The sequence below is a fragment of the Variovorax sp. LARHSF232 genome (genome assembly GCF_052871435.1).
Window position 1 is genome coordinate 148839 of the sequence record NZ_JBIXJS010000009.1, and the last position, 55124, is coordinate 203962.

Below are 55124 nucleotides of genomic sequence, written 5' to 3' on the forward strand. Positions count from 1 at the left end.
GGCAGGGCGTTGACGCCCTCGATGTCGAAGCGCGCGGGGGTCAGGCGCTGATCGAGCCGACCGGGGCCGGCCGGCGTTTTCAGATCCAGTTGAGGCGCCGGGGTGGGCTGCGCCGGGGACGCCGGTTTGGGGAGCAGATCCAGCGGGTCGACGGCGATCGACGTCGCCCGCTGCGCCTGCGCCGAGGTGGCGCAGGCGAGGACGGTGACGGCGATGCCGATACAGGAAAGACGCATCGGCATCCGTCAGGCACCCTTACTTGAGGCCGCCGACCAGGCCGCCGACCGTGTTCAGGGTGTTGTTGACCAGGGTCGTCGTGCTGCCGGTGCCGCCCGTGCTGGTGCCGCCGCTCAAGGCCGTGGTGACGGGGGCCGTCACCGGCGCGATGGCCGTCGTGACCGGGGCCAGTGCGGTGGCCACGGGCGACGTGATGGGGGCGATGGCGGTGGTGACCGGCGCCAGCACCGTGGTCACCGGAGCCAAGGCCGTCGTCACAGGAGCCAGGCCCGCGGTCACAGGTGCCAGGGCCGTGGTGACCGGCGCCGTGGCGGTGCTCAAGCCACCCAAGGAGCCCACGCTGATCCCTGCGCCTGCCCCCACGCCGGCACCGGCTGCGATGCCGCCGCTGCCGATGCTGGCACCCGCGCCGGCACCGACACCCAGGCCTGCGGTGATCGAACCCACCACCGGGGTGAGCCCGCCGCCCGCACCGGCGCCGCTGCCGCTGGTCAGCAGGCCGCCGGCCGCGGTGACCGAGTCGCCCAGGCCCGAGGTGAGCTGGTTGCCCTGTAGAGCCCCGCCGACCTGGCTGGTCACGCCGGCCACAGGCACGCCCAGGCCCGTGCTATCGCCCAGCTGCTGCGTGGTGGCCGTCAGGGTGCGGTCGATCGGAACGATCACCTGGCTGTTGAGCCCGGTGGTGACCTGGCGCACCGCCGGGTTGTCGGTCACCGTCTGCAGCTTGCCGCCCACGCCGACGACGGTGTCACCCACCTTGTCCACCAGGCCGCCTGCGGTCGAGGTCACGGGACTGAGCGGCGTTTGCTGGCCCACGGTCGTGACCAGCGCGCCGGCGCTGGACACCGTCTGGCCGGCGCCCACCACCACCGGCGGCAGGCCGCCCAGGGTGCCGCCGACCGGATCGGTGCTCTTGCCGAGCTGGCCCAGCCCGCCGCTGACGGCGTCGCCGACCTTGTCGATGGTGTTGCCCGCGTTGGCGATGACGCCGCCCGCCGGAGTGTTCTGCCCCACACCCGACACGGCGTTGCCGACGCCGCTCACGGTTTCGCCGACGCCGCCGACGATCTGGCCGGTGGCCGAGGGCTTGAGGGTTTCGCCGCCGGTGCCGCCACCATTGCCACCGCCCGAGCCACCACCGGAGCCGCCGCCCGAGCCGCCACCGCCGACGGTGGTGCCTCCACCGCCACCGCCACTGCCGCTACCGCTACCACCATCCGCGGAGATGCCGCCGGGGGGGCCACCGCTGGTGCCGCCAAGATCGCTTTGCAGCTTGCCGCTGGAGTGGCAGGCGGCCAGGACCGCCAGCGCAGCGACGGCACTGGCCGTGCGCACGAAGGAAGCGAGTTGCGTATGGGAAAGGACTGTCATGAAGGGACCTCCTGGTTGGAACCTGCGAATTGCTGAATCGATTGAGCTTTTGTCCGACCTGGCGACGTGCGTCAGGCTGGTTCAGGATAGGTCTGGGTAACAATCCAAAACAAGTATGTGCAAAGTTCTCAAAATTGAGACAAGGTGTTCGAATGTGAAGAAATCACTCTGTCAGAAGTGCTAATCAACTTTGATGATGGACGAAAAGACTGTATAAAAATACAGTTATTCTTCCATCATGGGCCTTCTCTCCCTCTCCGCCGCTTACGTCGCTCCCGCCGGCCAACCGATCTGGCGCGGTGACGAGTTGGGCGCGGCCGACGCCGCGGCCCTGCCCACCGGCCATGCCGCGCTCGATGCGCAATTGCCCGGTGGCGGCTGGCCGGTGGGCGCGCTGACCGAGTTGCTGCAGGCCCAGCCGCAGGCGCATGCCTGGCAACTGCTGCTGCCGGCGCTGGCGCAAGTGGTGCAGCAGAAGAAGAGCGCGCCAGTGGCCCTGATCGGTGCGCCCTACGAACCCTTTGCCCCGGCCCTGGCGGCCGGCGGATTGCCGCCCGAGGCCCTGCTGTGGATCCGCTGCGAGGCCCCGGCCGCGCGCCTGTGGGCCTGCGAGCAGGCCCTGCGCTGCGCCGAGGTGGCTGCCGTGCTGGCCTGGCTGCCGCGCGCCCGGGTGGGCGAGTTGCGCCGGCTGCAGCTGGCGGCGGCGCAGCATGAGGCGCTGCTCTTCGTGTTCCGGCCCGAATCGGCGGCGCAATCGGCTTCGCCGGCGCGGTTGCGCCTGGCGCTGTCCGATGCCGGGCCGCAGCACATGGACATCCGCATCCTCAAGCGCCGCGGCCCACCGCTGGCCGCTCCGCTCACCTTGCCGGCACGCAGCGAGCGCCTGGCCGCCTTGCTGGCCGCCAGCCAGCTGCGCCGCAAGGCGCGCCAGCAGCAGGTGGGCGGTGCAGTGGTGGAGGGCGCGGCGGCGGTGGTGCGCATCGAGGCGCAGCCTTTGCCTATGAAGGAGGGCATCCATGCACTGGATCGCCTTGCGCTGGTTGCCTGACCCCCACGCTCGGCACTGCGTGTCCTCGCTGCCCCCCGAGGGGGCCGCCGGCGGCCTTGGGGCGGCCCGGCGGCCGCCGGATCTCGCCTTGCCCAGCATGGAAGCGCTGGGCTGGTGGGCCTTGCAGTTCACGCCGCGCGTTGCCTGGCTGGACGAAGCCCTGCTGCTGGAGGTTTCGGCCTGCGAGCGCCTGTGGGGTGGTCGGCTTGCGCTGATGCGCGAACTGGCGCGGCTCAACCCGGTGGCCGGCACCCGCATCCAGCAGGCCCATGGCGCCACCAGCCTGGTCGCGCTGGCGCGGCTGCGCCTGTTTGCGCGTGGCCAGCGGCCAACGCCTGATTGGCCTGCCGGCCTGCCGTTGGACACCTTGAGCGCCGCCCGCGAGCACCTCGAACTGCTGGCCCGCATGGGCTGCCGCAGCTGGGGCGATGTCGATGCCCTGCCGCGCGGCGGGCTGGTGCGGCGCTTCGGTACCGGCCTGCGCGACGCGCTCGATGCGGCCTGGGGCCGGGTGCCCGAACAGCACCGCTGGCTGCAACTGCCCGACCTGTTCGAGCAGAAGCTGGAGCTGCCCGCGCTGGCCGACAACGCCTCCGAGCTGCTGTGGTCGGCCAACCGCTTGCTGGCCAGCCTGCAGATCTGGCTACGCGCTCGCCAGCGCGGCGTGCTGGCGCTGGAGCTGCAATGGACGCTCGACCTCAAGCGCTACAACGGCGTCGACCTGCCGCGCCAGGAGCAGATCGCCGTGCGCACCGCCCAGCCCACGCAGGACATGGCGCACCTGCGCCGCCTGCTGAGCGAACGCCTGGCGCTGACCCGGCTGGGCGCGCCGGCCAACTGGATTGCACTGCGTTCGCTCGAAACCGTGCCCTGGGCCGGCGCCAGCACCAGCTTCCTGCCCGAGGACAACCGCAAGGGCGACAAGCTGCACGAGCTGGTCGAACGCCTCGGCGCCCGCCTGGGCCCGGACCAGGTGCTGATGCCGGTGGCCCAGGCCGACCACCGGCCCGAGCGCATGCAAAGCTGGAGGCGCGCCGCGCTGGCCGCATCGTCCGCTGCGCGAGCGGGCAGGAAGGCGCCGGCCAGATCCGAGGCGCAGCAGCAACAGCAGCAACAGCAATCGGGTGCCCTCTATCCCCCCTGGCTGCTGCGCGAGCCGCTGCCGCTGGAAGTTCGCGAGGGCCAGCCGCACTACCAGGGGCGCCTGGCCCGGCTGGTCGGCCCGCAGCGGGTGGAGGCCGGCTGGTGGAATGAAGGCCAGCTGGCGGTGCGCGACTACTTCATTGCCGAGAGTCCTGGTGCGGGCCTGGTGTGGGTCTTTCGCGAGCGGTCTTCGGCCTGGTTGACGGAAGAGCCAGCACGCTGGTTCCTGCAAGGCGTCTATGCCTGAACAACGCCCCCCGCGCCGCCCGCCCAAGGTGATCGCGCTGCCGCGCCGGCCGTCGCCGCCGCCACGGCAGCAGCCGGCACCCAGGCCGCCGCCTGCGCTGCCGGCCTATGCCGAGCTGCATTGCCTGTCCAACTTCAGCTTCCAGCGCGGCGCCTCGCATCCGGAAGAGTTGATCGAACGCGCTTACCGCCTGGGCTACTCGGCCCTGGCCCTCACCGATGAATGCTCGGTGGCCGGCGTGGTGCGCGCCCATGTGGGCCTGCGCGAATTGCTCGAAGCCCTGGACGAGCACGACAAGGCGCATCCCGAAGCAGCGCCACAGCCGCGCAACGAAGGCTTTCGCTTCCTGCCCGGCAGCGAGTTCGACTTCGGCAGATTCCGGCTGGTGGCGCTGGTGCATGACCTCGAAGGCTGGGGCAACCTGTGCGAGTTCATCACTGCCGCCCGCACGAGTCGCCGGGCCGCTCCCAAGACGAGTACCGAAGCCCTTCAGGGCGAAGGTTGCTTTGTGCGCGCGCCCAAGGGCGAGTACCACGTGAGCTGGGACGAGAGCGACCTCGCCTCGCTGACGCATTGCGAGATCCTGCTGGCGCCCAAGCGTTCGCCGGGCGGCCCGTCAGCGGATTTCGAAGACCTGCTGTGCGCCGATCTCACGCGCGCCCGGCAGCGCTTCGGCCCTCAGCTGTGGCTGGCGGTCGAGCTGTTCAACGAGTTCGACGACGACCTGTGGCTCGCCACCCTGCAGCGCGCCGGCGAAAAGACGGACGTGCCGCTCATCGCCAGCGGCGACGTGCACATGCACCTGCGCTCGCGCAAGCCTTTGCAGGACGTGGTCAGCGCCGTGCGCGAAGGCAAGAGCGTGGCCGAATGCGGCTTTGCGCTGCAGGGCAATGGCGAACGGCACCTGCGCGCGCGCATGCGCCTGGCCCAGCTCTACCCACCTGAATTGCTGGCCCACACGGCCGTGGTGGCGCAGCGCTGCCATTTCAACCTGGACGTGATCCGCGAGCACTACAAGTACCCGCTGGAAACCGTCGCCGGCGGCGAGACGCCGGCCCAGAGCCTGGCACGCAAGACCTGGGCGGGTGCGAATGAGAAGTTTCCGGGCGGCATCCCGCCCAAGGTGGGCAAGCAGCTCGAGCACGAGCTCACGCTCATCTGCGACATGAATTACGAGATGTTTTTCCTCACGGTGGAAGACATCGTGGCCTTTGCCAAGAGCAAGAAGATCCTGTGCCAGGGCCGCGGCTCCTCGGCCAATTCGGCGGTGTGCTTCTGCCTGGGCATCACCGCCATCAATCCGGAGACCGGCAACCTCCTGTTCGAGCGCTTCATGAGCCGCGAGCGGCGCGAGCCGCCGGACATCGACGTCGACTTCGAGCACCAGCGGCGCGAAGAGGTGATCCAGTACATCTACGAGAAGTACGGCCGCGAGCGCGCCGCCATCGCCGCGGTGGTGATCTGCTATCGATCGCGCAGTGCCCTGCGCGACGTGGGCAAGGCGCTGGACGTGGACGCGCGCCTGGTCGACGAGTTCGCCAAGGACCACTACTGGTTCAGCGACAAGGTGATGGCCGAGCGCCTGCAAGAGGCGCAGGAGCGCTGCGGCGTGACGCAAGACGCCTTCAAGCTCGTGCAGTGGATCGAGCTCACGCAAACGCTCAAGGGCTTTCCGCGGCACTTGAGCCAGCATGTGGGCGGCTTCGTGCTGACCCAATCGCGCCTCACGCGGCTGGTGCCGGTGGAGAACGCAGCCATGAAGGATCGCTCCATCATCCAGTGGGAAAAGGACGACCTGGAAGCCATGGGCATGCTCAAGGTCGACGTGCTGGCGCTGGGCATGCTTAGCGCGATCCGGCGCGCGCTCGACCTGCGTGCGCACTGGCGCAACACGCCGCTGGCCATGTACCAGATCCCGCAGGGCGAGGAGAAGGTGTTCGACATGATCTGCGACGCCGACACCATCGGCGTGTTCCAGATCGAGAGCCGCGCCCAGATGTCGATGCTGCCGCGCCTGAAGCCGCGCACCTATGAAGACCTGGTGATCGAGGTCGCCATCGTGCGCCCCGGCCCCATTCAGGGCGGCATGGTGCATCCCTATCTGAAAAAGCGCGAGATCCTGCGCAAGGGTGGCGAGGTCGACTACCCGTACCCCGCGCTCAAGCCGGCGCTGGAACGCACGCTGGGCGTGCCCATCTTCCAGGAGCAGGTGATGCAGATCGCGATGATCGCCGCCGCCTTCACGGCCGATCAGGCCGACCGTCTGCGCCGCTCGATGGCGGCCTGGAAGCGCAAGGGCGGCATCGAGAAGTTCTACGGCCCGCTGGTGCAGGGCATGATCGATCGCGGCTATGCGCCCGACTTTGCCGAGGGCATCTTCCAGCAGATCCTGGGCTTCGGCGAATACGGCTTTCCGGAAAGCCATGCGGCCAGTTTTGCGCTGCTGGTCTACGTCAGCGCCTGGATCAAGCTGCACGAGCCGGCCTGCTTCCTGGCAGCCTTGCTCGACTCGCAGCCCATGGGCTTTTACTCGCCCTCGCAACTGGTGCAGGACGCGCGCCGCCACGGGGTGGAGGTGCGGCCGGTGGATGTGCTGCACAGCGAACTCGATTGCACCCTGGAGCCCGCTGCCTTGGCGCTCGTCGCCGACGCGCGCTTTGCGAAGCGCCGTGGCAATGCGCCGCAGCCGGCCGTGCGCCTGGGCCTGCGCCGCGTCGGCAGCCTCAGCGAAGCCGGCGCCGAGCGCATCGTCCAAGCCCGCGTCCAGATGCCCTTTGCCAGCACCGAAGACCTGGCCCTGCGCGCCGAGCTCGATGCACGCGACATGGGCGCGCTGGCAGCGGCCGATGCGCTGGTTTCGCTCTCCGGCCACCGGCGCCAGCAGGTCTGGGACGCCACCGCCACCCGTGGCATGGGAGGCCGCGCACCGGCCCTGCTCAAGGGCGTGCCGATTCACGAACAGACGCTGGAACTGCCGGCCGCGCCCGAGGGCGAGGAGATCGTCGGCGACTACGCCTCGCTGGGCTTCACCCTGCGGCGCCATCCGCTCGCGCTGCTGCGCCCGCGCCTGGCGCGCATGCGCCTTTCAAGCGCGGCGCAGTTGCGCGACCTGAAAAGCGGCCAGATGGTGCGCGCCTGCGGCATCGTGATGGGCCGCCAGCGCCCGCAGACCGCCAACAACACCATGTTCGTCACCCTGGAAGACGAGACCGGCAACATCAACGTGATCGTCTGGGAGCGGGTGGCCGAGGAGTGGCGCGAGCCGCTGCTCAAGGCCAAGCTCCTGGCAGTGCAGGGCACCTGGCAGCGCGACGTCGACAGCGGCGGCGAGGTGCGCCACGTGCTGGCCACCGGCTTCAAGGATTTGACGCATCTCCTGGGACGGCTGGCCGAGAACAGCAAGAGCCGCGACTTTCACTAGGGCCTGTCGTGTGAACAGGCCCTAGCTTTTCGATACCCTTTGCACATGTCTTCGGAGATCCCCCTCGGCCGCCTGCACGCCCGCCGCCTGCGCGAGATGTATCGCTCCGCCGGCTGGCCCTGCTGCGACAGCATCGAGGTCGAGCTATTGGCTGCCGGCCTGCTGGAACGCGTGCGCACCGCCCACGGCCACGAGACCCTGCGCGTGACCGATGCCGGCATCGCGCGCATTGCCGGCACCCTGGTCGATAACCGCGCGGTGATGACCGCGCACGAGGCGCTGGTCGAGCGCGTGGCGCGCGAGATGACGCGCGCCGGCCGCATCGCCTGGCGTGGCCTCGCCCTGCGGGCGCGCATCGCGGGCGCCACGCCGCAAGACCCGCCGCGCTGGTGCATCGCCATGCCGGACGTTTTTTCCATCCGCAACACCAGCGTGGAGGCCTACGCCCACCCGGTCGTGCATGAGATCAAGGTGCGCCGCGCCGACCTCCTGTCCGACCTGAAGAAGCCGGACAAGCGCGCCGCCTACCTCGACCTGGGCGGCGAGTGCTGGTACGTGCTGGGCTGCGACGCCCGCGGCCGGCCGATCGCGACCGCCGACGAGATCCCGCCCGAATGCGGCGTGCTGCTGGCCAAGCCCGCGGGCGGCCCGCTGGTGGTGCTGCGCCCGGCCCAGCATCGCGCGTTGCCGCGTCTGCCGTTCCCGGTCTGGATGGCGCTGGCCAAGGCGCAGCCCGTGCCGGGCTTCGACGAGGGCGTGCAGGGGCTGTTGAACGGAGAGGCGGAAGGCTGAGAAAAAAGTCGCGGCCCAGCCAAAGGACAAATGGACACAAACATGAGAAGTAAGCACAATGACTTACATCATGTTGCCCCAAGACAAAAATCCGTACTACGACTCCGCGCGCGACAAGCCCGACCGGTCCGAGTTTGCTTCGCTGCGCATGGATATCCAGGAAAAACGGCGGCCGGCAGCAGCAAGCCGCGGCTGGTTGAACATCGTGCTGGGCGTGGTGGCGCTCATCGTGATCGCGGTCATCGCCAAGCGCCTGCTCTTTTGAGCGCTTAAGCTTCGCCGATGACTCGACTCATCGGCATCTCCGGCGCGCTGCGCCGCGCGTCCTTCAATACCGCCTTGCTCAACGCCGCCATCGAACTGGCGCCAGCCGGCTGCCAACTGGTGGCGGGGTCCATCCGCGGCATTCCCCTCTACGACGGCGACATCGAGGCCGAGCAAGGCATTCCGCCGGCCGTGGCCGAGCTGAAGGAGCTGATCGCCCAGGCCGACGGCGTGGTGCTCTTCACCCCCGAATACAACAACGGCATTCCGGGCGTGTTCAAGAACGCCATCGACTGGCTGAGCCGGCCCGCCGGCGACATTGGGCGCGTCTTCAGCGGCAAGCCGGTGGCGCTGTGCGGCGCCTCGCCCGGGGGCTTCGGCACGATCCTGAGCCAGAACGCCTGGCTGCCGGTGCTGCGCACCTTGCAGATGGACGCCTGGTCGGGCGCTCGGCTGATGGTGGCGCGTGCCAACACCTTGATGGATGCCGACGGCCGCCTGGCCGATCCAGCCACGCGCGAGCGGCTGGCGCAGTTCGTGGCCGGGTTCGCGGCCTATGTGCAAGGCAAGCGCGGCTGAACAGGCCCTAGTCGAAGCTGACTTCGGCCACGGTCTGTGCGTCGGGCGTCCGGCTGTCGGCGTTGGCAAGGGCATTGCCCTTGCGAAACCAGTAGCGGCAGCCGGTGCGGCCCAGCATGCTCACGCACATCTGGCCGTCGTCGCGAATGCTCCAGGTGCCGGACGCGCTGCCCAGGCCGCTGCGGCTGACCGCAACCACCCGGCCGTCGGGATGGAACTCCCAGTGCGACAGTTTTCCGCTGGCCAGGTTCTTCAACACGATGCCCTTGCCGATCAGGCTGGCCTGGATTTCCGGCTTGCTGAGGTAGGCGCGTTCTTCCGTTGCGGCGATCGCCGTGATGGCGCTGGCGGCCAGTGCGGCGCAGGCGACGAAGCGGGTCAGGGGGCTGGAAGCGCGCGTCATGGCGAGGGCTCTGGTGGGGTGGGATGTGGATGCCAATGGTGGCGGCCCGCCGGCCCGGCGTGGAGTACGCATTGCACTGCGTCGTAGTGACATTTGTCACTTTCAGCGATGATGGCGGCCCTTCAACCCCAAGGAGCCTTGATGTTCGCCAAGTTCGCATCCCGCCTCGCTCTCGTCGTCGCCACCCTGGCCCTCGCCGCCTGCGCCGCTCCCGGCACGCAAGCGCCCGGTGCAATGGAAGTGCGCCAGGGCAAGATCGAGCAGATCACGCCGATCCAGCTGCAGAACAGCCACCACACCGGCGTCGGCGCGGTGATCGGCGGCGTGGCGGGCCTGGGCGTAGGCAGCCTGATCGGTGGTGGGACTGGCCGCGACGTGGCCATGGTGCTGGGCACCGTGGGCGGCGCGCTGGCCGGCAATGAAGTGCAGAAGAAGTACGAGAAGCCGGTGCCCGGCCAGCAGATCATCGTGCGCACCAACAGCGGCGTGCTGGTGTCGGTGACGCAGGCGGCCAACGCTGGCCTGCGCGTGGGCCAGCGCGTCTACATCGAAGGCAGCGGCGAGGGCGCGCGGGTGATGGCGCAATAAGCGGCTTGCCGCGCTCCTAGATCGCGGTCGGGTCCCCGATCGTCCTGTTGAGCCGCACGGCCTCCCGCACCAGCTTGCGCGCAGTGCGCGCATCGATGGCCATGCCTTCGCGCAGTTCGAGCGTGGCCATCTCGTACTTGCCGCCGGGGCGCAGGCCGGGCTCGATCTCGCGCAGGCGCTGCCCGCGCCAGAAGCCAAACAGCACGCGCGATTGCTCGGCCCGGATCAGCAGCACCGGACCGTTCGAGAAGTAGACCAGGTGCCCCCATTTGATGGCTTCATCCAGCGGCGCCGCATCGTGCACCGCCGCGCGCAAGGCATCGACCAGCGCACGGCGCCAGCCGGTCAGCGCCGCGACGTAGGCATCGGGGTTGGCAGCAGCAGGGGCCTTTTGCATCATCTGCCGCAGGTTAGCAGTTCGGGCCGGCGCCATGCCATGCCATGGCGGCGCTTGCCCTCGTCGCAGTCGGGCATTTGCGGTCCGGCCGCGTCGGGAGCAAACTTGCAAAGCGGCCGTGCCAAGCATGCCAAGCCGCATGTCGGGACAAGGGCCGATGGTTCGACTCACAAGGAGAAATCCATGTCCATACCCGCTCATCTGACCAAGTACCTGGACCAGCGCGGATCGCACTATGAGGTCCACACCCACGGGCACAGTCGCAGCAGCGCGGAGACCGCGCGAAGCGCCAATGTGCCCGCCGGCCAACTGGCCAAATCGGTCATCCTGGAGGACGAAACGGGCGTCGTGATGGCCGTCGTGCCCGCCGACCGCATGGTGCTGCTGGGCGAGTTCGCCCGGCTGCTCGGCCGCAACAAGCTGCGGCTGGCGCAGGAAGAGCGCGTTGCGCAATTGTTCGAGGGCTGCGAGCCCGGCGCCGTACCGGCGGTGGGCATGGCCTGGGGTGTTGCGACCATCGTCGACGACGAGCTCGAATCGAGCGATGTGGTCTACCTGGAAGGCGGCGATCACGAGCGCGTGCTGCGCATGTCGCACGAGGAATTTCACGCCTTGATGCGCGCCCAGCCGCACGGAAGCTTCTCGCGCTCGCCCCTGCATTGAGCGCGTGGCGCTGCGGCGCGGCCCCGGTCAGGCGCCGCGATCGCCGGTGATGTAGTGCTCCAGCTGCTCGATGATGAACTGCTGCTCGGAGATGATGTTCTTGACCAGGTCGCCGATGGAGAGCAGGCCGACCAGCTTCTCGCCGTCCAGCACCGGCAGGTGGCGGATCCGGTTCTCGGTCATGATGGCCATGCACTCGTCGCTGGTCTGCTCGGGGTGCACGTAGATCACCTGCCGCGTCATGACTTCATGCAGCCGGGTGTCCTTGGAGTTGCGCGCCAGCAGCGCCAGTTTGCGTGCGTAGTCGCGCTCGCTGAACATGCCGGCGATCCTGCCGTCTTCAAGGACCAGGATCGCGCCGATGTCCTTTTGCGCCATCAGGTTCAAGGCGTCGAACACGGTCGCGGTGGGCGCGATGCCGTGAACCGTCTGGCTGCCCTTGGCCTTGAGAATTTCCGCCACGGTCTTCATGTGCTTGCTCCTGCTGTGCCGGCCAATGCCTGTGCTGCAAAGCATAGCCATTGCGGCGGCCAGCTCCAAGTGCCGGGATATGTCCCCGCCGACTGTCAGGCGTGCGTCAGACGTGCGCCACGGTGCAGCGATGGATCTCGATGGTCGAGTGCACGATCTCCTCGTGCACCGCCAGCCGCCGGCGGATCTCGGCGGGCGTCAGCGCCTCATCGTGCGTGACCACGGTGAGCGCACAGGCGTAGGCCGACTTGCCCACGCGCCAGACGTGCAGATCGGCAATGCGGGTCTCGTGGCGCGGGTCGGCGTCTTGTTCGACCACCTCGCGGATCTCGCCGACCACCGGATGGTCCATCTCGCGGTCCAGCAGCACCTTGCCGGTCTGCGCGAGCAGCCCCCTGGCCCAGATCGCGACCAGGGCAGCACCGACGATGCCCATGGCCGGGTCCAGCCATTGCCAGCCATAGAGCCAGCCGCCGGCCAGCGCGACGATGGCCAGCAGCGAGGTGGCGGCGTCGGTGATCACGTGCACGTAGGCAGATTTCAGGTTCAGGTCTTCGCCGGCGCCGTGATGGTGGTGGTGATGGTCATGCTCGTGATGGGCGTCGCCGTGATGGTCATGGTGGTGATCCACGCGGCCCAGGATCAGCGCGCACACGACGTTGACCGCCAGCCCCAGCACCGCCACCGCGATCGCCTCGCGGTAGGCGATGGCCTGCGGCGACAGCAGGCGCTCGATGGAGCCGACCACCATCAGGGCGGCCACGCCCAGCAGCATGATGGCGCTGGCAAAGCCGCCCAGCACCTCGATCTTCCAGGTGCCGAAGGCAAAGCGAGGGTCCTTGGCGTAGCGCCGCGCCGCCCCATAGGCCATTGCCGCGAGCCCAAGGGCCAGCGCATGCGAGCTCATGTGCCAGCCGTCCGCCAGCAGGGCCATCGAGTTGAACCACCAGCCAGCGCCGATTTCCACCAGCATGGTCGCGGCCGTGATCCACATCACCAGCCGCGTGCCGCGCTCGGCCGCGGCGTTGCCGGTGTTGAAGACGTGCTCGTGCTGCCAGTGGGAAAGGTCGTGGGTGTGCATCAGCCCATTTTGCCGTCGGGGCAAAAGCCCTAGCGCTCAGCTTCCGATCACGCCGCCGTCGTTTCTTGTGATGACGACGGTGGCCGAGCGCGGCCGGCCGGCGCCATCGGGCCAGCGCGAGATGGCCAGGGGCTGATCCGGATTGCTGCGCTCGTTGGCCGGTTCGCCCGGATGCTGGATGTTGATGAACACGGTACGCAGGTCGGGTGCGAAGGAAATGCCGGTCACCTCGCAGCCGGCCGGGCCGACCAGGAAGCGGCGGATCTCGCCCTGGATGGGGTCGCAGGCCAGCATCTGGTTGTTGGGCAGGTTGACGTAGTCGCCCTTGCCCAGGGTGGAGGTGGAGACGTCGGTCTGGATCCACAGCACGCCGCGGGCATCGACCATCAGGCCGTCGGGGCTGCCGAAGGTGTCGCCCTTGATGTTGCCCTGCGCCTCGTAGCGGCGCTGCTTGGGGTCGCCGGCCAGCACCAGGTGGTTCCAGGCGAACTTTGTGGCGTCCAGGTCACCGCTTTCCTTCCAGCGAATGATCTGGCCCATGGTGTTGCTGGCGCGCGGGTTGGCCGCGTCCATGAAGGGCTGGCCCTGGGCGCCGCGGTTGCTGTTGTTGGTGAGCGTGCAGTAGACCTCCTTGCTGATCGGGTCCACGGCGGTCCATTCGGGGCGGTCCATCTTGGTGGCGCCCAGGAGGTCGCTGGCCTGGCGCGCCTTGATCAGCACGTCGCCCTGATTGGCAAAGCCCTTGTCCTGGGTGAGCGGGCCCTTGCCCTGCACCAGCGGCAGCCACTCGCCGTTGCCGTCCACGTCGAAGCGCGCCACGTACAAGGTGCCGTGGTCCAGCAGCTCGCGGTTGGCGGCAGCGCCGCCGGCCTTCATCTTGTCCCGGCTGACGAATTTGTAGATGTACTCGAAGCGCGCGTCCTCACCCATGTAGACCACCGCGCGGCCGTCGGCCGTGAGCGCCGTGGCGGCGCCTTCGTGCGCGGCGCGGCCCAGGGCGCTGCGCTTGATGGGGGTGGACGCCGGGTCCTGCGGATCGATCTCCACCACCCAGCCGAAGCGGTTGGATTCGTTGGGGTGCCTGGCGACGTTGAAGCGCTCTTCGTGTTCGTGCCAGCGGTACTTGGCGCCGTTGCCCTTGCGAATGCCCCAGCGCTTCTGGTGCGCGTCCGGGTTGTCCACGCCCTCGAAGTAGTCCGCGAAGTTTTCTTCGCAAGTGAGGTAGGTGCCCCAGGGCGTCTGGCCGTTGGCGCAGTTGTTGAAGGTGCCCAGGATGCGCGTGCCGCTGGGGTCGGCAGCGGTCTTGAGCATGGCGTGTGCGGCGGCCGGGCCGCTCATCCGCATCGGCGTCGATGCGGTGATGCGGCGCGCGAAGCGGGACGGCGCGACCTGCTTCCAGTTGCTGCCACCTTCGCGCTGGATCTCGATCACCGAGACGCCGTGCGCGTTCATCGACTTGCGCACCTTCTCGGCCGTCCAGGTTTTCATGCCGTCGGTGTGCAGGAGGCCGTCGTCCACGTACTCGTGGTTCATTACCAGCAGGCCGCGCTCGGACGAAGCGCCTTCCGCCGCGAAGAAGGCCATGCCATCGTGGTGCATGCCGGCCTGCACGGCCTGGTCGTCGGCGCTGTTGCCGGCGTTGGCGGCAAAGGCCGGCATGCGGCCAGTCACGCCCACCGGATCGCCCCAGCGGTAGAGCACCCGGGCGGTGTAGCCATCGGGCACCACCACGGTGTCGCCGGCCGCCATCGGCACGCTCTTGAAGCCGATGCCACGGCCCATGGACGCGGCGCTTCCCCCTGCTGCGCCGGTGGCGCAACCTGCCAGCGGCCCGAACAGGCCGGCCATGGCGGTGGCGATGCCGCCGCGCACGAACAGGCGCCGGTTGGGGTCGGAGACGTCGTGGATGCTGGGGTTGGCGCTCCGGTTGGAGTCCTCCATCTGCTCGAATTCCTTGGCCATCGTGGGTGCTCGTTGCTTTGTGTCAGGGGTGCGACATCGTGCATGTGGGCCATGAAGCCCGCATGACAGCCCCGAGCGCCGGCCGGTCAGCGCTCGGCCGGCTTGCGCCAGACGCTGGCCAGCCAGGGCTGCTCTTCGCGCGGCAGGCCTTCGGGGCGGTAATAGTGTTCGAGCTCGACGAAGCCGGCGGCGCGCATGAAACCGCGCCAGGACGCCAGGTCGTGGAAGGCGCCATAGCGCTCGCCTTGCCAGCCTTCCTGGCCCTCGCCGCGCGGGTTGGAGCAGAACAGCACGCCGCCGGGCTTGAGCGCATCGCGCAGCTGGCCCAGCACGCGCGGCAGTTCCTGGCTGGGCACATGAAAGAGCGAGGCGTTGGCGAACACGCCGTCAAAGCGCGCCGGCGGCAGCTCGAGCGCCAGGAAGTTTTGTTCGAGCACCTCGCAGCCGCTGGCCTCGCGCGCCATCGCCGCCAGCGGCGGCGAACCTTCCAGGCCGGTCGGGTGGTGGCCCAGCCGCTGAAAGGCCAGCAGGTCGCGCCCCGGCCCGCAGCCGAAATCCAGGATCTCGAAGGGCGGCGTGCCCTCGATATGCCGCAGCAGCGCCGCGATGTTCTGGCCCACGTCGTGGTCCCAGGTGCGCTCGCGAAACAGCTGCGCATGCCGGTCGTAATGGGCCAGCGTGCCGGCGGCGATCTGAGTGAGGTCTTCGGGGGAGAGGGGCATGGCGCATTGATTCTAGGTAGGCAGCGCTGCGCTTGCGCTGGCGCCCGTTTGGCGCTCAGATCGCGGCAGCGAAACAAGGAGACCACACCATGAATGCATCGGTTCCCGCTGGCGCGCAACCCCAGCGCTTCGTCATCAGCCACCACGACGAGGCCGCCTTCAAGACCGGCGGCCTGCGCGACTACTCGGCGTATCGCGACCTGGGCATTGCCGCCGCCAGCGGCGGGCTGGCGCAGGCGCACGTGATCCGCATGACGGCGCCGTTTCGGCCCGATCTGTCGGTCAAGCACCACCACGACGTGCAGTTCCAGATGGTCTATTGCCTCAAGGGCTGGTTCCAGACCGAGTTCGAAGGCGTCGGCGTGCAGCGGCTGGAGGCCGGGTCCTGCTGGCTGCAGCCGCCGGGCATCCGGCACACCGTGGTGGGCTGGTCCGACGATTGCGAGTTGCTCGAGATCCTCATGCCGGCCGAGCACGACACCGTCAACGATTCATAGCCGATTCCCGATTCACGCGGGCGTCACAGCGCCTTGCGAGCATCGCCGTCCATGCATGACAAAGACATGGCAATGCGCCGCATCCGCTGAATGCCGGCGGGCTTCTATCTGCTGATCGCCGGCCAGGCGATCTCCTCGCTGGCGGACAACGCGCTGCTGATCGTCGCCATCGCGCTGCTGCAGGAGCGCGGGCTGCCGGGATGGTGGGCGCCGCTGCTCAAGTTTGCCTTCACCCTGTCCTATGTGGTGCTGGCCCCCGTCATCGGGCCGCTGGCCGACGCCATGCCCAAGGCCCGGCTCATGACGGCCATGAACGCGGTCAAGCTGAGCGGCGTCGTGCTGCTGGTCGCCGGCGTGAATCCGCTCCTGGCCTTTGCGGTGGTGGGCTTCGGCGCCGCCGCCTACGCGCCCGCCAAGTACGGCCTCATCACCGAGATGGTGGGGCCGCGCCAGCTGGTGGCGGCCAACGGCTGGCTCGAGGTCTCGGTGGTCTGCGCGGCGCTGCTGGGCACCGTGCTGGGCGGTCTGCTGGTGGCGGACCTGCTGCGCCTGTCGGGCCTCAGCCTGCAGTTGCGCGATGCGCTGGCGCCTTATTCGATAGGCGCTGCCACCACGCTGTCGCTGTCCATGGTGGTACTGCTTGGCGCCTATCTGGCCGCGGCCTTGATGAACGCCCGCGTGCCCGACAGCGGGGCGCGCTACGCGCCGACCCGCATCCATGCGCTGGAGCTGCTGCGCGACTTCCGCGCTGCCGGCCGGACCTTGTGGCGTGACCGCGACGGCGGCCTGTCGCTCGCCGTGACCACCATCTTCTGGGGCGTGGGCGCCACCCTGCAGTTCGCCGTGCTCAAGTGGGCCACCGAGATCCTGGGCCTCCGCCTGGAGCGCGCCGCCTATCTGCAGGCGGCGGTGGCGGTGGGCGTGATCCTGGGCGCCGGCGTGGCCGGGCGCCATGTGTCGCTCAGCCGGGCCAAGCGCGTGCTGCCGGCCGGGGTGCTGCTGGGCCTTTTCATGCCGGTGGTCGCGTCCACCGATTCGCTGTGGCTGGCGGTGCTGCTGCTGGCGCTGGTCGGCGTCGTGGGCGGCATCCTGGTGGTGCCGCTCAATGCCTTGCTGCAACACCGCGGCTATACCTTGCTGAGCGCCGGCCGCTCGATCGCGGTGCAGGGCTTCAACGAGAACCTCAGCGTGCTGATGATGCTGGCGGGCTACGCGGCCCTGGTGGCCATCGACGTGCCCATCGTGCCGCTGATGTGGGGCTTCGGCCTGATGGTGGCGTCGGCCATCGCGCTGCTGATGTGGCGCGAGCACGGCGTGCAGCAGCGGCTGGGCCCGAGCCAGGACAGCCAGCTGACGACGCTGCGCTGAGCTTGCTTGCGGCGCCGCGTTCCTCGTGCGGCATGGCGCAGAATCCGGCCCGTGAAACGAAGCAAGGGACATCACAGCGTCTATGTCGTGGAGCTGGACGACCGTGTCTGGAACCACGCGCGTTTTCGGCGCGCCAATCCCGATTGGCAGCTGGGCCGTCCTTTCGTCTATGTCGGCATGACCGGGCTCGACCCCGACCTGCGTTTCGACAAGCACAAGGCCGGCATCCAGGCCAGCTCTTTCGTCACCGCGTACGGATTGCGCCTGCTTCCCGAGCTGTATGAGCGCTTCAACCCGATGGGCTACGAGGCGGCGCGGCAGATGGAAGTGGAGCTGGGCATTGCGCTGCGGCGCAGGGGCTATGGGGTGTGGCAGGGGTGACGCGCCGGCCGGACCGCAGGGGAGTCTTCTTGGCAATGAGCGTCCTGAAAGGAGTGCTTCTCGATGCCTGAATGGATGGGTGCGCGCTGCGCAGTGATCGCCGCTGCGGCAGCACTGCTGATGTGCGGCGCGCGTGCCGACGACATGCAGCCGGCGCCGGCACCGGTCTACACGCGAGCCGAAGTGCGGTCCTTCTTCGAGGAGCCCGGCGGCAAGACCTATGTTCGGTTGAAGCTGCTCCCCCGGTACAAGATCCCGTTTTCGACTCAAAACTTCCTGGTGACCGATCGTTCGATGCTGGTCGGTATCCAGGAGGGTGCGTCGGTCCGGTTCACGGCGAAGCATCTGGCGGGGGAGAACACCCTGACTTCGATTCAGCTGGCCGAGCCCTGCGTGCGCTTTCAGAAGTGCGAGTGAACCGGGCAGGCGTCCACCGCGCAAGCCCTGATCGATCGAACCAGCGCACCTGGCGATAGACGCCAATCACATCGGCCGTCAATGCGCCTGATCCTGATACCCCAGCACCGTGCTGATCGCCGCGGCTTCTTGTCGCACGGCCTTGGCGATCGGTCCTTCGACCGCGGCATCGAAGCCGCCCGTGGCACCCAGGGCGGTCAGCACGGCGCAGACCCGGCCCGTGTGGTCGTGCATTGGAGCCGATACAGCGCTGATGCCGCGCAGGTTGGTGTCGCGCACCGATGCGCAACCGGCCTTGCGCACGGCCTTGCGAAGCGACTCGATGGGCTCCTTGGCTGCAAGAGAGGCCCGCTGCTCCTGCGAGGCATTGGCGAGCTCGTCCTCGGCCATCGCCTGCACCGCACGCTCGTCCAGATAAGCGAAGAAGGCGCGGCCGGTTGCCGACCAGAGCAGAGGCAGCACCGAACCGACCCTCACGTTCACGGTGACGGGCAACCCAGGCTCCTCGAAGCGCACGATGGTCGGCCCCTTGTTGCCCATCACTGCGATGAAGCAGGTCACTTCCAGCGATTCGCGCAAACGTACCAGTGCAGGCTCCGCAGCCCGGATGGGGTCGGCCTGGCGCATCGCCGCCATGCCGATGCGGATGGCCTCGGGCCCGAGGAAGTACTGCTGCGTGCCTGCATCCTGCGACACCAGCCCCTCTTCGGCCAGGCTGGCCAGATAGCGGTGCACCTTGGCCGGCGCTTCCTGCACGTGTGCCGACAGGGCCGTCAGGGTCGCACGACCTGCCAGGTCGGCCAGACCCTTGAGGACTGCCATGCCGGTTTCTGCGGCTTGCACGCGCTGGCGGCGCTCTCTCGGGCGGTCGGCAGATGGAAGGGAAGGGGGATCGTGAGGCATGCGGGGTGAAGGAGTCAGGCGGTGGATTGTCAGGGTTAGTCTGGAGCTGGTGATTACGCTATGCGGATAACAATTACGCAATAGATGAACACCCGCCCCCGCGAAGGATCCATATGAAGAAGCTGATTGCCAGTTGCCTGATCGTCATTCCGCTCGTTGCGCCATTCGCCGCCCAGGCTCAGGCCTGGCCGTCCAAGCCGGTTCGCTGGCTGGTGCCCTATCCCGCCGGCGGGGGCTCGGATTTCCTGGCCCGCACCATCGGGCAGCAGCTGTCCGCGCAGATCGGACAGCCCGTGCTGGTGGACAACAAGCCCGGCGGAAATACGGCCATCGCCGCGTCCGACCTGGTGCGCTCGGCAGCCGACGGGTACACCGTGCTGTCGGCGGACAACGGCACGCTGGTGTTCAACCCGGTCCTTTACAAGAGCCTGAGCTACAGCCCGACCAAGGACCTGGCGCCGGTCACGCTGATGGGCCGGTTCCCCATGATCCTGGTCGTGAGCCCGAGCGTGACAGCCAAGGACGCCAAGGAGTTCATCGCCCAGGCCAAGGCCAAGGCGGATGGCATCAACTACGCGTCCGCGGGTGCCGGAAGCCCGCATCACCTGGCCATGGAACTGCTCAAGACCGAGGCGGGCCTGAAGATGATTCACGCCCCGTACCGAGGTGCCGCGCCGGCCCTGGCCGATGTCGCGGGCGGGCAGGTGCCGGCGATGATGGTCGACCTGGCCGCAGGCGCGGGCTTCATCAAGGGCGGGAAGGTGCGACCGCTGGCGGTCGCCAGTGCCAAGCGCCTGCCCCAATTGCCCGATGTCCCGACCTTCGCGGAGCTGGGATTCAAGAACGTGGAAGCGGCCGCGCTGGTGGGCATGGTGGTGCCAGCTGCCACGCCCGCCGACGTGGTGGCCGCCCTCAACAAGCAGGTGGTCGCAGCCATCCATGCGCCCGATGTCCACAAGAAGCTGATCGACTTCGGTGTGGAACCGGTGGGCAATACGCCGGCACAGTTCGCCGAACTTCTCAAGAGCGAAAGCACACGCTGGCACAAGCTCATTCGCGAGCTGAACATCACCCTGGACTGATCCGTCTCAACTGCCGCTGCGTGGCGGCCGGCCCTGGCGCAAGCCAGGGCCCTCTTGTCCTTCGGAGCCCGATCATGAACCCTGCTTCCTCCCCGACCGCGACCCCTGGCGCCTGTCCCTTCGCGCACGGTGCGCCGCAAGCGCCGCGCTCGCCCACCGGATGCCCGGTGAGCCACAAGGCGGGCGAATTCGATCCATTCAGCGATGGGTACCAGCAAGACCCGCCCGAGTACGTGCGCTGGGCACGCGAGCAGGAGCCCGTCTTCTACAGCCCCCAGCTGGGCTATTGGGTCGTCACGCGCTACGACGACATCAAGGCCATCTTTCGCGACAACCTCACCTTCAGTCCTTCCATTGCGCTGGAGAAGATCACCCCGACGGGACCCGAGGCCAACGCGGTGCTGGCCAGCTACGGCTTTGCGCTCAATCGCACACTCGTCAACGAAGACGAGCCGGCCCACATGCCTCGCCGGCGGGTGCTCATGGAGCCGTTCACGCCGGAGCACCTCATGCAGCACGAGCCACTGGTGCGCGAGCTGGCCCGGGAATACGTCGACCGCTTCATCGACGAAGGCCGCGCCGATCTGGTGGACCAGATGCTGTGGGAGGTTCCGCTCACCGTGGCCTTGCACTTCCTGGGCGTGCCCGAGGAAGACATGGACACGCTGCGCAAGTACAGCATTGCGCATACGGTGAACACCTGGGGCCGTCCCAAGCCGGAGGAGCAGGTGGAGGTGGCCCACGCGGTGGGCAACTTCTGGCAGTTCGCCGGCAAGGTGCTGGAGAAGATGCGCCAGGACCCGGACGCGCCCGGCTGGATGCAGTACGGCATCCGCAAGCAGAAGGAATTCCCGGACGTGGTGACCGACTCCTATCTGCACTCGATGATGATGGCCGGCATCGTGGCTGCGCACGAAACCACCGCCAACGCAACGGCCAATGCAATGAAGCTGCTGCTGCAGCATCCATCCGCATGGCGCGACATCTGCGAGGACCCCGCGCTCATTCCCAACGCAGTGGAGGAGTGCCTGCGGCACAACGGATCGGTGGCCGCATGGCGGCGGCTGGCGACCAAGGATGTCACCGTGGGTGGCATCGACATTCCGGCCGGGAGCAAGCTGCTGATCGTCACCTCGTCGGCCAATCATGATGAAGCGCGCTTCGCCGACGCCGACCTGTTCGACATCCGGCGCGACAACGCCAGCGACCACCTCACCTTCGGCTACGGCTCGCACCAGTGCATGGGCAAGAACCTGGCGCGCATGGAGATGCAGGTGTTCCTGGAAGAGTTCACCCGGCGCCTGCCCCATATGGCGCTGTCCGAGCAGCGCTTCAGCTACGTGCCCAACACGTCCTTCCGCGGGCCCGAGCACCTGTGGGTGCAGTGGGATCCGGCGCAGAACCCGGAGCGCCGCGATCCTTCGCTGCGAACCGCCGCACGCACCGGCGTGCGCATCGGCGAGCCGTCGGCCCATGCCATCACGCGCCCCGTGGTGGTCGAGCGTGCGACCCGGGTTGCGAAAGACATCGTTCGCCTTCGGCTCGCGGCGCCAGACGGCCGGCCGATGCCGCGCTGGTCGCCTGGCTCGCACATCGACGTGGAGTGCGGCGACACCGGACTGTCGCGCCAGTACTCGCTGTGCGGCGATCCCGAAGACGCCGCGGCGCTTGAAATCGCGGTACTGCATGACCCGCACAGCAGGGGAGGGTCGACCTGGGTGCATGGCAACGTGAAGGCGGGCGATCGGCTGCGCATCCGCGGGCCGCGCAACCACTTTCGGCTGGATGAAGGCGCCCGCCGGCTCATCTTCGTCGCGGGCGGCATCGGGATCACGCCCATCGCCGCCATGGCGCGCCACGCCCGTGCTCTGGGCATCGACTACGCGTTGCACTACTGCGGGCGGCATCGGGCCGCCATGGCCTTGGTGGACGAACTGAGTGTTCTGCATGGCGACAAGCTCAAGCTGCATGTCAGCGGCGAGGGTTCGCGGCTCGACCTGGCGGCCCTGCTGTCAACGCCCGAAGAAGGTGTGCAGGTCTACGCATGCGGACCGCTGCGGATGCTCGAAGCGCTGGAAGAGGCCTGTGCCCATTGGCCCGAAGACGCGTTGAAGGTGGAGCATTTCGAATCCACGCTCGGGACGCTGGATCCGGCCAAGGAGCATGCCTTCGAGGTGGAACTGAAGGACTCCGGACTCACGCTGCCAGTGCGGGCGGATCAGACACTGCTCTGCGCGCTGCGCGCCGCCAACATCGACGTGCAGAGCGACTGCGAAGAAGGCTTGTGCGGTTCGTGCGAGGTGCACGTCATCTCGGGCGATGTCGATCATCGCGACATGGTCCTGACCCGCTCCGAACGGGAAGCGGGCCAGCGCATGATGAGTTGCTGCTCGCGTGCTCGCGGGCAGCGTCTTGTGCTGGAGCTGTAACGGCGGAGGCGTTTCGCATGTACATCGAACAAGGCGGAGAAGGTCCTGACCTTCTCGTGATGCTGCATGGTCTGGGTGCGACAGCGGCGGTCTGGTCGCCGATGCGCGAGCAGGCCAGCGAGCGCTGGCGCGGCCGCTGGCTCGCCATGGACCTGCCGGGCCATGGGGAATCCGGCCCCCAGGACTCCTATGCGATCGGGCAGTACGCGGCCAGCGTCGCGCGCTCGATGCTGTCGCACGTCGATCCTGTGGGCCGGCTCGTGGTGCTTGGTCATTCACTCGGCGGGGTGATCGCCCTTGCGCTTGCCACGGGCTGGTTCGGCGTGGCGCCGCATCGGGTCTTCGGCATGGGCATCAAGGTCGCGTGGAGCGATGACGAGCTGCAGCGCATGGAGAAGATGGCGGCCCAGCCGGCCAGGTACTTCGCCACGCAGGCAGAGGCGCTGGACCGCTACCTGAAGGTCTCGGGACTGGCCGGCATCGCCGGCGCCGAGTCGCCGGTGGCGATGCGCGCAATTGCGCAGGACGCACAGGGCTGGCGACTGGCCATGGACCCTCGCGCCTTTGGCGTTGGCAAGCCGCCTGTTGCAGAACTGATGGCGCTGGCCCGGTGCTCCGTGCATCTGGGCCGCGCGGGCGCCGACGCGCTGGTGACGCGCGAGCAGCTTCGCGCCGTCGACCCGCGGGCCGACGACCTCGGCCCGCATGGCCACAACGTGATGGTCGAGGCGCCCACGCAGGTCTGGGACTGGATGGACGCGCATTCGAAGTAGGGGCATTCCGCGCCTCTTGGCGATGCCGCGATGTCGGCCATCGCGCGCCGCGACGTGCAACGGGCGCCCATCCAGCGCGTGCACCCGCTGGCCGGCGAACACCGCGCCCGCCAGCTTGGGCCGGCGGCTATTCGCCCCTGATGCCGACCTGCTTCACGACTGCGTCCCAGCGCGTCATTTCCTTGTCGATGAAGGCCGCGAATTCCGCCGGGCTGGTGCCCATGGCCTGCAGGCCCAGCCCGGCAAGCTTCTGGTTCACGGCCGGTTCGGCCAGGATCGCCTTCACCTCGCTGGCCAGCCGCTCGACGATGGGCTGCGGCGTCGCGGCCGGCACCATGAAGCCGAACCATCCGTAGCCGATGACATTGGCAAAGCCCTGCTCGCGCAGCGTCGGTGCCGAGGGATAGATGGGCGATCGCTGCTCTGAGGCCACGCCCAGCACGCGCAATTTGCCGCTCTGGATGTGCGGCAGCGCGGTGGTGATGGCGGTGAGCGTGGCGTCGACCCGCCCCGCCAGCAGTTCCGTGTAGGCCGTGGCGTCGCCGCGAAAGTGCACGTTCAGTCCCTTGACGCCGGCTTCCTTGAAGAACAGCTCGCCCGCCAGGTGCGGGCCCGAGCCGCTGCCCGGCGACGCGAAGGTCAGGCCGCGCTCCTTGTTGGCCTTGCCGTAGGCCACCAGGTCGGCCGGCGTCTTGAAGGGTGAGTCGGCATTGACGATGAGGAACACCGGCGCCACCACCGCCAGGCTGACGGCGCGCAGGTCCTTGCGCGGGTCGTAGCTGAGCTTGCCGTACAGGCTCTCGACCACCGCGTAGGGCGCTGCCGCGTACAGCATCGTGTAGCCGTCGGGCGTGGCGCGGGCGACCAGCTCGTTGCCCACTCGGGTGCCCGCGCCCGGCTTGTTCTCCACCACGAAAGGGTGGCCCAGGCGCTTGCCCAGTTGCTCTGCCAGGATGCGCGCCGAGGTGTCGTTGGAGCCGCCCGCGCCATAGGGCGAGACCAGGCGCACCGGCCTGTCGGGCCAGGCCCGTGCGGCTTGCGCATGGGCCATGCCATGGCCGGCGAGCAGCGTCGCCGAAGCCCAGGCCCCGGTGCCGAGCAGGAATCTGCGGCGTGTGGATTCGTTCATGTGGCTTGTCTCCGTTGTAGTCGTGTCTTGGGCTTTTGGGCTCAGGCGTCCAGCCGAACCAGCGCCGGATAGGCGAAACGAAATTCCAGGTGCGCCGCGCGCGGCTGGTACAGGCGCAGCGTCAGGTAGAAGGGCTCGGGCGGCGCCGGCAGCCAGTTGGCCCGGTCCTGCGCGGCGGCCGGTTCGGCATGGGCGATGGCAATGCGCAGCCCGCCGTCGGCGTCCCATTGCAGGCCGGGCGTGCGGTCGCCGATCGAGTAGCGCTTGATGGCGTTGTCCACCAGCAGGCAATCGGACTTTCGGTACATCGTGATCGACCAGAAGGCGTCCACCTGCGGCCCGGCGCCCGGCGGGAAGTACAGCGTGCAGCGATGCCGGCCGTCCAGCGGACGGCCCCGGTCGTCCACCTCGGCCACGGGGTACATCGCCTCGTCGATGCCGAGCGCGCCGATCAGGTTGCGCGCCACGCGGGCGCGCAGCGTGAACTCGCGGCCCCAGCCGGTGCGGATGGCCACCGGCACGCTCCAGCCACCGCCTGCATCGGAGGGCTGCGCCTGCTGGCGCAGCGCCTGGCACACCGCGGCCAGTGCCGCCTGCAATGGCGCATCGCCTTCGCGCGAGGCCTGGTGCCACAGCGCTGCCGTGTCCTCGTCGGCCGGCGGCGCTGGATTGCGCGCCCAGGTGGCATCGACCACGGCGCGGTAGGCGCCCGCAACGGGCGTGTCGGTCTTGCGGCCGTCCATCGCGCAGTCGGCCACGCATGCGGCCGGCAACAGATCGCTTGCGCGCAGGATGGTGAACTGCCGCTGGAGCTGCGCCACCCGGGCCAGATCGGACGCATCGTCGTCCACCAGGATGCGGCCGATGATCCAGACGTCCGCGCCCGGTGCGGCGATGCACACCATGCCGGCCGGAAGGTCGCCACGCCACTGCGGGCCGTACACGAACAGGCGCTGCGCACGGTTGCCGGTCGTGCGGCGCCCGGCATAGGCGAAGGGATTGGTCCACATGTCCAGAAAACCCAGCGTCCAGTAGCGCTCGCCCATGTCGGGCACCTCGATCACCAGCGGCCCCTCCGCGAGGTCGAGCCAGGCGTTGGTGTAGAGCGTGTCGTTGTTGGGCGTGACCACCTCGCGGTCCTGCGGCGTGAGCAGGCGCTTGGAGTGCGTGAAGGTGTTGAGCCAGCGCAGGCGCGAATCCGCATCGGGCCCGGCGAAGCCATGCAGCGGATGCCGGCGCGGCGCGGTGGCGGCGCGCATGCGCGCCATCTCGAACAAGGGCAGGGTGCGCAGCACCGCTTCGCGCGCCGTCATGCCGTGCGCTCCAGCTTGGGCATGCGGTAGGTACCGTTCAGGAAGTCGGGTTGCGGGTGATACACGCGCAGGATCAGGTAGAAGGCGCCGCGCGGCGCGGGCAGCCAGTTCTCTTGTGGCCCCGGCGGGCTCTGGCGCGACACGTGGAGCGTGAGGCTGCCGTCGGCGTTGCGCTCCAGCGGGCTGCGGTTGCCCAGCGCATGGCGTCCGATTGCGTTGGGCGCAAAGTAGCGGTCGGCGCCGTAGAGCGAGATGGACCAGAAGGCGCCGGCCGGGATCTTGCCGCCATCCTCGAAATGCAGGCGGTACAGGCGCTCGCCGTCCAGCCCTTCGCCTTGGTCGTCGTAATCGGTGGTGGCGTAGATCGCCTCGTCGCCGGCCAGCGCGCCCAGGCCCTTCCAGGCGGTGGCGGCGCGCAGCAGCAGATCGTCGCCGTAGCGGCCCAGGCGCGTCGAGAAACGCCAGGGTGCCTTCGACGCAGGGCGCGAGGCGCCGTCGATGATCTTCATCGCGCTGGCGTAGGCGCTGCGCAAGCCCTCCAGCGTGGCGGGTCGCAGGTCGCCCAGCTGGCCGCTGGCGTCCAGCGGCACATGCGCACCCCGCAGCAGGTCGAAGACGCCCTGCTGCGAGGCGGGCGGCGCAAAGTCGTGCAGCGCGCGCGCCAGGTTGGCGAAGAAGCAGAGCGCGGGATCGTCGCCGGGGGCCTGCCACTGCGCCACGCTGGCGGGCGGGGCGGGCGTCTGTGGCCCATCGATGGAAAAACCGGCTTGAAAGCGCCGTGCCGCGTCCACGTCCGCGTCGCCGTCCACCAGCACGCGCCCAAGCACCCAGACCAGCGCGGTGGGGCAGCGGATGGCGGTGGTGCCCGCCGGCGCGGCCTGGGATTCGCCGGGCCCGAGCAGGGCGAAGCGGCCGCCTTGCTGCGGCACGTTGCGGGTGCCGATGTTGTGGAAGTTATTGGTGTAGGTGTCGAGCAGCTGCAGCACGAAGTAGCGGCCGGTCTGTGGCGGCACCGTGACCACCACCGGGCCCTGGCGCAGATCGACCCAGGCGTTGCTGTAGAGCAGGTCGTTGGCGGGGGTGACGATGTCGCGGTCGCTATCGGTCCAGCGCTCGGCGCTGTGGCCGAAGTGATTGAAGGGCGCCCGCCCGTAGGCCGGCGCACCCGGTGTGGTCTGCACATGGCAGGTGCGCACGGATTCGAGAAGCGGGTAGCCGGCGACCACCGCCGGCACGGCGCAATGCGCGACCCAGGCGGCCTGGGGTGAGCTGAATTCGGTGCTGAGGAATGCGTTGTTCATGGATGTCTTGTCTCGTTGTCGATCTGCGTTCAGTCGGCCTTGGCGCCGCTGGCCTGCACCACGCGGGCCCAGGTTGCGATGTCCTCGTGCCATTGCTTGTCGAAGGCCTCGCGCGAGATGGGGTCGGCTTCCATGCCCAGGCTCTTTACCTTCTCGATCAGTTCGGGCCGCTTCACCGCGCGATCGGTGGCCTGCGCCAGTTGGCGCGTGGTTTCGGCCGGCAGGCGTGCCGGCGCGAACAGGGCAAACCAGCTTTCGGTATCGAAGGGGATGCGGCCCTCGGCCAGCGTCGGCACCTGCGGCAGCGCCGACGAGCGCTTGCGCCCGGTCACCGCCAGCGCCTTGATGCGGCCAGCGCGCAAGAGCGGCAGCGCGCCGGCCACGTCGGCCATCGCCACCTGGACCTGGCCGCCCGCGACGTCCTGCAGCAGCGGCGCCACGCCCTTGTAGGGCACGTGCACCGTCTCGATGCCGGTGGCCAGGCGCAGGCTTTCCATGGCCAGGTGGCCGCCCGAGCCGTTGCCCCAGGAGCCGTAGATCAGTGGCTCGCGGCTGCGCCTGGCCAGCTGCACCATCTCCGGCGCGCTGTTCGCGGCATAGGCGGGATTGGCCACCAGCACATTGCCGCCGTGGGCCAGGCGGGCGATGGCGGTGAAGTCGTCCGGGCGGTACTTCAGGTTCTTGAAAAGCGCCGGCGCGATCGCGTGGGTGGCGCTGATGCCCAGCACCAGCGTATGGCCGTCCGGCGCGCTGCGGGCCACCTGCGCGCTGCCCAGGGTGCCGGTGGCGCCGGGCACGTTGTCGACCAGCACGGTGGCGTTCAGTTCCTGCCCCAGGGCCTGCGCCAGCAGCCGGCCCATCACGTCGGTGCCGCCGCCCGCCGGAAAGGGCACGACCAGGCGGATCGGCTTGTCGCCGAAGGCGGCGCGGGCCAGCGGCCAGTGGGAAGTGGCCAGCAGCGAGGCGCCGGCCTGCAGCAGCAGGGCGCGGCGGCGTCGGGATGCATTCATCCTGTTGTCTCCAGTTTTTTTTTGAGAATCGGATCAGGCGAAGTTCACCACCGCATCCGCGGCGGCAATGCCGTCGGCAGTCACCATCAAGGGGTTGATTTCCATCGTGCCCAGGCGCGGGCCGAGGGATGCGGCCAGCGCGGCAAAGCGCAGCACCACGTCGACCAGCGCATCGGCATCGCCATGCGGCCGGCCGCGCCAGCCGCCCAGCAGCTTCAGCACGCCCAGCGCGGCCAGTTGCGCGCGCACGCGGGCAGCGGTGGTGGGGGCGGTGAGCACGGCGGTGCGCGGGTTCAGTTCCACTTGCACGCCGCCCAGGCCCAGCACGATGACGGTGCCGAACACCGGATCGTGCCGCGCGCCCAGCACCAGCTCGGCCAGCGGCGACAGCTTGCGGGCGACCAGCACGCCCTGCCGGCGCGCCTGCGGTGCCAGGCGCGCCACGTCGGCCAGGATGCCGTCGTAGGCCTCGCGCACTTCGGCCTCGCTGCGCAGCCCGACGCGCACGCCGCCGACGTCGCTCTTGTGCAGCAGATCGGCCGAGACGATCTTCAGCACCGCCTGTCCGCCCAGCGCCTGCCATGCGGCCACGGCTTCGTCTGGCGACTGCGCCAGCCGGTGCGGCGCTGCAGGGACGCCGTGCCGCTGCAGGAAGGCCAGGGCCTCGACCTCGTTGAGCACGGCCGGCGCCACGTCGAGCGGCGCCGGCACGTGCACGGATTCGGCATGGTGCGCAGCCCACTGCGCCTTGGCGGCCAGCACCTCCACGGCATGCGTCGGCTCTTCGAAGACCAGGCAGCCCGCCTGCAGCAGCGCCTGTTTCGTCGCCGCGTCGGCGATGCCGCACAGGGCCATCGGCACATCCGGCGCGGCGGCGACGGCGTCTTGCACCATCGCCACGATCTGCGGCGCCAGCACGGGCGAGGCGAGGGCGGCCGCCACGAAGATCGCCAGCGCGTCGTAGGCGCCGCTGGTGGCGGCGCCGCTGGCCGCCAGGCCCAGCACCGGCAGGTCGGACGTCACCTGGCCGGTGACGTCGATCGGGTTCTGCGTGGCGCAAAAGGGAATGCGTTCGCGCAGCGGCGCGGCCACCGCGTCGGGCAGCTCGGGCAGGGCGAGGCCGAGATCCGATGCGCTGTCGGCCATCAGCGTGCCGACACCGCCCGACACGGTGACGATGCCCAGGCGCCGCCCGGCCGGCGCGCGGCCGACGGCGAAGGCCTGGCCAAGCCGGAACATCTCGTCCACCGTGCGCGCGCGGATCGCGCCGGTGGCATCGAACACCGCCTGGTAGACCGCGTCCTCGCCGGACAGGCTGGCGGTGTGCGACATAGCGGCGCGCGCGCCGGCCTCGGTGCGGCCCACCTTGGTCACGATCACCGGCTTGCCGGCGGCGCGGGCCTTGGCCAGCGCACGCTGCAGCGCAGCGCCGTCGCGGGCGCCCTCGATGTAGGCGAGGATGACGCGCGTGTCCGCGTCGTCCGCCAGCCAGTCGATCACGTCGGCCACCGACAGCGCCGCCTCGTTGCCGGTGGTGACCCAGTGGCTCAGCCCGAGGCCGCCCTTGCGGGCCAGCGAAAAGGCGTAGGCCCCGAAGGCGCCGCTCTGGCTCACGATGGCCACCTGGCCGGCCTGCGGAACGCCGGCCAGCGGCGCCGGCGAGAAAGTGGCGAAGAGCTTGTGGCGGATGTTCATCACGCCCAGGCAGTTGGGACCCAGCAGCGCCAGGCCGGCAGCGCGTGCGCGTTCGGCCATGCGCGCCTGCGTTGCCGCGCCGGCCTCGCCCATCTCGGCAAAGCCCGAGCTCAGCACCACCGCGGCGCGCGTGCCCTTGGCAATGAGTTGATCCATCGCCGCCTCCACGCCGGCGGCCGGTAGGGCAACGATGGCCAGGTCGGGCGGCACGGGCAGATCGGCCACCGATGCATAGGCCGGCAGCGCCTGCACCTCGGCCGCGCTCGGGTTCACCGGGTAGATGGCGCCGGCATAGCCCAGGCGTTGCAGCAGCTGCACCGGCATGCCGCCCACCTTCTGCGGGTTCTGCGAGGCGCCGATGACGGCGACGCTGCGCGGGGAGAAAAGCGCGTCCAGTTGCATGAAGAGCCTTGTCGGAAAAGAAAGAAGAAGCGGCTTGGCGTCAACCGATACCGGCATTGCGCTCGCACTGGCGCACCAGCTCCACCAGGCGCGGGCCGACGCGGCCGACCAGCTCCTTGGCGTCGATCTGGCTGCCCGGCACGGCGCAGTTGAAGAGCAGTTCGCGCGTGCCCTGGCGCAGGCGCGAAGCCAGCGCCACGCCCTGCACACCCAGGCCGGCATCGCCGAAGTTGATGGCGAAGCCGTGCCGTGCCTGCAGCTCGAGCGATTCCTTGATGCCGGCCGCGCAGCGCGCCATCTCGTCGGGCCGCTCGGCCTTCAGCTGGCGCAGCACTGCGTTGCGCGCCTTGTCGCCCAGCGAGTACAGCCAGGCGCGCCCCATTGCGGTGGTGGCGACGCCGCGCAGTGCGCCGACGTCGGGCCGCGCCAGCGTGCCGCGCTTGTAGGCGCAGGTCTCGACGTACACCAGGTCCAGCCCCATCGCCACGCCGATGGAGGCGGCGCCGCGCACCTGGTCGGCCAGCGCCTGCAGCATCGGCCGCGCCTGGGCACGCAAGGGAATGGAGACGATGTAGGGGTAGCCCAACGCCACCGCAGCCGGGCCGATGAAGTAGCGGTCGATGCGCTCGTCGCGGTCCAGGTAGCCCATCTGCAGGAGCGTGCGGCACAGCCGCGACACGGTGGACCGCGGCAGCCCCAGCAGCTGTGCCAGCTCGCTGTTGGCGTAGGGACGCGGATCGCGCAGGAAGGTCTCCAGGATCATCATTCCCTTGGCCAGCGTCCCCGCGAAGTTGGGATCGCCATTGCGAAGGGATGCGACATCGGACTGATGCTGGAGCCGGTGAACCATGCGTTCACTCTAGGGCTCGGTCTGCCGTTCTCAAAACGGCATTCCATTATTCGGAACTGTCGTGCGCGTTCAGGCGGTGTCGTGGAGCATCGCGACGTCGGCCAAGTCCTCCGCGGAACTGGGCCGCACCACCCGCGCAACCTCGTGGCCGTCTTGCAGGAAGACCAGCGTCGGCCACAGCTTGATCCTGAAGGAACGCCCGAGCGGGCGGCCGGGACCGTCTTCGATCCGCAGGTGCTTCAGCGCCCGGCCCGCCAACGCCGAGCCGATGAGAGCCTGGGCGTTCTGGCAGATGGGGCACCAGGTGGCGCCGAACTCCAGCACGGTGAGTCCCTGGGTGGCGTCGACCTCGGCGCGGGTGAGGTCGGCATTCGCATATTCGGCAGCGCTCATTGCTTGGCCCTTTTCTCGATGCTCGACCTTAGCACCCGGAAATTCGGCCCGCACGCCAGCGGGAAAGCGTCTTCGATGTAGGCCGAGCGGCAGCGCAGGCGCGGCGACAGCGCATCGACGCATGCTTGCCAATAAGAATCATTCGCATTTAAAATGAGGCTTCGATGTGGCCATTTTTCATGGCACCGCGCTTCGGAACCCTCCATGCAGCACGCAACGCAAGACCTCGAGCAACTGAGCCGCGAGCACGGCGCGCTGATGCGCGACTACGGGCGCGTGCAATCGCGTTGCAGCGATCAGATGCGCGCGCAGGCGCGGGAAATCGAGCGCCTGCACGCGCAGGTGATGCGCCTTCGTGCGCATGTCATCGTGTGCGCCACCGAGCGGGCCTGGGCGAACGAGGACAGCGACCCGCAAGCCCTGGCGCAGAGCCTGCGCGCCGCCGACCTGGTGATCTGCCAGACCGGCTGCCTGAGCCACGGCGCCTACTGGCGCGTGCAGGACCACTGCAGGCGCACGGGCAAGACCTGCGTCCTGGTGGAGCAACCGGAGGCGCTGCGCATCGTGCGCATCCACGGCATCGCCACCTTGCAGGACGAGACGCCATGAAGACCCAAGAGATGCAGCAAGTTTCTTCGCTGCCAGCGCCGCGCCGCGTCCTGGCCGGGCGCCAATGGCTGGGCCTGACCATCGCAGGGGCGGGCGGCCTGGTCCTGCTTGCGCGGCTCTGGGGCTTCGTGCAGACGAACCCCGTCATCGCCAGCGCGCTGCTGGGAGGATCGGCCGCGGCCCTGGCAACGGCCCTGGGCACCTTGCCGGCGCTGTTCTCGCAGCGCCTTTCCGATCGTGTGCAAGACACCTTGTTCGGCTTCGGTGCCGGCGTGATGCTGGCCGCCAGCGCCTTCTCGCTGGTGATCCCGGGCCTGGCCGCCGCGCGCGAAGCCGGCGCCTTGGGCGGCGGCGCGTGGGCGGCCGGCGGCGTGGTGGGCGCGGCCATCCTGCTGGGCGCCTTCGCCCTGCTGGCGCTGGACCGGCTGCTGCCGCACGAGCACTTCATCAAGGGCCGCGAAGGGGCTGCGGCACGCAAGCTGCGCCGCACCTGGCTGTTCGTGATCGCGATTGCGCTGCACAACCTTCCCGAAGGACTGGCGATCGGCGTAGGCTACGCGGGCAACGACGGCTTGCGTGCCAATGCGCTGGCCATGGGCATCGCCATCCAGGACGTGCCCGAAGGACTGGTGGTGGCGGCCGCATTGCTGACGGCCGGCTATCGGCGCGCCTTCGCGGTCGGCCTGGGCATTGCCTCGGGCCTGGTGGAGCCCATCGGCGCCGTGCTGGGCGCTGCCATCATCAGCAACGCGGCAGCGCTGCTGCCCTGGGGGCTGGGCTTCGCCGCGGGGGCCATGCTCTTCGTGATCAGCCACGAGATCATTCCCGAGTCGCATCGCAAGGGCCACGAGGCCTTTGCCACGGCGGGCCTGATGCTGGGCTTCGTGCTGATGATGGTGCTGGATACGGCGCTGGGTTGATTCAGGCGCGCGCTCGGCTTTTCAGGGCTCGGGCCGCATCCAAAGCCAGATCGCGACCACCGCCATCAGGAGCGGTCCTGCGATCTTCAGGGCTGCCGGCACGTGGCTGAAGAAGAGAACGCCCGAGCTGATGGTCATCATCAGCAGCGCAGCCCATTTCGCCTGGCGCGGCACCGCGCCTTGCTGGCGCCACTGCCGGATGTGCTCGCCATAGCGGGGGTGCCCCAAGAGCCATTGTTCCAGCGCAGGCCAGCCGCGGCTACCCGCCCACGCGGCAGCGATCAGGAAGGGAACGGTCGGCAGAACCGGAAGAACGACGCCAAGAAGGCCGAGGCCGACGAGCACCAGAGCCAGCACCCGCCAGAGCAGCCTTGCGATGTGCCCATCGAGCCGCATCAGCGAGGCAGTCGCCGGGACCGTGTGGCCCAGAGCATCGGCAAAAAGAGCATGAGGCGAATGGTAGGTCAATCAGGGCGCCGAGTGGTGCTGCCGGCGGATCCACCACGGGCGGCGCGGGCGGCAGCGGGTCGTCGACCGGCTGCGGCGTGGGCAGCGGGTCGATCACGGGGGGCGGTGCCGGGGGCGGGGGCGGCGGCCCGGGCGGCGGCGCGGGCATGGGAGGGATCGGGCCGGGCGGCGGTACGTTCGGCCCGGCAAGGTGCAAGGGTGCGGTCATCGCCGCATCGTGCGCCCGGGCGGCCTGTCGTCCAGCAGGTGAAGGCCGTCCCTTGTTGTCGGTGCGTCTCCGACGCGCGGCGCCACGGGTGCGAGCCGACGGCCCGGCCCGCCAAGCGCCGGTGGGAGCCGCCCTCAGGCCGCGCTCAAGCCGCCCCAGCCACCGCCCGCGTTCGCCCACCCGCCGCGCGCGACGGAATCCCAGCCTCGATGGTGGCAAACAGCACCTCTTCCACCTGGGCCACGATGCGCTCCCAGCCGGCCTCGCCGGCGCTCTGCCGCGCCCGCTGGCCCATCTGCCGGGCATGCTCGGGCGCCTTGACCAGGTGGCGGGCCAGGCGGACGAACTCTTCTTCGTCGCCCAGGGGCGCGATCAGGCCGTTCTCGCCGCTTCGAATCATCTGGCCGGCGCTGGCATGGTCGTAGGCGAGCACCGCCAGGCCGCTGGCCATGGCTTCCAGCGTGACGTTGCCGAAGGTCTCGGTCATGCTGGGAAAGACGAACAGGTCGCTTGACGCGTAGTACATGCCCAACTCATCCCCGCGCCGCGTGCCGGCAAAGATGGCGTCGGGCACGCTGCCGGCCAGTTGCTGGGCGGCGGGGCCTTCGCCCACCACCACCAGGCGCGCATCGGGCCGCTGCTGGCGCATGGCCAGGTAGGCGTTGGCCAGTGCGCCCAGGTTCTTCTCGGCCGCCAGGCGGCCGACGAACAGGGCCACCGGCGTGTCGGGTGTCGCACCCCATTGGGCGCGCAGCGCTTCGCTGCGGCGCGCCGGGCTGAACTGCTCGGTGTCGACGCCGCGGGTGACCAGCATCAGCCGCTCGAAGCCCGCGCCGCGCAATTGCTGGCGCAGGCTTTCGCTGGGCACCATGGTGAAGGCGGTGCGGTTATGGAACTTGCGCAGGTAGCCCATGATGGGCCGGTACAGCCAGCCGATGCCGTAGTGCTTGCTGTAGGCGTGGAAGTTGGTTCGGAAGTCCGAGCACACCGGCAGCTTGAGCTTGTGCGCGATCTGCAGCGCCGACCAGCCCAGCGGCCCCTCGGTGGCGATGTAGACCAGGTCGGGGCGCTGGCGGCTCCACAGCTGGCCCAGCGCCTTGTTGGCCGGCATGCCCATCTTCATCTCGGGGTAGCGCGGAATCGGCACACCGCGCATCAGCACCTCGTCGAGGCGGTCGGCGCGCTTGGCCGAATCGGTTTCGGTCTGGCGCGGCCGAATGAGCTGGATGTCGTGCTGCAGCGCGCGCAAGCCTTCCACCACCCGCTGCAGGGTCAGCGCCACGCCGTTCACTTCGGGCGGGTAGGTTTCGGTGACCAGGGCAATGCGCAGCGAACGCCTGGCCGGCGGCATGTGATCGACAACGATCGGAGCAAGCGTGGAGCTCATGGCGCGGATGCTGACCACCGATTGCAACAGAGCGATGACGGTCGGCATTTCGTCACCAAGAATTCATGTGCGCTCGTCACGATGCCGTCACGCGCGGCGCAAGCCCGCTGCTGCGCTGCTTGCTTCACCTCAGATCACAGGAGAACCCGTGAACGAATTCTTCCGCACGCTTCAGATCCAACGCTGGGACGACCATCGCTACTACCACCACAGCCGCATCAACCAGTCCTTGCACCTGGTGAGCGCGGTGAGCTTCGTGATCGCCTACGCGCTTCTCTTCGTCGACCCGGTGGCCGCCGCGCTGGTGGGCTGGTGCGTATCCATGACCAGCCGCCAGGCCGGCCATTTCTTCTTCGAGCCCAAGGGCTACGACGAAGTCAACCAGGCCACGCATGAGCACAAGGAAGAGATCAAGGTCGGCTACAACCTCCAGCGCAAGGTGGTGCTGATGGCCCTGTGGGCCGCGGTGCCGGCGGTGCTGTGGTGGGACAACACGCTGTTCGGGCTGATGGACCCGCCCAGCGTCGCAGGCTTCGAAGGCTACGTGCGCCAGGTCGGCTTTGCCTGGCTGGTGCTGGGCGCCGCCGGCCTGCTGTTTCGCACCGTTCACCTGTTCCTGCTGCAGGACGTGAAGACCGGCCTGGCGTGGATGACCAAGATCCTCACCGACCCCTTCCACGACATCAAGCTCTACCACCGTGCGCCCCTGCACCTGCTGCGCGGCGAGCTGATCGACCCCATGGGCGGGGCCGATCGCTCTCATCAAGCCTGAGTGCTAGGAGCGTGGGCGGCAGAGAGCGGGGCCCGCGCCGGGGCGATTCGCGGTGCCAGCCTAGGCGCCGGCGAGGCCGTGTGGCTGGCCACACAACGAGGCGGCAACAACGGATGGCGCCGCGAAGCGCCCCGGCCCGAAGGGTTGGGCCTGCAAGGGGGCGCATGCGTCGTTGCAACTTCTCGCCGGGTGTTCAACCCGGCTGCGCGTTGCGCCTAGCCTGCACCCCCTTGCAGGCCCAACGCGGGCCCCGCTCTCTGCCGCCCACGCTCCTACCTCCCGAAGCGCTGCGCGAGCATCTCGCGCAGGATGCCGCGCTTGATCGTCTTGTTGGTCAGCGCGGCATCGTGCCACCACCAGCCGTCCTTGTGCATTGCGCGGGCCGCCGCCACGAAGCGCTGCGACACGGCTTCGAAGTCGGCGTCGGAATAGTTGAGGCTGAAGATCAGGCGGCCGGTGCCGACCCAGCTCAGCCCCAGGCCCTCGGCGCGCAGGTAGTACTGCAGCAGCCAGTTGTAGCGCGAAGGCTCGGTGTAGAGCACGGTCCAGATCGACGACAGGTTGGCCATCTGCACCGGAACGCCGGCCTCGCGCAACTTCTCGTTGAGCGCGGCGCGGCGGGCGTTCCAGCGTTCGTCCAGCCCGTCGTACAAGGCCTGCACCTCGGGCGCCTCGATGCGCCTCAAGAAGGCGTTCATCGCACCCATCACGTAGGGATGCGCATTGAAGGTGCCGCGGGCAAAGCAGATGTCGGCCGGACGGTCTTCGCGGTAGCGCTTCATCAGCGGCGCGCGTCCGCACACGACGCCGATCGGCAGGCCGCCGCCCAGCGTCTTGCCGTAGGTGACCATGTCGGCCTGCACGCCGAAGTAGTCTTGCGCGCCGCGCGGCGCCAGGCGAAAGCCCACGAAGATCTCGTCCATGATGAGGACGATGCCGCGCTCGGTGCAGACCTGGCGCAGCTTCTTCAGCCACTCGGTGTAGGCGGCGCGGTCGAAGCCGGCGCGCCGGCTGCTGTCCACCAGCGAGGAATCGCCCGGCGCGCCGGCGTTGGGATGCAATGCCTGCAGCGGATTGACCAGCACGCAGGCGATGTCCTTGCGCTTGCGCAACACCTGCAGGGTGCAATCGTCCATCTCGCGCAAGGTGTAGGTCTCGTGCGGCGAGAGCGGGTTGCCCACGCCCGGCTGCACGTCTTCCCACCAGCCGTGGTAGGCGCCGCAAAAGCGCACCAGGTGCGAGCGCTTCGTGTGGTAGCGCGCCAGCCGCACCGCCTGCATCACGGCTTCGGTGCCCGACATGTGGAAAGAGATCTCATCCAGACCCGAGATGGCGCGCAGGCGCTGCACGTTGTCCAGCACGCAGGGGTGATAGGCGCCAAGTACCGGGCCCAGCGGCTCGGCGAGCGCGCTGCCTTCGGCGATGCATGCCTTGTAGAAGTCCACGCCCAGCAGGTTGACGCCGTAAGAGCCGGTGAGGTCATAGAAGCGGTTGCCGTCCAGGTCCTCGATGGTCACGCCATGCGATGCCTGCACGAAGGCGCCCACCGGCAGGTGCTCGCGCACATGCGGGCTGTACTGGAAGGGCACGCGGTAGCTGCTGGTGAACTGCAGGTCCGACAGGGCAGGGCGGGCTTCGCGCGTGGCCGCGATGGATTTGGCGTAGCGCGTGCGAAACAGCTGCGACAGTGCCTCGAAGCCGGCGCGCCGCTTGGCCACCAGCTCGGCAGGTGCGCCGTCGGAATCGAAGAAGCGCCGGTCGTCGTAGGCATAGCCCGGCAACTGCGCCGCGACCCGTTTGGCCATGCGCGAATGGCCGGTGAGCGACGGGTGCTTGGCGCGCGACAGCTCGAGCCGGCGCCAGGCCAGAGGCAAGATGGCCAGGGCTGCGGCCGCGGCGACGGAAGACAAATAGAAAGTGGGGTTCATGGATGGACAAGGGTGGGCGATCCCCCTGTCTACCGTGGCTTCTTTACGCAGATATGAAAACTCTCATCAAACAATCACGCGACGCGCTCTTTCAACAAGAGGACATCAACTTCCTGCTCACCAACCGGGTGCCGCGCATCGCGCTGACGCGCTTCATGGGCTGGTTCAGCAAGATCCGCAATCCGCTGGTGCGCGAAGCTTCGATCGGCGTGTGGCGCCTGTTCACCGAGCTCGACCTGCGCGAAGCAAAGAAGACGCGCTTTCACAGCATGCACGACTGCTTCACGCGCGAGCTCAAGGACGGTGCGCGCACCGTCGATGCAGACCCGGCCGTGCTCGGCAGCCCCTGCGATGCCATCGTCGGCGCCTGCGGACCGGTGGCGGGCGTGGAGGTTTTCCAGGCCAAGGGCTTTCCGTACTCGGCCGTGGAGCTCTTTGGCGATGCGCAGGCGGTGGAGCCCTTCAGGGACGGCAGCTTCGTCACCCTGCGCCTGACCTCCAGCATGTACCACCGCTTTCATGCGCCGCACGACTGCACCGTGGAGCGGGTGCGCTACCTGTCGGGCGACACCTGGAACGTGAACCCGATTGCGCTCAAGCGGGTGGAGCGCCTGTTCTGCCGCAACGAGCGCGCGGTGCTGGAAGCGCGCCTGCACGCGGGCGGCCACCGCATCGCCCTGGTGCCGGTGGCGGCCATCCTGGTGGCCAGCATGCGGCTGCACTGCCTGGACGTGCTGCTGCACGTGGGCTACCAGGGCCCGACGCGCATGGATGTGGACGCGCCCTACGCCAAGGGCCAGGAGATGGGCTGGTTCGAGCATGGCTCGACCATCATCGTCTTTGCGCCCAAGGGCTTCGCGCTGGCCGAAGGCATCGAGAGCGGCACGCGCATCCGCATGGGGCAGGCGTTGATGCGGCTGCCGTCCTGAGAAGCTGTGAACGAACCGGCCTTGCGCTCGCCAGCGCCGGTGCCATCATCCGCGGATGACGGCTTCGCCCGTGATCCGCGCGATCCGCGTAATCCGCGCAATGGCAGCAACGCTCCTGTTGGCCGTGACAGGCGCCGCCAGCGTGGGTGCCCGGGACTTTGCCTCGGAACGGCGCCAGTTGGTGGAGGAGATCCGCGCGCTGGCCGGCCAGACCGCCACCGGGGCCGCTCCGAAGGTCTTCGACGAGCGCGTCATGCGCGTGATGGCGCAGGTGCCGCGGCATGAGTTCGTGCCACCGGAGCAACGGAGCGCTGCCTACGAGAACCGGCCGCTGCCGATCGGCCACGGGCAGACCATCTCGCAGCCCTACATCGTTGCGCTGATGACCGAACTGGCGCGGGCGCAGCCGGGCCACAAGGTGCTGGAGGTCGGCACCGGCTCGGGCTACCAGGCGGCGGTGATGGCGAAGTTGGCGAGCCAGGTCTACACGGTGGAGATCGTCGAGCCGCTGGGACAATCGGCCAGGGAGCGGCTGCGCACGCTGGGCTATGACAACGTCCAGGTGCGCCTGGGCGACGGGTACCACGGCTGGGAAGAGCACGCGCCCTACGACGCCATCCTGGTCACCGCGGCGGCCAGCCACGTGCCGCCGCCGCTCATCCGCCAGCTCAAGCCCGGCGGCCGGATGGTGATTCCGGTGGGCGCGGCCTTCATGGTCCAGCAGCTGATGCTGGTCGAGAAGAATGCCGATGGAACAGTGGCGACGCGGCAGATCCTGCCGGTGATCTTCGTTCCGCTGACCGGCAAGCGCTGAATCCGGAAAGCCGCGATGACCGCGCCGCCGCTCCTTGCCGTGGCCCTGGTCTCGGCCGCGGCGCTGGCCTACGAGATCCTGCTGATGCGGCTGTTCTCGATCAACCTGTGGCACCACTTCGCCTACATGATCATCAGCCTGGCGCTGCTCGGCTGGGGCGCCAGCGGTGCGCTGCTGACGCTGGTGCCGGGGGCCGTGCAGCCGCGCCGCTTCGCGCCGCTGTTCTGCGCCAGCGCGGCACTCTTCGGCCTGACGGCGGTCGGCAGCTTCGTGCTGGCGCAGCGGGTGCCCTTCAATCCGCTGGAGCTGCTGTGGGACCCGCGCCAGCCGCTTCACCTGTTCACCGTCTACCTGCTGCTCCTGCTGCCTTTCCTGTGCGCCGGCGCCTGCATCTGCCTGACCCTGGCGCGCTTTCGTGGCGCGCTGGCGCGCATCTACAGCGTCGACATCCTCGGCGCGGGCGCGGGCAGCCTGGGCGTGGTGGCACTGCTGTTCGTGCTGGCGCCCTTCGATGCCTTGAAGTGGATCGGCGTGCTGGGCTGCGTGGCCGCGGCCATCGGCTGGCTGGAGTGCGGCGGGCCCCGGCGCTGGCCGGCGGCGGTGCTGTTGGCGCTGGCTGCACTGCCCTGGCTGCTGCCGCCGGCCTGGCTCGCGCCCCGCATGTCGCCCTACAAGGAGCTGTCGCAGACCTTGCGCATCCCCGAGGCGCACGTGGTGGCCCAGCGCTCGAGCCCGCTGGGCCTCATCAGCGTGGTCGAGAGCCCGCGCGTTCCGCTGCGCCACGCGCCGGGCCTGAGCCTCGCGGCAACGACCGAGCCGCCGCCTCAGTGGGGCGTCTTCACCGACGGCGAAGGGCTCAATGCGCTGACCCGCTTCGATGACGGACGACGCGAGCGCCTGGCCCACCTGGACCAGATCAGCTCGGCGCTGCCCTATCACCTCTTGCACCGGCCGCGCGTGCTGGTGCTGGGCGCCGGCGCAGGGGCGGACGTGCTGCAGGCCCACTACCACGGCGCCCGCCAGATCGACGCGGTGGAGCTGAACCCCCAGCTCGTCGACTTGGTGCAGCGTGATTTTGCGCACGCCGCCGGCGGCGTCTACGGCCCGATGGCACGTGTGCATGTCGCCGAGGCGCGCGGCTTCGTCGCGGCGAGCAGCGAGCGCTACGACCTCATCCAGGTGGCGCTGCTGGATTCCTTCAGTGCGTCGTCGGCCGGCCTGTACGCGCTGGCCGAGAACTATCTCTACACGGTGGAAGCGCTGCAGGACCAGCTACGGCACCTGGCGCCGGGCGGCCTGCTGGCGATCACGCGCTGGGTCAGCTTGCCGCCGCGCGATGCGCTCAAGCTCTTTGCCGCCGCGGTGCTGGCGCTGGAGCGTTCGGGGGTGGCCGAGCCCGGCGCGCGGCTGGTCCTGGTGCGCAGCTGGAAGACCAGCACGCTGCTGGTGAAGAACGGCGCGTTCACCGCAGCGGACATTGCCGCCGTTCAGGCCTTCTGCGTTGCCCGCTCCTTCGACCTGGGCTACTACCCCGGCATGCGGCGCGAAGAGGGCAATCGCTTCAACGTGGTCGAGGGGCCGGACCTTCTCTTCGACGGCGCCACGGCGCTGCTCGGGCCGCAGCGCGGCGAATTCCTTCGCCGCTACAAGTTCAACGTCGAGCCGGCGACCGACGACAAGCCCCATTTCTTTCACTTCTTCAAATGGGAAACGCTGCCCGAGCTGCTGTCGCTGAAAGAACAGGGCGGCCTGCCGCTGCTCGACTGGGGCTACCCGGTGCTGGTGGCCACGCTGGTGCAGGCGCTGCTGGCCAGCCTGCTGCTGATCGGCCTGCCCCTGGCTTGGGTTGTTGCGCGGCGCGGCGGCGGCCAGGCAGCGCCGGTGCCGGCCGGCGTCTCACGCGCTCGCGTGCTGCTCTACTTTCTGGCGATCGGTTTCGCCTTCATGTTCATCGAGATCGCGTTCATCCAGAAGTTCGTGCTGTTCCTGAGCCACCCGCTGTATGCGGTGGCCGTGGTGCTGTTCGCCTTCCTGCTGTTCGCCGGCATCGGCAGCGGCGTCTCCGGGCGCCTCGCGCATCGCCCGCCGGCGCTGGTGGCGCTTGGCATCGCGGTGACGGCGCTGTCGTGCTTGCTGCTGCTGCCCTGGCTGTTCCGGCATGCGATGGGCTTGCCCGATGGGGTACGCATCCTGATCGCGGTCGCGTTGATCGCCCCGCTGGCCTTCTTCATGGGCATGCCCTTTCCGCTGGGCCTGGCGCGGGTGGAGGCAGCGGATGCAAGGCTCATCCCTTGGGCCTGGGGCATCAACGGCTGCGCCTCCGTCACCGCCGCCGTGCTGGCCACGCTGCTGGCCATCCACGTCGGCTTCAGCGCGGTGGTGCTGGCGGCGCTCGTCTTGTACGGGCTGGCAGCTCTGGCGCGGCCCTGATTCAACTCAAAGCCCGAAGACCAGCGACCGGTGCGCCATCGCACCGGCCAGCGCGCCGTCGCCCACCGAGATCGCCACGTTGCCGAAGCTGCGCGCCGCATCGCCGCAGGCGAAGACGCCGGGCACGCTGGTCTGCAGCAGCTCGTCGCGGGCGATGTAGCTGCCGGTGGGGGTCTGCTCGAGCCGACAGCCGAGCTGCTCGGCCAGGCTGTCGGGCAGGTGGGTGCGGCTCAGGGTAAAAAGGCCGTCGCATTCCACCTGGCGGCCATCGGCCAGCTCCACCGTGGCAGTGCCGCTGATGCGCTTGACCCGTGCGCTTTCGACGGCGACGCCGCGGCTGCGAAGGGCCTGCTGCTGCTCGGCATCCGGCTCGAAGGCGCCGTTGAGAAAGAGGGTGACGCTGCCCCAGTCCGGCAGCATCAAGGCGTGATGCATGGAGAGCGGACTGCCGGCCAGCACGCCGATGCGCCCCTGCTGCAGTTCATAGCCGTGGCAGTAGGGGCAGTGGAAGACGCTTTTGCCCCAGCGCTGCGCCAAGCCATCGATGGCGGGCAGTTCGTCCACCACGCCGCTGGCCAGCACCAGGCGCCTGGCGCGCAGGGTCCGGCCCTCCAGCGCGAGCTCGAAGCGTTCGTCGTCGATGCGCTTTGCCGCAAGGACGCGGGCATCGATCCATTGCAGCGTGGGGTAGGCCAGCAGTTGCGCCTTGGCTTCTTCGATGATGGCGCCCGGCGCGCGCCCGTCCTGGCCCAGGAAGCCGTGCGATGCGGCGGCAAAGCGGTTGCGCCGTTGCCCGGCATCGTCGACGGCCACCCGGCGCCGCGCCCGCACCACCTGCAGGGCGGCCGACATGCCGGCATAGCTGCCGCCGATCACGGCAAGGTCAAGGGTCTCATTCATGCGCATGCTTCAGCTCCTCGATGTGAAGGCCGCATGCCTGCATGCGGCGGTGAAAGTCCTGCGAGAGCTGCGCCAGGCTCACCTGGTCGAGCCGGCGCAGCAGCAACTGCTCGGCGTCGTGGAAGGCCTCGCCCAGCGCCGCGTTGACAGCCTGCTCGACCAGGCAGCCCGGCTGCTCGCTGCGATGCCCGATGGCCAGCAGGGCAGGCGAGCCCAGCGCGCGGTGGATGTCGCCCAGCGTGATCTGCGACAGCGCGCAAGACAGTACCCAGCCGCCGCTGTGCCCCTTGGCCGAGACCACGAAGCCGGCGTCGCGCAAGCCGGCCATCAGGCGCCGCGCCACCACCGGGTTGGTGCGCATCGAGCGTGCCAGCGCCTCGGAAGTGCTGGGCCCTTCGATTTCGGCCATGTGCAGCAGGGCGTGCAGCACATTGGAAAGTCTTGAATCTCTCATCATGCAACATGATAAGTTACATGACATTGGCTTGCATGGCGCAGGGTTTGTAATAATTCGTTAACAAATCGCCAACTCCCGCTGCCCCGCTGCTGCGTCCCATGAAGTTCATCCGCCCCCTTGCCTCGTTCTTTCTGCTGGCCTGCCTGCATTTCGTCGCCGCCGCCGAGTCAGTCTCCGTGTCCGGCACTGGCGCCACCTTCCCGGCCGAGGTCTATGCGCAGTGGGCCAAGCAGTATTCGAGCGACACCGGGGTCACGCTGAGCTACGTGCCCAGCGGCTCCTCGGCGGGGGTGAAGCAGATCGTCTCGCGCGCAGTGGACTTCGGCGCCACGGACGTGCCGATGAGCAGCGCCGATCTGGAAAAGCACCAGCTCTTCCAGTTCCCGACCCTGGTCGGCGGCGTGGTGCCGGTGGTGAACCTGCCGGGCCTGGCCTCCGGCGCCTTGCGGCTGAGCCCCGAGGTGCTGGCCGGCATCTTCGCCGGCGACATCCAGCGCTGGAACGACAAGGCCATCGCCGCCCTGAACCCGGGGCTGGCGTTGCCCGACAGCCGCATCACCCGCGTGGTGCGCGCCGACGGCTCCGGCACCACCGAGATCTTCGTGCGCTATCTGCACCAGAGCGCCGCGGCCGCAGCCGCGGCCATCGAAGCGCAGGGCAGCCGCGCCAAGTGGCCCGGCAGCAACGTGAATGCGGTGGACGGCTCCGGCAAGCTGGCGCAGGCGGTGAAGGCCACGCCGGGCGCCATCGGCTACATCTCGTCTGACTACGTGCTGCGCGAGAAGCTGGCCGCGGCCAGCCTGCGCAACAAGCGCAGCGAATGGGTGCAGCCCAGCATCGAGGCCTTCAGCGCCGCCAGCCGCGCCGGAGGTCTTTTCAAGACCAGCCTGGAAGCCGCGCCGCTGCTCGACATCGACGGGCCCGGCGTCTGGCCCATCGTCACCGCCACCTACGTGCTGGTGCCGCGCCAGCCGGCCTCGGTGGAGCGCGCCGGCCGCACATTGAACTTCTTCTACCGCTCCTTCCTGCTGGGCGACAAGGCCGTGGCCGGCACCGGTTTCGCGCCGCTGCCGCTGTTGACCCAAGCGCGCATCGTCAGCCTGTTGACCAGCTTCCGGGCGAAGGATGGGCGGCCGGTGCCGGTGCTGGGTGGCACAGGCCCGGGCGTGCCGCTGGCGCTGCAGCCAGGGGCCTATCAACTCCCCACCACGGGCGCCGGCTTCAGCGTGTCGATCAATTCGGTGCCCACCGGCCCGTCGCAGTCGCACATCTATGGCGTGAGCCTGACGCGGCCCTGAGACGAGCCTCGCTTTACGAAGCCGCTCGGTAAAAGCCCTGGTGCCCCGGCACCAGGGCTTTTTTTCGCCGTCCCGCATCTACCATGCGGCCCATGCAAGCCAGTTCCACCACCACCGCGTCCTGGCCCGACGTGCCCTTCGAAGCCATCGTCGAGCAATCCGTTGCCGGGATCTACGTGATCCAGGACGACCACTTCGTCTACGCCAACGCCACCTGGGCGGCGATGGCCGGCTACACGCCCAAGGAGGTGATCGGCATGCCGCTGGCGCGCATCGTGCCGCCCGACTTCCTGGCGGTGGTGCGCGAGCGAGTGCAGGCGCGCCTGGATGGCAAGCCGCCCAGCATGCGCTTCATCACGCGCGGCCTGCATCGCGACGGCCATGTGGTGATGGTGGAAGTGCACGGCTCGCGCATGGACTATCGGGGCCGGCCGGCGGTGGTGGGTGTGGGCGTGGACGTCACCGAGCGCCTGCACAACGAGGCAGAGCTGCGCCGCTCGCTGCAGCAGCTGCAGGCCTTCAGCAGCCACACTGCCGCCAAGCTGGAAGAGCAGCGTGGTGCCTTCGCGCGCGACCTGCACGAGGTGCTGGGCGGCATGCTGAGCGCGATCCGTGTCGACGCGGTGCGTGCGCTGCGGCTGGCCGAAGGGGCCGAGCTGCAAGCGCTGGTGCAGGAGCTGCTGGCGCTCGCGCAGCAGGCCAGCGAGGCGGTGAAGGAGATGTCGGACGCACAGCGGCCCGGCACCCCGGCGCGGCTGGATGGCCCGCAGACAGGGCCCGCGCACCTGCGCCTGAGCGCGCGCGAGACGCAGATCATGCAGCTGCTGCTCAAGGGCATGTCGCTCACCGAGATCGGCGAGCGGATGCAGATCAGCGTCAAGACCGTCAGCACCCACCGCAGCCACATTCTTGCCAAGCTGGGCGTGGCCAGCACGGCCGAGCTGGTGCTCTACGCGGTGCGCCAGGGGCTGGTGCAGTAGCGCTAGCGAGGGCGGCTGTCAATCAGCCGATTCCGACCCGCCCCTGGTGGATGACCAGGGGCCATGCGTTGACGCTTGTTTCCACAATCCTGCCCGGAGCCAAACGGTTCCGAAAACAACAACAGGAGACAAGCGTGAGCCCCATTTCTGCCCCTGCGCCGCGCGCGCACTGGTGGCGCCTGGCCTTGGCCTGCGCCTTTGCCTTGGCCGCATCATTGCTCGGCATCGCCCCGGCGCAAGCCGCCTACGACCAGCAACTGACCCGCCAGCTCGACGCCGGCAAGATCTACGGCAAGGCCGACGCCAGCAACACCCACGCCTTTCTGGGCGTGCCCTTTGCGCAGCCGCCGGTAGGCGCGCTGCGCTGGCGCGCGCCGCAGCCGCCGGTGCCCTGGACCGGCTCGCGCGCGGCCACTGGCCTTGCGCCGATGTGCGCACAGGTCGGCAGCTTCTTCGGCGAGCCGGACCCGGCCACTTTCGACCAGCCGGTGGGCAGCGAGGACTGCCTGTACCTGAACGTCTGGCGGCCCAACTCCAGCGCCGACAAGCTGCCGGTGCTGTTCTGGATCCATGGCGGCAGCAACCTCAAGGGCTCGGCGCGCGAGCCGCTGTACAACGGCGCCTACCTGGCGGCCAAAGCCAACATGGTGGTGGTCACGGTGCAGTACCGGCTGGGCATGCTGGGCTGGCTCAAGCATTCGGCGCTGGCCAACGGCGACGCCAAGGACGACTCGGGCAACTTCGCCACCCTGGACCTGGTGCGCGGGCTGGACTGGGTGCGCGCGAACATCGGCGCCTTCGGCGGCGACACCACCCGGGTGACGGTGGGCGGGCAGTCGGCCGGCTGCATCAACACCTGGGGCCTGCTGCAGTCGCCACTGGCGGCCGGCAAGTTCCAGCGGGCGCTGTGCATGTCGGGCATTCCGAATGCATACCCGTCGGTCGTGGGCCAGTTGGCCGCCGATGACCTGGTGAACAAGCTGCTGGTCGACAGCGGCCGTGCCTCCACGCCCGAGCAGGCGGCGGCCCAGCGCCTCGCCATGAGCCCGGCCGAGGTCGCGGCCGTGCTGCGCGGCGCCACGGCGGCGCAGATCATGAAGTTCACGCCCTATCCGGTGGTGCCCGGGCATTTCACCGACGGCACCGTGATCCGCGCGAGCGGGCTCGTGGGCCTGGTGGCCGGCAACTACAACAAGATGCCGCTGATGATCGGCTCCACGCACGATGAAGGCTCGTACTTCGCCTACTCCTTCGGCATGGGCAAGCCCACGGCGCAGGAATACTGGCAACTGGCCAACTACGCGCCGCCCGGCAGTGTCACGGCGGGCGACCTGATCAAGCCGGAGTTCCAGCCGATCTATACCCAGACCCACGAGGCCATCAGCTACGCGCTGGACAACGTGACCGACAACGTGGTGCGCCTCCTGCGTCTGCAGCAAGGTGGCATCTACCGCTACAACTTCAACTGGAACGACACGCCGCAGCCCTGGCAGGACACCTTCTCGGCCTTCCACGGCATCGACATCGCTTCGCTGTTCGGCAACTTCGTGACCAGCGAGCCGAACTTCATGCGCTTTGCCTGGGATGCCGGCAACGCGTCCAAGCGGCAGGCGCTGTCGGACCGCTTCATCAAGCACTTCTCGAGTTTCGCCCGCACCGGCGCGCCTTCGCAGCTCTTCGACGGCCAGACCGCCTGGCCCGACTGGACCAACTTCACCTGCTGTGCCAAGCGGATGATCTTCGACAACAGCTCCTACATGTCGTCGGCCGACTACTTCTTCTTCTGGCCGCGCTACGCGCTCCTGTCGCCGCAGCAGAAGGACTACCTGTGGAAGGTGATCGATTTCAACGCGCTGCCGGAAAACGTCGATCCGCTGCGCGGCGGGCCGCACTAGGCTGGCGGCCAACATGTCGACTCCTCCTTTCTGCGGCGACTCGCCGGCCGGTCGTCTCGCAGGCTCGAAGCTCGCGCGCCGCCGCGCCTTGGCACGCCTGGCCGTGCTGCCGCTGGCCGCCGCCCTGCCGCTGCGCGCCCGCGCCCAGGCGGCGGACCTGGTGGTGGGGCAGGTGGCCCCGCTGTCGGGCATTGGCGCCAGCACCGGCGAGCAGATGGTGCTGGGCGGGCGCATCTACTTCGACTGGATCAACCAGCAGGGCGGCGTGCACGGCGCACGCATCCGTCATCTGGTGCGCGATGACGCCTACAAGGTCGACGAGACCGTGCGCCTCGCGCGCGAGTTGCTGGCGCGCCCCGAACTGGTGGCGCTGTACGGTTTCGCCGGCACCGCCAATATCGGCAGGCTGCTGTCCGAAGGCGTGCTCGAGCGCGGCGGCGCCGCGCTGGTGGCGCCGTACACGGGCGGCGAGCCCTTGCGCGATCCCTTCAATCCCTGGATCTTTCACGTGCGCGCGGGCTACGGTGACGAGACCGAGCACATGGTGCAGCAGCTCGCCACCCTGGGCCTGGCTCGCGTGGCCGTGATGTACCAGGACGACGCCTTCGGCCAGGCGGGCATGGCGGGCGTCAAGGCCGCGCTGGCGCGGCGCGGCCTGAAGCTCTCGGCGGCGGCCGGTTACGAGCGCGGTACCGACCAGGTGGACCCGGCCGTGCAGGCCATCCTGGCCTCGGACGCGCAGGCCGTGATCATGATCTCGGTCAACAAGTCCACGGCCGCCTTCATCAAGCGCTACCGCGAGGCCGGTGGCGGAGGGCAGCTCTACAACATCTCGGTGGTCGACCCGGCGGAACTGGTCAAGCTGGCGGGCCTGCAGAACGCGCGCGGCGTCGGCATCAGCCAGGTGGTGCCCTATCCCTACCAGCCACGGCTGCCGGCCATCCGCGAGTACCACCAGTTGCTGGCCCAGTACGCGCCCGGCCAGTCGCCCAACTACACCAGCTTCGAGCAGTTCCTGGGCGCCAAGGTGCTGGTCGAAGGGCTGCGCCGCGCCGGCCCGGCGCCCACGCGCGCACGCCTGGTGCGGGCGCTGGAGTCCATCGCCAACTTCGACCTGGGTGGCGTGTTTGTCGGCTACTCGGGCGCGAATCGCATCGGCTCGCGCTTTGTCGAAGTCACCGTCATCGGCAGCAGCGGCAAGCTTTTGAAGTGAAGTCAGCGCGCCTGCTGGCTCGCCATGTCGTCGCTGAACACGGCCAGATGGGCACCGGTGCTTTGCGCCGTCACCGGCGCCTGGGTGACCAGCACCGTGTCGCCGCTTTGCATGGCGGCGAGCACGGCGTCATGAAAGGGCTTGGGCAGGCGCACGCGATCGAGCATCGTGCTGTCCAAGGTCTGGCCGGCTTCGTCCGCATGGCCTGGCACGCCGGTGTAGATCCATTGCGAGCGTCCCTGCGCATCCTTGGTCAGGGTCAGGGCATGGGTTGCGGAGTCGCCAGTCGCCGGCAGCGTGATGCGGGCACGGCCGATCTCGACGCCGTTGCGCAGCACCACTGCCCGCTGGTCGGCGCGGGAGATCACCACCGCGATCGGCCCGCCGGGCGAGCGCTCGGGCGTCCAGCGCCAGTCTTCGCCCTCGGGCAGCGGCGCATGCGCCGCGCTGCCGCCCGCGGTGTCGATGGGCGCCAGCACGCCGGCCGGCGCCATCCGCACTTGGGCGCCGGCGCGCCCGGCCACCACCACCGTGCCGTGCATCTCGGTGGTGCCGAACAAGAGGCGCGCGAAGGCGTAGGGCAGGTGGATGCAGCCGTGGCTTTCGGGATAGCCCGGCAGCCCGCCCGCGTGCAGCGCCACGCCGTCCCAGGTCAGCCGCTCCTGGAAAGGCATGGGCGCGCTGTTGTACTTGCTGGAGCGGTGCTTGGCGTCCTTTTGCAGGATGGTGAAGACGCCGCTGGGCGTCTCGTGTCCCGGCTTGCCGGTGGACACGGTGGTCACGCCGATGCGAACACCGTTGCGATAGACGGTGGCCAGCTGGCGCGTCAGGTCCACGTAGACCGTGACCGGCCCGCTGCGCGAGATCTCGGGCGCCCAGACCCACTCGCCCGGCTTCAGGCTGTCGGCCTTCTGCGCCAGCTCGACCGCCGAACTCGCCTTGGCGCCCTGGGCGGCGGCGAACTGCCACATGGCGCCTGGCGCGAGCAGGAGGAGGGTGGCGACGGTGCTGAGGATGGCGGGCTTCAAGGCGGGGCTCCGGCGAAATGAAAACGGCCCCTGCGAGGGGCCGTTTGACGTTTCGGTGATATCCAGATATGTGGAGCGGGTGAAGGGAACATCACCTACTTCCTAACCAAATGATTGGTAAGGATTTTCTCAGATTCCTTACCCCGAGAAAGCCTTGATTGTGGACTTGAACGACGAGGGCGGTCAAAGTGCGTGCTACGGCTGGCCCGACATGAGCCAGCGGTACTCGAGCATCGTCTTGCAGCGGCGGGCACCCAAGCGACCGGCAACGGTGGGCCGACGGGAGCAGGCGGGAGCACTCAAGATGGTCGCGTCCCATTCCGTGGTGTAGGTCCACAGCCCGGAGAAGGCTGAGATGCACGGTACTCAGCGCGCCACTGCGGACAGCCGGGTGGGCTCAATGTCGCTCAGGGTCTGCAAGCCTTCAAGCGGCATATAGCGCCGGTTGAGCGACCACTCGTCGTTCTGCTCGAGCATCATGGCGCCGACGAGCCACGTGATCGAGGCGTCGTTGGGGAAGATGCCCACCACGTTCGTGCGCCGCTTGATCTCGGCGTTCAGTCGCTCCAGAGGATTGGTCGAGTAGATCTGCGTCCAGTGCGCCCGCGGGAAGGTCATGAAGGCCAACACGTCGTTCTCCGCGTTGTCCATCAGATGGCCGACCTTTGGGTACTTGTCTCGGAGCTGGTCGGCCACCGATCTCCATTGCGTGCGCGCTGCATCAGCCGAGTCCTGCACGAACACCGTGCCGATGGGGGCCGAGACCATGCGCCGCTAGGTCTTGCCGGCATGCGCCAGGGCCATGAAGTGCACCCGGCAACGCTGCCAGGTGGCCTTCAGGTTGGCAGCTCGGCGACATCACAACATCGCCTCGGTAGCGATGGCGAACAAGAACGCACGCTTGGCGTGGGCTCTGCTCTCCACGGGCAAGGCGTATGAACCGGAGCACGTCCCGACACCGATGGCATAGCAATCTTGCTTCCGTCGTGAGCAGCTGAGCAGCGATACGACGCCGTAATTCTTCCGCAGGTTGCTTTGGCAATCGATCGTTGATGGCAACATAGGTAGGACCGGGGCTGGTCGAACCTGGCGTAGATAACGAGCTTCGAGCTCGCAGACTTGTTGAGGAGCCAGCCAGCGCATTCCATCAGGGCCGAAGCGCTTCCGCGTCCGAAGGCCGGATGTATGTTTGCAACCTTCCCTGTCGCCGGAAACGTAAGAGAGCCTCGCAAACTGGAGGCGTCCATGTATATCCACAGCCGGCCCTCCAAAGGTCGTCGGCCTTCACCCCTGGCTCAATGTTCGGTCGGCGGTGGCTCAGATTTGGATCGGCGCGGACAAGAAGAACTCTCCGCGCGCCTGCAGCAGAATGGCCACGTACTCGCCTAGCCTCTTTTCCATGCGCGGCGCGGGGCCTACGAGGGACAAGGCTGTGACACGGTCATTGATTTTCCCGGCAATGCCGATTGCCGTGACGCCTTCTGCGCCTTCCTCCCGGGCGATGAAGACCCCATTCTTGACGCCTTCCTCGATGTCCTTGCGAAGCAAGTCGCGATCTTGGATCGAATGCGACGTGGTCTGCGTCATCGGCAGCAAGTCTATCAAGGTGTTGCGCTCGGTGGGCGCAAGCGTTCCCAGGATCGCCTTACCGAGCGCGGTCGAATGCACATCCACCTCGGTGCCAGGTCGAAGCACGTAGCGCAGTGCGCGAGGGCTCTCTTGGCACGCGAAGATCTTGACCTTGTCGCGGTCGAGATAGCCGCCCATCGATGTCTCTCCAGATCGCTTGGAAAGTAGCTCGAGTGCCTCTGCGGCAAACGTCAGTAGCGGATCGGTCGAGCTGAAGCGCTGAACGAGATCCCCGAGCCGGGACGTGGGATACAGAAGGCGGCCCTTGGGCGTACGCAGCAAATAGCCGGCCTCGATCAGGGTATGAACGAGGTCAGAGCAACTGCTGCCTGCAAGATCGAGCGCCTGCGCCAGTTCGGAGTGGGCCAGTGGCCTGCGCTCGCGCGCAAAGGCTTCGAAAACTTGCATTGCGCGCTGTGCGGCCGGAACGGTCTGTGGCATGAGTTGGATCGGAAAGCTGCTTGAAAATCGTAGCGTGCCTATCGAAGCGCCGACAGGCCCAGGGCGTGCTGCGCAACAAGCATTGACTGGATCTGGTTGGTGCCCTCGGCAATGCTGAGGTGTCGAGCATCACGATAGTAGCGTTCGACGGGAAAGAGGCTCGTGTAGCCTGCGCCCCCGTGCACCTGGAGCGACAACTCGGCCACGCGAAGCACCGCGTCGGTGGCGTGGCGCTTGGCCATGGAGCACCACAGCGAGCTTTGCGAGTCTTTTCGATCGAGCGCGTCTGCGGCCCTGTAGCAAAGCAGGCGCGAGGTTTCCACCAGCGCCATCATGTCCGCGACCATCTGCTGCACCAACTGGAACGCGCCGATCGGCCGGCCGAACTGCACACGGTCTCGTGCATAGCGAACTGCCGCTTCTAGCGCCACCTCCGCAATGCCAAGGGCGGAGAAGGCGACGACGCAGCGCCCGACGTTCAGGTACTTCTTTGCCAACGAGAACGCGTTGCCCGGCGCACCGATCAGGTTGGTGGCGGGGATGCGGACCCCGTCGAACAGGAGTTCGCCCAGTGGGCAGCTGTGCATACCCATCTTCGACAGTGGCGTGCAGGAGAAGCCCTCCATGTCGCTCTCGAACAGCAGGCATGACACGCCCTGCTTGCCGTCGGGCATCGCCGCCTTGACGAACACCACGCCGAGCTCGCAGATGGGGCCGTTGCTGATATAGAGTTTGCGGCCGTTGACGCTCCATCCGTCAGGAGTCGCTTCAGCTCGCGTCTGGACGTTGGCGGCATCAGAGCCGATGTTGGGCTCGCTCAGCGCGAAAGCGGCCACGGACTTGCCGCTCAGAATCCGCGGAAGATACTTTTCTCGCAGTTCCGGGCTGCCCGCGTCGGCAAGAACGGAGGCCGCGAGGTTGCTTGTGCTGGTGATGCTGCGCAGCGAAGGCCACACACGCGCGACCTCGGCAATCAAGGTCCCATAAGTGGTCATCGACAGGTTGAAACCACCGGCCGACTCGGGCAACAATCCGCCCAGCAGACCGTAGTCGCGCATCGCCGCGATCATTTCCGGGGGCGCCGGCTTCGCCTGCGCCTCGTAGCTGTCGACGCTGGGCGCGACCTCTTTCTCAAGGTAGTGGCGCAATGCGTCGCGCGTCTCGATCTGGAAGTCGTCTAATTCGAATTGCAAGATGGCTCCTTCGTTGTCCTGCGCGGCGGGTTCACGCAGGCTTGGTTTCATTGGTCAGCACGAGTTCCCACATCTCGGCCGCCGTCGGCGAAGAAGCCTCCTCGACCAGGTGCGCCACCAGTCCGGCTGTGCGGCCCACCAGGGCCAGGCCGCGCGCGATCTTCGGGTCGAGCTTCAGGTCGGCAGCGATGGCACCCATGGCGCCCGCGCCATTGATCGGCAGCTTGCGGTTGTAGTCGCTTGCGTTGATTCTTTCCAAGGCGTCGAGGAGGCGCCAACCCGTGCCGTAGTAGCCGGCCTCTTGCGAGATCCTGCGCAGCGACGGCACTCGGGGGTCGCCGTCGGTGTGGATGGGATGCCCCACTCCATAGATGCGCTTGTTCTGCGCCTTGTAGCGCGCGAGGATGTCGCGCGCCTTGATGTCGAACTCAGCTTGCGGCGCGTCCGGGGCGATGCCGCGCCCTTCCTCCTGCAGCATCTCCGCAACGTTTTGCGTGACGCCGAGATAGCGGTCACCCGCGCCGAGCAACCCGGCTGCGACAGCGCCTTGTAGCGATTCGGGTGCGCCCAGGTATGTCAAGCGCGCAGACATGGAACTGGGCGTGAAGCCGTGGTCTGCAGAAGTGACAAGTAGCACGTTGATCATCCGCTTGAAGTTCGGCTCGGGCGTGCGCCCGAGCATGCACAGGCACACCATTTCCGCGAAGTCGGCGTTGGGAATGATGTCGTCCGAAAGATTGCGGCCGCGAACGAAGATGTCGTGCAGGGTGGCGTAGCCGATGTCGGTATGGATGGTCATGTTGTTCGAAATCCGTTGCTTGTGAATGGGGTCACGCTGTCACGAGGAGCGCGTCGAGGGGAAAGGCGCCTTGGCCGGCGTTGCCGACCCAGACCGGGTTCAGGTCGAGTTCCTGGAGCGAGTCGCCCGCGGCACACGCAAAGTCAGAGACTTTGAGCAGCAGCGCCTCCAGCGCTTCCAAGTCGGCCGGTGCCTGGCCGCGGACGCCAGCCAGTAGCGGATACGCACGGATTTCCCGCACCATGGCGCGAGCATCTTCGCGCGTGATCGGAAGCGCGCGGTGCGTCACATCCTTGAGCACTTCAACAAAGATGCCGCCCAGCCCGAAGGTCAGGATCAGGCCAAAGGCCGGGTCGCGGTGCACGCCCACCAGTACTTCTCGGCCGCCGGCCGGGAACATCTTCTCGACCAGGAGGCCCTCGACGACCGCGTCCGGCCGGTGCGAGGCGACGTTGCGGTGAATCGCGCGATACGCGTCGCGCAACTGCTCGTCCGTCGCTATGCCGAGCTTGACCCCGCCCGCTTCCGTCTTGTGCGTGATCTGGCTGCTCACCACTTTGAGCACCACCGGATAGCTCAGCAGCGACGCATGGGCACAAGCTTCGTCCTCGCTGCGTGCCAAGCGGCCGCCTGGCACCGTGATTCCAGCCTGCTCAAGTCGCGCCTTGGCGTCGATTTCGCTCAGGGCACTGGCCTGAGCCGTTGAGGCTTGGGCAGCATGGACCTGGGGTGCAGACGACACCTGCCCGCGCTGCGGAAGAATTTTCTTCAGCGCTCCGACCGCGTCGGTCAGCGAGAAGAAGGGCATGCGGCCCGCCATGTCCAGCGTCAGGAAGCCTTCCCCCAATCGGCGACTCATCCAGACGGGGACAATGACCGTGTCGGTGTTCCGCGCCACTTCGTCGATAGCCTGCGCCATGGTCTTCGTGATGGGTCCGTAGTCCATAGGGATTGGGAACAGCACGACACTCACGCCCTTGTCGGCGCAAACGATGCGGAGGCACTCGCCGGTGAGTTTCTCGTCGCGCAGAATGTCGGCGGTCGTGTCGACGGGGTTGCTCACGTTGGCAAAGGCCGGCAGCAGTGCCTTTAGGGCGGCCACCGACTCCGGTCGCAGTTCGACCAGTTCCAGTCCGGCCGTGCCCACGATGTCGGCGGCGAGCGCGGCGGTGCCGCCCGAGAAGGTAAAGATGCATAGGCCACTCGAAGCATCCCGCCGGCCGGCGGCTGCCAGTCGAGAGACGGCTGCCAGCTCGTGCAGGTCATCGACCTCGATCACGCCGTATTGCTTGAAGACAGCGCTGTTGACCTTGGCCGAGCCGGCGATGGAAGCGGTATGCGACTGAGCCGCCTTCACGCCATAGTCGGACCGGCCGACCTTCAGGACCACGACCGGCTTGCCTGCCTGTTGGGCGAGCTTGAAGGCCTCGATCAAACGCCTGCCATTCTTGACGCCTTCCATCAGCACGGCGATCACGCGAATTGCCGAGTCTT

Annotated in this window: 51 protein-coding genes and 1 pseudogene (2 of these 52 cut by a window edge); 25 read left to right on the forward strand and 27 right to left on the reverse strand. The window is 68.5% G+C overall.

Features of this window, described 5'->3' with window-relative positions:
• Nucleotides 1-236, reverse strand: partial view of a ShlB/FhaC/HecB family hemolysin secretion/activation protein gene (locus tag ACIPRI_RS21320; protein ID WP_446623476.1) — the beginning only. The gene continues 1453 nt to the left of window position 1, outside the view; only the first 236 of its 1689 coding nucleotides appear in the window; it begins with the start codon at nucleotides 234-236; the stop codon falls past the left edge of the window.
• A gap of 19 nt (nucleotides 237-255) precedes the next feature.
• The gene (locus tag ACIPRI_RS21325; protein ID WP_446623477.1) at nucleotides 256-1608 is read right to left on the reverse strand and encodes a collagen-like triple helix repeat-containing protein; all 1353 of its coding nucleotides are present in this window, start codon (nucleotides 1606-1608) and stop codon (nucleotides 256-258) included.
• A 238-nt stretch (nucleotides 1609-1846) separates the two neighbouring features.
• On the opposite strand from ACIPRI_RS21325, the gene imuA reads away from it, so the two are divergent.
• The 6 genes from imuA (at nucleotide 1847) to ACIPRI_RS21355 (ending at nucleotide 9102) form a co-directional block, all read left to right on the forward strand.
• A complete protein-coding gene (gene imuA / locus ACIPRI_RS21330) occupies nucleotides 1847-2656 on the forward strand; it encodes a translesion DNA synthesis-associated protein ImuA (protein ID WP_446623478.1) in 810 nt (269 codons plus the stop codon).
• A complete protein-coding gene (locus tag ACIPRI_RS21335; RefSeq protein ID WP_446623479.1) occupies nucleotides 2625-4046 on the forward strand; it encodes a DNA polymerase Y family protein in 1422 nt (473 codons plus the stop codon). Before imuA ends, ACIPRI_RS21335 begins: the two co-directional genes overlap by 32 nt.
• Nucleotides 4039-7467 carry an error-prone DNA polymerase gene (locus ACIPRI_RS21340; protein ID WP_446623480.1) on the forward strand — a complete coding sequence of 1143 codons (3429 nt, stop codon included), beginning with the start codon at nucleotides 4039-4041 and terminating at the stop codon, nucleotides 7465-7467. Before ACIPRI_RS21335 ends, ACIPRI_RS21340 begins: the two co-directional genes overlap by 8 nt.
• Nucleotides 7468-7512: 45 nt before the next feature.
• Entirely contained in the window at nucleotides 7513-8259 is a 747-nt protein-coding gene (locus tag ACIPRI_RS21345; RefSeq protein WP_446623481.1) for a hypothetical protein, read from the forward strand.
• A 70-nt stretch (nucleotides 8260-8329) separates the two neighbouring features.
• The gene (locus ACIPRI_RS21350; protein ID WP_446623482.1) at nucleotides 8330-8524 is read left to right on the forward strand and encodes a hypothetical protein; all 195 of its coding nucleotides are present in this window, start codon (nucleotides 8330-8332) and stop codon (nucleotides 8522-8524) included.
• A gap of 17 nt (nucleotides 8525-8541) precedes the next feature.
• A complete protein-coding gene (locus tag ACIPRI_RS21355) occupies nucleotides 8542-9102 on the forward strand; it encodes an NADPH-dependent FMN reductase (protein WP_446623483.1) in 561 nt (186 codons plus the stop codon).
• A 7-nt stretch (nucleotides 9103-9109) separates the two neighbouring features.
• On the opposite strand, the gene ACIPRI_RS21360 is transcribed toward ACIPRI_RS21355, so the two are convergent.
• Entirely contained in the window at nucleotides 9110-9505 is a 396-nt protein-coding gene (locus ACIPRI_RS21360; RefSeq protein WP_446623484.1) for a hypothetical protein, read from the reverse strand.
• A 141-nt stretch (nucleotides 9506-9646) separates the two neighbouring features.
• Between ACIPRI_RS21360 and ACIPRI_RS21365 the strand changes: the two genes are divergently transcribed.
• Entirely contained in the window at nucleotides 9647-10093 is a 447-nt protein-coding gene (locus ACIPRI_RS21365; protein ID WP_446623485.1) for a glycine zipper 2TM domain-containing protein, read from the forward strand.
• 16 nt (nucleotides 10094-10109) lie between these two features.
• On the opposite strand, the gene ACIPRI_RS21370 is transcribed toward ACIPRI_RS21365, so the two are convergent.
• Nucleotides 10110-10493, reverse strand: a complete 384-nt coding sequence (locus tag ACIPRI_RS21370; RefSeq protein ID WP_446623486.1) for a DUF1801 domain-containing protein — start codon at nucleotides 10491-10493, stop codon at nucleotides 10110-10112.
• Nucleotides 10494-10673: 180 nt separating this feature from the next.
• On the opposite strand from ACIPRI_RS21370, the gene ACIPRI_RS21375 reads away from it, so the two are divergent.
• Complete coding sequence (locus ACIPRI_RS21375) at nucleotides 10674-11153, forward strand: aminoacyl-tRNA deacylase (protein WP_446623487.1); 480 nt, start codon at nucleotides 10674-10676, stop codon at nucleotides 11151-11153.
• Nucleotides 11154-11180: 27 nt separating this feature from the next.
• Here the strand turns inward: ACIPRI_RS21375 and ACIPRI_RS21380 are convergent, their stop codons facing one another.
• From ACIPRI_RS21380 to ACIPRI_RS21395, 4 genes are all read right to left on the reverse strand, one after another.
• Nucleotides 11181-11624, reverse strand: coding sequence for a CBS domain-containing protein (locus tag ACIPRI_RS21380; RefSeq protein ID WP_446623488.1), 444 nt, complete (start codon nucleotides 11622-11624; stop codon nucleotides 11181-11183).
• Nucleotides 11625-11730: 106 nt separating this feature from the next.
• Nucleotides 11731-12705 (reverse strand): CDF family Co(II)/Ni(II) efflux transporter DmeF, encoded by a 975-nt coding sequence (dmeF, locus tag ACIPRI_RS21385; RefSeq protein WP_446623489.1) that lies wholly within the window; start codon nucleotides 12703-12705, stop codon nucleotides 11731-11733.
• Between the two features lie 36 nt (nucleotides 12706-12741).
• Complete coding sequence (locus tag ACIPRI_RS21390) at nucleotides 12742-14667, reverse strand: PhoX family protein (protein WP_446623490.1); 1926 nt, start codon at nucleotides 14665-14667, stop codon at nucleotides 12742-12744.
• An 86-nt stretch (nucleotides 14668-14753) separates the two neighbouring features.
• The gene (locus tag ACIPRI_RS21395; protein ID WP_446623491.1) at nucleotides 14754-15389 is read right to left on the reverse strand and encodes a class I SAM-dependent DNA methyltransferase; all 636 of its coding nucleotides are present in this window, start codon (nucleotides 15387-15389) and stop codon (nucleotides 14754-14756) included.
• 89 nt (nucleotides 15390-15478) lie between these two features.
• On the opposite strand from ACIPRI_RS21395, the gene ACIPRI_RS21400 reads away from it, so the two are divergent.
• The 4 genes from ACIPRI_RS21400 to ACIPRI_RS21415 all read left to right on the forward strand — a co-directional run bounded on the left by ACIPRI_RS21400 (nucleotide 15479) and on the right by ACIPRI_RS21415 (nucleotide 18052).
• Entirely contained in the window at nucleotides 15479-15886 is a 408-nt protein-coding gene (locus ACIPRI_RS21400; protein WP_446623492.1) for a cupin domain-containing protein, read from the forward strand.
• A gap of 90 nt (nucleotides 15887-15976) precedes the next feature.
• Entirely contained in the window at nucleotides 15977-17254 is a 1278-nt protein-coding gene (gene lplT / locus ACIPRI_RS21405; protein WP_446623493.1) for a lysophospholipid transporter LplT, read from the forward strand.
• A gap of 51 nt (nucleotides 17255-17305) precedes the next feature.
• The gene (locus ACIPRI_RS21410; protein WP_446623494.1) at nucleotides 17306-17635 is read left to right on the forward strand and encodes a hypothetical protein; all 330 of its coding nucleotides are present in this window, start codon (nucleotides 17306-17308) and stop codon (nucleotides 17633-17635) included.
• Nucleotides 17636-17698: 63 nt separating this feature from the next.
• On the forward strand, nucleotides 17699-18052 hold the full coding sequence (locus ACIPRI_RS21415) for a hypothetical protein (protein WP_446623495.1): 354 nt from the start codon (nucleotides 17699-17701) through the stop codon (nucleotides 18050-18052).
• Between the two features lie 78 nt (nucleotides 18053-18130).
• On the opposite strand, the gene ACIPRI_RS21420 is transcribed toward ACIPRI_RS21415, so the two are convergent.
• Nucleotides 18131-18955, reverse strand: a complete 825-nt coding sequence (locus ACIPRI_RS21420; protein WP_446623496.1) for an IclR family transcriptional regulator — start codon at nucleotides 18953-18955, stop codon at nucleotides 18131-18133.
• Nucleotides 18956-19068: 113 nt separating this feature from the next.
• On the opposite strand from ACIPRI_RS21420, the gene ACIPRI_RS21425 reads away from it, so the two are divergent.
• From ACIPRI_RS21425 to ACIPRI_RS21435, 3 genes are all read left to right on the forward strand, one after another.
• On the forward strand, nucleotides 19069-20037 hold the full coding sequence (locus tag ACIPRI_RS21425; protein ID WP_446623497.1) for a Bug family tripartite tricarboxylate transporter substrate binding protein: 969 nt from the start codon (nucleotides 19069-19071) through the stop codon (nucleotides 20035-20037).
• A 74-nt stretch (nucleotides 20038-20111) separates the two neighbouring features.
• Nucleotides 20112-22466, forward strand: a complete 2355-nt coding sequence (locus tag ACIPRI_RS21430; RefSeq protein ID WP_446623498.1) for a cytochrome P450 — start codon at nucleotides 20112-20114, stop codon at nucleotides 22464-22466.
• A gap of 17 nt (nucleotides 22467-22483) precedes the next feature.
• On the forward strand, nucleotides 22484-23239 hold the full coding sequence (locus ACIPRI_RS21435; RefSeq protein ID WP_446623499.1) for an alpha/beta fold hydrolase: 756 nt from the start codon (nucleotides 22484-22486) through the stop codon (nucleotides 23237-23239).
• A 127-nt stretch (nucleotides 23240-23366) separates the two neighbouring features.
• Here ACIPRI_RS21435 and ACIPRI_RS21440 read toward each other — a convergent pair whose 3' ends face one another.
• From ACIPRI_RS21440 to ACIPRI_RS21470, 7 genes are all read right to left on the reverse strand, one after another.
• Nucleotides 23367-24368 carry a Bug family tripartite tricarboxylate transporter substrate binding protein gene (locus tag ACIPRI_RS21440; protein WP_446623500.1) on the reverse strand — a complete coding sequence of 334 codons (1002 nt, stop codon included), beginning with the start codon at nucleotides 24366-24368 and terminating at the stop codon, nucleotides 23367-23369.
• 41 nt (nucleotides 24369-24409) lie between these two features.
• Complete coding sequence (locus tag ACIPRI_RS21445) at nucleotides 24410-25681, reverse strand: DUF1254 domain-containing protein (RefSeq protein ID WP_446623501.1); 1272 nt, start codon at nucleotides 25679-25681, stop codon at nucleotides 24410-24412.
• Complete coding sequence (locus ACIPRI_RS21450; protein WP_446623502.1) at nucleotides 25678-26982, reverse strand: DUF1254 domain-containing protein; 1305 nt, start codon at nucleotides 26980-26982, stop codon at nucleotides 25678-25680. The genes ACIPRI_RS21445 and ACIPRI_RS21450 overlap by 4 nt, the downstream gene beginning before the upstream one ends.
• A gap of 29 nt (nucleotides 26983-27011) precedes the next feature.
• Nucleotides 27012-27992, reverse strand: coding sequence for a Bug family tripartite tricarboxylate transporter substrate binding protein (locus tag ACIPRI_RS21455; protein ID WP_446623503.1), 981 nt, complete (start codon nucleotides 27990-27992; stop codon nucleotides 27012-27014).
• A gap of 33 nt (nucleotides 27993-28025) precedes the next feature.
• Nucleotides 28026-30089 carry an acetate--CoA ligase family protein gene (locus ACIPRI_RS21460; RefSeq protein WP_446623504.1) on the reverse strand — a complete coding sequence of 688 codons (2064 nt, stop codon included), beginning with the start codon at nucleotides 30087-30089 and terminating at the stop codon, nucleotides 28026-28028.
• A gap of 40 nt (nucleotides 30090-30129) precedes the next feature.
• The gene (locus ACIPRI_RS21465; RefSeq protein ID WP_446623505.1) at nucleotides 30130-30939 is read right to left on the reverse strand and encodes an IclR family transcriptional regulator; all 810 of its coding nucleotides are present in this window, start codon (nucleotides 30937-30939) and stop codon (nucleotides 30130-30132) included.
• A gap of 69 nt (nucleotides 30940-31008) precedes the next feature.
• Nucleotides 31009-31332: a thioredoxin family protein gene (locus ACIPRI_RS21470; RefSeq protein ID WP_446623506.1), complete on the reverse strand. Its 324-nt coding sequence runs from the start codon at nucleotides 31330-31332 to the stop codon at nucleotides 31009-31011.
• Nucleotides 31333-31536: 204 nt separating this feature from the next.
• Here ACIPRI_RS21470 and ACIPRI_RS21475 point away from each other — a divergent pair, with 204 nt between their 5' ends.
• Nucleotides 31537-31941 carry a DUF2325 domain-containing protein gene (locus ACIPRI_RS21475; RefSeq protein WP_446623507.1) on the forward strand — a complete coding sequence of 135 codons (405 nt, stop codon included), beginning with the start codon at nucleotides 31537-31539 and terminating at the stop codon, nucleotides 31939-31941.
• 11 nt (nucleotides 31942-31952) lie between these two features.
• Nucleotides 31953-32861, forward strand: coding sequence for a ZIP family metal transporter (locus ACIPRI_RS21480; RefSeq protein WP_446623541.1), 909 nt, complete (start codon nucleotides 31953-31955; stop codon nucleotides 32859-32861).
• 21 nt (nucleotides 32862-32882) lie between these two features.
• Here the strand turns inward: ACIPRI_RS21480 and ACIPRI_RS21485 are convergent, their stop codons facing one another.
• Together ACIPRI_RS21485 and ACIPRI_RS21490 are read right to left on the reverse strand one after the other, a co-directional pair.
• A complete protein-coding gene (locus ACIPRI_RS21485) occupies nucleotides 32883-33329 on the reverse strand; it encodes a YbaN family protein (protein WP_446623508.1) in 447 nt (148 codons plus the stop codon).
• Between the two features lie 353 nt (nucleotides 33330-33682).
• Nucleotides 33683-34972 carry a glycosyltransferase family 4 protein gene (locus tag ACIPRI_RS21490; protein ID WP_446623509.1) on the reverse strand — a complete coding sequence of 430 codons (1290 nt, stop codon included), beginning with the start codon at nucleotides 34970-34972 and terminating at the stop codon, nucleotides 33683-33685.
• Between the two features lie 100 nt (nucleotides 34973-35072).
• On the opposite strand from ACIPRI_RS21490, the gene ACIPRI_RS21495 reads away from it, so the two are divergent.
• Nucleotides 35073-35696 carry a hypothetical protein gene (locus ACIPRI_RS21495; protein ID WP_446623510.1) on the forward strand — a complete coding sequence of 208 codons (624 nt, stop codon included), beginning with the start codon at nucleotides 35073-35075 and terminating at the stop codon, nucleotides 35694-35696.
• A gap of 272 nt (nucleotides 35697-35968) precedes the next feature.
• Here the strand turns inward: ACIPRI_RS21495 and ACIPRI_RS21500 are convergent, their stop codons facing one another.
• Entirely contained in the window at nucleotides 35969-37624 is a 1656-nt protein-coding gene (locus tag ACIPRI_RS21500) for an aminotransferase class III-fold pyridoxal phosphate-dependent enzyme (RefSeq protein ID WP_446623511.1), read from the reverse strand.
• Between the two features lie 53 nt (nucleotides 37625-37677).
• Here ACIPRI_RS21500 and asd point away from each other — a divergent pair, with 53 nt between their 5' ends.
• From asd to ACIPRI_RS21515, 3 genes are all read left to right on the forward strand, one after another.
• Nucleotides 37678-38553 carry an archaetidylserine decarboxylase gene (gene asd, locus ACIPRI_RS21505; protein WP_446623512.1) on the forward strand — a complete coding sequence of 292 codons (876 nt, stop codon included), beginning with the start codon at nucleotides 37678-37680 and terminating at the stop codon, nucleotides 38551-38553.
• Nucleotides 38554-38653: 100 nt separating this feature from the next.
• Nucleotides 38654-39367: a protein-L-isoaspartate(D-aspartate) O-methyltransferase gene (locus ACIPRI_RS21510; RefSeq protein ID WP_446623513.1), complete on the forward strand. Its 714-nt coding sequence runs from the start codon at nucleotides 38654-38656 to the stop codon at nucleotides 39365-39367.
• Nucleotides 39368-39382: 15 nt separating this feature from the next.
• Nucleotides 39383-41797 (forward strand): spermidine synthase, encoded by a 2415-nt coding sequence (locus tag ACIPRI_RS21515; RefSeq protein ID WP_446623514.1) that lies wholly within the window; start codon nucleotides 39383-39385, stop codon nucleotides 41795-41797.
• 6 nt (nucleotides 41798-41803) lie between these two features.
• Here the strand turns inward: ACIPRI_RS21515 and ACIPRI_RS21520 are convergent, their stop codons facing one another.
• On the reverse strand, nucleotides 41804-42697 hold the full coding sequence (locus ACIPRI_RS21520; RefSeq protein ID WP_446623515.1) for an NAD(P)/FAD-dependent oxidoreductase: 894 nt from the start codon (nucleotides 42695-42697) through the stop codon (nucleotides 41804-41806).
• Nucleotides 42690-43154 carry an Rrf2 family transcriptional regulator gene (locus ACIPRI_RS21525; protein ID WP_446623516.1) on the reverse strand — a complete coding sequence of 155 codons (465 nt, stop codon included), beginning with the start codon at nucleotides 43152-43154 and terminating at the stop codon, nucleotides 42690-42692. Before ACIPRI_RS21525 ends, ACIPRI_RS21520 begins: the two co-directional genes overlap by 8 nt.
• A gap of 98 nt (nucleotides 43155-43252) precedes the next feature.
• Between ACIPRI_RS21525 and pstS the strand changes: the two genes are divergently transcribed.
• The 4 genes from pstS to ACIPRI_RS21545 all read left to right on the forward strand — a co-directional run bounded on the left by pstS (nucleotide 43253) and on the right by ACIPRI_RS21545 (nucleotide 48540).
• Complete coding sequence (gene pstS, locus ACIPRI_RS21530; protein ID WP_446623517.1) at nucleotides 43253-44452, forward strand: phosphate ABC transporter substrate-binding protein PstS; 1200 nt, start codon at nucleotides 43253-43255, stop codon at nucleotides 44450-44452.
• Nucleotides 44453-44544: 92 nt separating this feature from the next.
• On the forward strand, nucleotides 44545-45432 hold the full coding sequence (locus ACIPRI_RS21535) for a PAS domain S-box protein (protein ID WP_446623518.1): 888 nt from the start codon (nucleotides 44545-44547) through the stop codon (nucleotides 45430-45432).
• A gap of 134 nt (nucleotides 45433-45566) precedes the next feature.
• A complete protein-coding gene (locus tag ACIPRI_RS21540) occupies nucleotides 45567-47327 on the forward strand; it encodes a carboxylesterase/lipase family protein (protein WP_446623519.1) in 1761 nt (586 codons plus the stop codon).
• Nucleotides 47328-47340: 13 nt separating this feature from the next.
• Nucleotides 47341-48540, forward strand: coding sequence for an ABC transporter substrate-binding protein (locus tag ACIPRI_RS21545; RefSeq protein WP_446623520.1), 1200 nt, complete (start codon nucleotides 47341-47343; stop codon nucleotides 48538-48540).
• Between the two features lie 2 nt (nucleotides 48541-48542).
• On the opposite strand, the gene ACIPRI_RS21550 is transcribed toward ACIPRI_RS21545, so the two are convergent.
• From ACIPRI_RS21550 to ACIPRI_RS21575, 6 genes and pseudogenes are all read right to left on the reverse strand, one after another.
• Entirely contained in the window at nucleotides 48543-49568 is a 1026-nt protein-coding gene (locus ACIPRI_RS21550; protein WP_446623521.1) for a L,D-transpeptidase family protein, read from the reverse strand.
• A gap of 366 nt (nucleotides 49569-49934) precedes the next feature.
• A pseudogene (locus ACIPRI_RS21555) lies at nucleotides 49935-50408 on the reverse strand (transposase); the annotation flags it as partial.
• Nucleotides 50409-50885: 477 nt separating this feature from the next.
• Nucleotides 50886-51638, reverse strand: coding sequence for an IclR family transcriptional regulator (locus tag ACIPRI_RS21560; RefSeq protein WP_446623522.1), 753 nt, complete (start codon nucleotides 51636-51638; stop codon nucleotides 50886-50888).
• Nucleotides 51639-51676: 38 nt separating this feature from the next.
• Nucleotides 51677-52882: an acyl-CoA dehydrogenase family protein gene (locus ACIPRI_RS21565; protein WP_446623523.1), complete on the reverse strand. Its 1206-nt coding sequence runs from the start codon at nucleotides 52880-52882 to the stop codon at nucleotides 51677-51679.
• Entirely contained in the window at nucleotides 52863-53630 is a 768-nt protein-coding gene (locus ACIPRI_RS21570) for a citryl-CoA lyase (RefSeq protein WP_446623524.1), read from the reverse strand. Before ACIPRI_RS21570 ends, ACIPRI_RS21565 begins: the two co-directional genes overlap by 20 nt.
• A gap of 31 nt (nucleotides 53631-53661) precedes the next feature.
• Nucleotides 53662-55124 carry the 3' portion of an acetate--CoA ligase family protein gene (locus ACIPRI_RS21575; protein WP_446623525.1) on the reverse strand. 625 nt of this gene lie beyond the right edge of the window, so only the last 1463 of its 2088 coding nucleotides appear in the window; the start codon falls outside the window, past its right edge; it ends in the stop codon at nucleotides 53662-53664.

Excerpts from the sequence above, each read along its gene's own strand:
- ACIPRI_RS21325 (WP_446623477.1), bottom strand. The coding sequence starts at position 1,608 with ATGACAGTCCTTTCCCATACGCAACTCGCTTCCTTCGTGCGCACGGCC.
- imuA (WP_446623478.1), top strand. The coding sequence starts at position 1,847 with ATGGGCCTTCTCTCCCTCTCCGCCGCTTACGTCGCTCCCGCCGGCCAA.
- ACIPRI_RS21335 (WP_446623479.1), top strand. The coding sequence starts at position 2,625 with ATGCACTGGATCGCCTTGCGCTGGTTGCCTGACCCCCACGCTCGGCAC.
- ACIPRI_RS21340 (WP_446623480.1), top strand. The coding sequence starts at position 4,039 with ATGCCTGAACAACGCCCCCCGCGCCGCCCGCCCAAGGTGATCGCGCTG.
- ACIPRI_RS21345 (WP_446623481.1), top strand. The coding sequence starts at position 7,513 with ATGTCTTCGGAGATCCCCCTCGGCCGCCTGCACGCCCGCCGCCTGCGC.
- ACIPRI_RS21350 (WP_446623482.1), top strand. The coding sequence starts at position 8,330 with ATGTTGCCCCAAGACAAAAATCCGTACTACGACTCCGCGCGCGACAAG.
- ACIPRI_RS21355 (WP_446623483.1), top strand. The coding sequence starts at position 8,542 with ATGACTCGACTCATCGGCATCTCCGGCGCGCTGCGCCGCGCGTCCTTC.
- ACIPRI_RS21360 (WP_446623484.1), bottom strand. The coding sequence starts at position 9,505 with ATGACGCGCGCTTCCAGCCCCCTGACCCGCTTCGTCGCCTGCGCCGCA.
- ACIPRI_RS21365 (WP_446623485.1), top strand. The coding sequence starts at position 9,647 with ATGTTCGCCAAGTTCGCATCCCGCCTCGCTCTCGTCGTCGCCACCCTG.
- ACIPRI_RS21370 (WP_446623486.1), bottom strand. The coding sequence starts at position 10,493 with ATGATGCAAAAGGCCCCTGCTGCTGCCAACCCCGATGCCTACGTCGCG.
- ACIPRI_RS21375 (WP_446623487.1), top strand. The coding sequence starts at position 10,674 with ATGTCCATACCCGCTCATCTGACCAAGTACCTGGACCAGCGCGGATCG.
- ACIPRI_RS21380 (WP_446623488.1), bottom strand. The coding sequence starts at position 11,624 with ATGAAGACCGTGGCGGAAATTCTCAAGGCCAAGGGCAGCCAGACGGTT.
- dmeF (WP_446623489.1), bottom strand. The coding sequence starts at position 12,705 with ATGCACACCCACGACCTTTCCCACTGGCAGCACGAGCACGTCTTCAAC.
- ACIPRI_RS21390 (WP_446623490.1), bottom strand. The coding sequence starts at position 14,667 with ATGGCCAAGGAATTCGAGCAGATGGAGGACTCCAACCGGAGCGCCAAC.
- ACIPRI_RS21395 (WP_446623491.1), bottom strand. The coding sequence starts at position 15,389 with ATGCCCCTCTCCCCCGAAGACCTCACTCAGATCGCCGCCGGCACGCTG.
- ACIPRI_RS21400 (WP_446623492.1), top strand. The coding sequence starts at position 15,479 with ATGAATGCATCGGTTCCCGCTGGCGCGCAACCCCAGCGCTTCGTCATC.
- lplT (WP_446623493.1), top strand. The coding sequence starts at position 15,977 with ATGCCGGCGGGCTTCTATCTGCTGATCGCCGGCCAGGCGATCTCCTCG.
- ACIPRI_RS21415 (WP_446623495.1), top strand. The coding sequence starts at position 17,699 with ATGCCTGAATGGATGGGTGCGCGCTGCGCAGTGATCGCCGCTGCGGCA.
- ACIPRI_RS21420 (WP_446623496.1), bottom strand. The coding sequence starts at position 18,955 with ATGCCTCACGATCCCCCTTCCCTTCCATCTGCCGACCGCCCGAGAGAG.
- ACIPRI_RS21425 (WP_446623497.1), top strand. The coding sequence starts at position 19,069 with ATGAAGAAGCTGATTGCCAGTTGCCTGATCGTCATTCCGCTCGTTGCG.
- ACIPRI_RS21430 (WP_446623498.1), top strand. The coding sequence starts at position 20,112 with ATGAACCCTGCTTCCTCCCCGACCGCGACCCCTGGCGCCTGTCCCTTC.
- ACIPRI_RS21435 (WP_446623499.1), top strand. The coding sequence starts at position 22,484 with ATGTACATCGAACAAGGCGGAGAAGGTCCTGACCTTCTCGTGATGCTG.
- ACIPRI_RS21440 (WP_446623500.1), bottom strand. The coding sequence starts at position 24,368 with ATGAACGAATCCACACGCCGCAGATTCCTGCTCGGCACCGGGGCCTGG.
- ACIPRI_RS21445 (WP_446623501.1), bottom strand. The coding sequence starts at position 25,681 with ATGACGGCGCGCGAAGCGGTGCTGCGCACCCTGCCCTTGTTCGAGATG.
- ACIPRI_RS21450 (WP_446623502.1), bottom strand. The coding sequence starts at position 26,982 with ATGAACAACGCATTCCTCAGCACCGAATTCAGCTCACCCCAGGCCGCC.
- ACIPRI_RS21455 (WP_446623503.1), bottom strand. The coding sequence starts at position 27,992 with ATGAATGCATCCCGACGCCGCCGCGCCCTGCTGCTGCAGGCCGGCGCC.
- ACIPRI_RS21460 (WP_446623504.1), bottom strand. The coding sequence starts at position 30,089 with ATGCAACTGGACGCGCTTTTCTCCCCGCGCAGCGTCGCCGTCATCGGC.
- ACIPRI_RS21465 (WP_446623505.1), bottom strand. The coding sequence starts at position 30,939 with ATGGTTCACCGGCTCCAGCATCAGTCCGATGTCGCATCCCTTCGCAAT.
- ACIPRI_RS21470 (WP_446623506.1), bottom strand. The coding sequence starts at position 31,332 with ATGAGCGCTGCCGAATATGCGAATGCCGACCTCACCCGCGCCGAGGTC.
- ACIPRI_RS21475 (WP_446623507.1), top strand. The coding sequence starts at position 31,537 with ATGCAGCACGCAACGCAAGACCTCGAGCAACTGAGCCGCGAGCACGGC.
- ACIPRI_RS21480 (WP_446623541.1), top strand. The coding sequence starts at position 31,953 with ATGCAGCAAGTTTCTTCGCTGCCAGCGCCGCGCCGCGTCCTGGCCGGG.
- ACIPRI_RS21490 (WP_446623509.1), bottom strand. The coding sequence starts at position 34,972 with ATGCCGACCGTCATCGCTCTGTTGCAATCGGTGGTCAGCATCCGCGCC.
- ACIPRI_RS21500 (WP_446623511.1), bottom strand. The coding sequence starts at position 37,624 with ATGAACCCCACTTTCTATTTGTCTTCCGTCGCCGCGGCCGCAGCCCTG.
- asd (WP_446623512.1), top strand. The coding sequence starts at position 37,678 with ATGAAAACTCTCATCAAACAATCACGCGACGCGCTCTTTCAACAAGAG.
- ACIPRI_RS21510 (WP_446623513.1), top strand. The coding sequence starts at position 38,654 with ATGGCAGCAACGCTCCTGTTGGCCGTGACAGGCGCCGCCAGCGTGGGT.
- ACIPRI_RS21515 (WP_446623514.1), top strand. The coding sequence starts at position 39,383 with ATGACCGCGCCGCCGCTCCTTGCCGTGGCCCTGGTCTCGGCCGCGGCG.
- ACIPRI_RS21520 (WP_446623515.1), bottom strand. The coding sequence starts at position 42,697 with ATGAATGAGACCCTTGACCTTGCCGTGATCGGCGGCAGCTATGCCGGC.
- ACIPRI_RS21525 (WP_446623516.1), bottom strand. The coding sequence starts at position 43,154 with ATGATGAGAGATTCAAGACTTTCCAATGTGCTGCACGCCCTGCTGCAC.
- pstS (WP_446623517.1), top strand. The coding sequence starts at position 43,253 with ATGAAGTTCATCCGCCCCCTTGCCTCGTTCTTTCTGCTGGCCTGCCTG.
- ACIPRI_RS21535 (WP_446623518.1), top strand. The coding sequence starts at position 44,545 with ATGCAAGCCAGTTCCACCACCACCGCGTCCTGGCCCGACGTGCCCTTC.
- ACIPRI_RS21545 (WP_446623520.1), top strand. The coding sequence starts at position 47,341 with ATGTCGACTCCTCCTTTCTGCGGCGACTCGCCGGCCGGTCGTCTCGCA.
- ACIPRI_RS21560 (WP_446623522.1), bottom strand. The coding sequence starts at position 51,638 with ATGCCACAGACCGTTCCGGCCGCACAGCGCGCAATGCAAGTTTTCGAA.
- ACIPRI_RS21565 (WP_446623523.1), bottom strand. The coding sequence starts at position 52,882 with ATGAAACCAAGCCTGCGTGAACCCGCCGCGCAGGACAACGAAGGAGCC.
- ACIPRI_RS21570 (WP_446623524.1), bottom strand. The coding sequence starts at position 53,630 with ATGACCATCCATACCGACATCGGCTACGCCACCCTGCACGACATCTTC.